A 57,671-nucleotide genomic window follows, 5' to 3' on the forward strand; every position below is an offset into this window, starting at 1 on the left:
TTTCGCCAATTATCTTTATCAGTTTCTGGCCGATCCATTGCTCAGTGTGCTGCCGGCCGGCAATCAGATGATCGCCACACAGGTGGCCACCCCGTTTACTACCCCGCTGAAACTGACATTATTTATCTCATTTTTAGTCACCTTGCCCTACCTGCTTTATCAGATCTGGGCTTTCATCGCGCCGGCACTGTTTCGTCATGAGAAACAACGCATCCTGCCACTGATCATTTTAAGTTGTGCACTGTTTTATATCGGCATGGCATTCGCCTATTTCCTGGTTTTCCCGGTCATGTTTAAGTTTTTTACTGAAACAGCACCGACAGGCGTTCAGGTCTCGACCGATATCAGTTTCTATCTGGATTTTGTGCTGGGGATGCTTTTTTCTTTCGGCGCGTCTTTTCAGGTGCCTGTGGCGGTATGGGTGTTGTGCTGGATTGGTATCACGACGCCGGCATCTCTGGCACAAAAACGTTCATATATGGTGGTCGCGGCATTCACAGTCGGCATGATCCTCACCCCGCCGGATATTCTCTCTCAGACGTTACTCAGTATTCCGCTCTATCTGCTGTTTGAATTAGGGTTAATCATGGGGCGGATTTATTCCAAACCGGTTAGCACCGTGCTGGTTGAAGCCAGCAACGATGCTTGATTTTTTTCAGCTCATCCAGGAGACATGCGCGGCGACAATACACCACCCCTCCGGAAACCGAACCCAGGTCTGGCTCTGACGCCCTATCCGGGGTTCATTTTCACGGGTAAAAGTAGTATTTGCCGTCGCCATATCCTGACCAAATGCGGTGATTACCGTATTTTCCAGCATTCTTGCCAGCCCTGCCGGTGAGCGCTGACTGCGGAATGCCCTGATTTGCTCATACCCCACCAGATTCTCCGTGGCACCATAACGCACGGTTTTCGGGTGGTTCCAGAATAGCTGATCCAGCACGGCAACATCGTTGGTTACCAATGCCTGTTCATACTGCATGAACATGACAGTGACTTCAGCCACAACATCCGGGTTATTCAGTTCCATCGTAGTTCCTTATCTCTGTTCTTCATGTGCCGATCTGCGCACAGAAATGATCCAACCGCCTGAAAATGGTGCATTTATGCTTAAGCATCTTTGTACTGCCATGCCGTTTTGCACCATAAAAAGCGTCATTTGAACCGTAGAATGCAGCAATAGCAGCCACATTTCTGGTCTGAAACAGGTTGGTATTGTATTTGCTTTAGAATAAAAAGAAACTTTAGTTTCTAATTTAATTTAAATGGAAATGATAGTTGTATAACTCAGGATGTGAGGTTGGATATGAATGCATGGAAACAGTTATCGGGTGTTTTGCTGTTAGGTCTCAGCGTTATCGGCGTCGCGCAAGCAGACCAGCTGGATGATATTCAACAAAAGGGCGTTCTGAAAGTCGCCGTACCACAGGATTTCCCGCCTTTCGGTTCGGTGGGTGCCGATATGCAACCCTATGGTTATGACATTGATATGGCCGGTTATCTGGCTCAGAAACTGAATGTCAAACTTGAGCTGGTTCCTGTCACCAGTGCAAACCGCATACCTTATTTACAGACCAAGAAAGTCGATCTGGTTATTTCCAGCCTGGGTAAAAATCCGGAACGGGAAAAAGTGATCGATTTCAGTAATGCCTACGCCCCTTTTTTCCTGGGTGTGTTTGGTGCCGAATCGGTTGCACTGAAGACATCGGAGGAGTTAGCGGATAAAACCATCGGTGTGACCCGGGGTGCCGTAGAGGATATGGAACTGAGCAAAATCGCACCAGCCTCCACGACGGTGAAACGTTTTGAAGATAACAACACCACCTTATCAGCTTATCTTTCCGGTCAGATCGATTTGATCGCGACAGGTAACGTCGTCGTAGCGGAAATCGCGTCACGGATGCCGGATCGTAAACCAGCAGCCAAGTTCATGCTAAAAAATTCGCCTTGTTACATCGGGATCTACAAAGGTGAAGCCCGCCTGCAGCAAAAAGTGAATGCGTTGATTGCCGAAGCCCGAACCGATGGTTCGCTGAATAAATTCTCAGAAACCTGGCTGAAAGCACCTCTTCCGGCTGAGCTATAAAACGGATACGACTATGAGTTACCAACTGAACTTTCACGATCTGGTGCCTTATTTGCCTGAACTGGGACAAGGATTGCTGGTAACCCTTGAGCTGACTCTGTATGCCACTACCGGTGGCATACTGCTCGGCACACTGGGGGCCGCCGCCCGCACCAGTCGTTCACGACTAACCCGATTATCTGCCGGCATTTATGTTGAGCTGATACGTAATACACCTTTTATTGTGCAGCTGTTTTTCATCTTTTTCGGTTTGCCGGCGATAGGCGTGAAACTCACCGCATGGCAGGCCGGGCTGATTGCCATGATTGTCAATCTGGGGGCTTACAGTGCCGAAATATTACGTGCCGGTATTGAAGCCACACCGAAAGGACAATGGGAAGCAGGCCGGACATTGGGGCTAACCCGTTTCCAGATATTTACCCGGATTGTTCTGCCGCCCGCATTTCAGCGCATCTACAGTTCACTGGTTGGGCAATGCATCATTGTGATGCTGGGTTCCTCGGTCATCTCGCAGATCTCGGTCGAAGAGCTCACGTTCTCAGCAAATTTTATTCAGTCACGCAGTTTTCTCAGCTTTGAGTCTTATCTGCTGACTGCCCTGCTTTATCTGTTTCTGGCGATTTTGATGCGCCGTGGATTTGGTCTATTGGCCGGTTATGTCTTCAGGAGTCAGCCACGATGATGCAATTTACTGACTGGGATATTCTCCGGAATCTGTTGCTGGCCGCACGCTGGACATTACTGCTGTCGCTGATCGCGTTTATCGGCGGCGCGCTGTTTGGTTTGCTGCTGACATTCATGCGGGCATCCCGCCGTAAACCGCTGGTATTACTGGTGCGCGGGTATACGGAGCTGTTTCAGGGCACACCACTGCTGATGCAGTTGTTTCTAGCCTTCTTTGGTCTTTCACTGGTGGGGATCGATGTGAACGCCTGGACAGCGGCAACGCTGGCGCTGGTGCTGTTCAGTAGTGCTTTCCTGTGTGATATCTGGAGCGGCTGCATTGAGTCATTACCCAAAGGACAGTGGGAAGCCTCCCGATGCCTGGGGCTCACGTTTTTCCAGACCATGCGCTATGTCATCCTGCCGCAAGCACTGCGGATTGCGATAGCGCCCACGGTCGGTTTTTCGGTGCAGGTGGTTAAAGGTACCGCGCTGACCTCCATTATCGGGTTTGTTGAGCTGACCAAAGCAGGCACGATGCTGAACAACGCCACCTTCCAGCCATTCAAGGTTTTTGCATGGGTAGCACTGATCTATTTCCTGATCTGTTATCCGTTATCGCTGTTTAGTCAATTTCTGGAGAGAAAATTACATGTCTCTGGTAAGCATTGAAAATGTTCATAAATATTACGGTTCGCACCATGTCCTAAAAGGTATCGAACTGAAAATAGCGGCTGGCGAAGTGATCTCGATCATCGGTCGCAGCGGTTCCGGGAAAAGCACGCTCTTGCGCTGCATTAATGGTCTGGAGAAATTCGATGATGGCGCGATTATTGTCGATCGGCAGGCGGTTTCCGATGATGAAAATCATCTGCGGGAATTGAGCCGTTCCGTTGGCATGGTCTTCCAGAACTTTAATCTGTTTCCGCATATGACCGTGGCTGAAAACGTCATGCTGGCACCGCGTCTGGTATTGAAAAAAAGCCAGTCAGAATGCCGTGAACTGGCAGAAAACATGCTGGCCAAAGTGGGTCTGGCGGATAAAGCCGATCAGTTCCCGGGAAACTTATCCGGTGGTCAGCAGCAGCGTGTCGCTATTGCCCGCTCCCTGGCGATGAACCCGAAAGTCCTGCTGTGTGATGAAATTACATCGGCACTGGATCCGGAATTAGTCGGAGAAGTACTGAAGGTGCTGGAGCAACTGAAAGCCGACGGCATGACACTCATTCTGGTCACACATGAAATGAATTTTGCCCGCGATGTCGGCGATCGGATCGTCTTTATGCATCAGGGAAAAGTATGGGAAAGCGGTCCGAGCCGCGAGCTGTTCAGTAAGCCTCAGACGCCGGAGTTGCAAAGCTTTATATCTGCGGTGTTGTGATGTCATCAGCAGGCCACTTGGACTATTCAGGTGGCCTGACCGTCTCGTCGCTGTCTACCAATAATTCTCCATCGTGATCTGCCCCGGTTCGCGGCGCAGATTCTTTTTCAGTCCTTTTTGCTGTAAGGCGTGCAAGGTATCTTTCACCATAGCCGGATTGCCGCAAATCATGGTCTGGGACCACTCCGGTGACAACGACAGTTCTGCCGCTTCTTCCAGCAAGCCATGATCCAGTAGCAGCGGAATACGGCCTCGCAGCAGATCCGAGCAATCTTCCCGGCTGACAACCGGAATATACCGAAACTGCAACGGCTGCCGGGTTTTAATCGTGTGAATTTGTTCCTGATAAGTCAGATCATCCCGTTGCCGGACACCATGTACCAGCACGATATTTTCAAACCGCTGAAAGACCTGTTGTTCAGAAAGAATCGAGAGAAATGGGCCGATGGCGGTGCCGGTTGCCATCATCCAGAGATCCCGTCCGGCCGGAACCTCGGCCAGCGTCATGAATCCACTGGCATTGCGGGAAACCTGAATAGCATCACCGGGTTTCAACTCAAAAAGATGGGGGGACAAACGTCCGTCAGGAATTTTGATGAGATAGAACTCATGATGACCGGCACTCGGAGCATTCACAAAGGAATAGGCCCGACTGACCCGTTCTCCATCAATAATCAGTGACAGTTTGCCAAACTGCCCCGCCGTATACGGGGCCAGATCCGCTTTTACCTTAAGAGAACAGAGCCGGTCATTCCACTGGATGACCTCATAAACTGTTCCGTTTACCCAGTCAGTCATATGCATTCCTTACTCTGCCGTTGCAAAGCATTGATGGTCAAATGCAGCTCAGCCGGAAACGTATGTACTAAAGTATGGCTAATTTTCTCCCAACTGTTTGATCAAATTCATGCTCCGGCTGACATGCTGCCCGCCAGTGACAAAACCCACCGTTTGACCCTGACGAAGTGCCAACCCGGTCAGACCCGTATCATCCTCGTCCAGTTGCCAGATCAGATCTTCACTGCGGACATCACCGGCCGCCTGCACCGGATAACAGGGGGTTTTGACGTTCACCGGCATCACCGGCCAGCGGATGGCTGTGGGCTCACCGGCCAGGGTTTTCGCCAGCGCCTGCGCGCTTATCGTGATCGGCTGCAGATAAGGTCGTAACTGACCGTTGGCTTCCGCGCAATCCCCCAGCGCATAAATATGAGGATCGCTTGTGGTCAGATCATCATTCACCACAATGCCCCGGTTGACGGTTAATCCCGCGGCCTGCGCCAGTGCGGTACGGGGGCGTAATCCGGCGGCCGAAACAATGCTGTCCACGATGATGGATTTGCCATCCCGGAAGGTTGCCCGGATCCCCTCCGCGATTTTTTCTGCCGACACCAGTGTGTTCATCAGTTCAAACTGACATCCGTTCTGCCGGAGGACCGAGTGCAGTCTTTCACTGGCAAATTCCGGTAGCAAGGCGCTGAGTACACGATCTGCCGGGTCGCAAACCGTTACCTGTTTCCCCGCCTGCAGAAAATCATTTGCCAGTTCACAACCGATCAGACCCGCGCCAATCAGCAATATCCGCTGACTGGTCGCCAGACGATCCTGAGATTGCTGGTATTCCTGCAGACTGTTCAGCGTAATGATGTCGCCGGTCGCGTCTCCGCTGACCGGTGGGATCCAGGCCTCGGCACCGACCGCCAGCACCAGATCCCGGTACGGTAATTCCCGCTCCGCCAGCCGGATGACCTGCCGTTCCGTATCAATCGCTGATACGGTCTGTTCCGTCAGCAACAACGCTTTCAGCTCCTGCGCCAGCTCCTTTGCCGGTTTACGGATCAGATCTGACGCAGTCTGCCGTTTGCTGATGACATGACTCAATTGTGGTTTGGCATAGTCTGCGCCTTCATCAGCACAGACGATAACCAGCGGTGCGGCAGGCGCCAGGCGACGATACTGCCGTGCCAGCTGCAAACCGGCATAACCACTTCCCACGATGACAACCGGATGATGTGCGCCCATGGTTGCCTCCTTGTTACGCCGCTTTTGCCGCAGGATCTGCCGCAGGTACGAAGTCATCCTTGCCCATGAAGCAAACCGGGCAGAGGAAACTTTCCGGTACATCTTCCCAGGCCGTTCCTGCTTCAACCCCCTGATTGGGTTCACCGGTTTTCGGCTCATACACCCATGAACAGGTCCGGCAGACCATGGGCTCCGCTTCTGTTGTTACCGCTGAAGCCGCAGCATCGCTGTCAGCCCCACCCAGTTGCGCAACCAGCCCGGCCCCGTAGGCTTCACACGCCTGCAGCGCTTCCTGTGTCGGACGCCACTCGATTCGAGTGCCTTCCAGCGTATTAAAACCACTTTCTTTCAGACGCTGGGTAATGCGCTCCACCGCCCCGCCACTCCAGCCATGACTACCAAAGGCAGCCGCTGCTTTTCCGGTAAAGCGCAATCCCTGAATTTCTTCCAGCAAGGCGGCAACCTGCGGCAGCATCACGTTATTGACAGTAGGTGATCCCACCAGAATGGCCTTGGATTTAAAGACCTGGGTCAGCACATCGTTTTTATCCGAATTGGCCAGATTGAATTGCTTGATGGTCACAGACGGATCAGCCTTGCGGATGCCGGCGGCAATCGCTTCCGACATCTTGCGGGTACTTTCCCACATGGTGTCGTAAATCAGCGTGATCTGGTTTTCCTGATACGAATCAGCCCATTTCAGATACTGTTCGACGATCTGCGCCGGATTATCGCGCCAGATAATGCCGTGTGACGTGCAGATCATGTCCAGCGGCAGCTTGAAAGACAGCACTTCATGAATTTTGGCCGTCACCAGCTTGCTGAACGGCGTCAGGATATTGGCGTAATACTTGATGCATTCGTTATGTAATTCGTTCTGATCCACCAGATCGTTATACAGCTGATCAGAGGCATAGTGCTGACCGAACGCGTCGTTACTGAACAGTACGGCATCTTCGGTCATGTACGTCATCATGCTGTCCGGCCAGTGCAGCATTGGCGCTTCAACAAACACTAACGCCTTGCCGTTGCCCAGATCCAGCGTGTCACCGGTTTTCACGACTTTAAAGTTCCAGTCCTGATGGTAATGCCCTTTCAGCGACTTCACGCCATTGGCGGTACAGTAAATCGGTGTATCCGGGATCTTTGCCATCAGTGCCGGCAAGGCACCGCTATGATCAATTTCCGCGTGGTTGGCAATGATGAAGTCGATTTTCTCCAGCGGAATCTCATTCGCCAGATTAGTCACAAACTCATCGGCATACGGGCTCCATACCGTATCAATTAAGGCCACTTTTTCTTCCTTGATCAGGTAGCTGTTATAGCTGGAGCCTTTATGGGTGGAATACTCGCTGCCATGAAATTCGCGCAGTTCCCAATCCTGTTTGCCAACCCAGTAGATATTGTTCTTAACGTGCAGTGCCATAATTTCATCCTCACCATAATGTGCATTTCATATGCAGTATTTGCATCTTAATTTAATATGCATTTCATATGCAAGTTATGTTTGAGATCTTTTTTGTTTGTATCCATTCGGGCATGAAATTAAAACAGAAATGAAACAGGCAACGACGGGTGTGGTTTATGCTGTGTACTTTTGAAACAAAATAATTAAAAAACAATCAGTTAAGATTTATCTACCGAAGATGAAGCGATCCGATTCGGGCATCCTGTCTGTACGTTTTTAGATTTTATTTGTGAGAGGAATCAAAACGGTCAAACTCGGTCATTCCCGTTTATGCCCGTTTTGATTTAAATTGACTGCCAATGAAACCGATTTCATCGCAAAACGTAACCAAACGGTCATGAATCTATAAACAGGCACGAGTTTTTGTGATCAATAGCGCACTTACTCCGATCGTAGTTTACGGACTTCGTTTTCGTAATTGCTCGCTCAGAACTATTTACGGAACCCACCTAAACTGAATACAACTTAAAGAGAGGACGAAATATGTTGCAGGCCGAAAGACATCACAAAATTAATGAGCTGCTGAAAGCGAATGGCTCACTATTGGTGAATGATCTCTCCCTCATGCTTAATATTTCAAAAGAAACCATTCGCCGCGATCTGGCATTTCTGGAAAAGAAAGGTTATTTGACCCGGACTCATGGTGGTGCGGTTCCTGTTGGAAACCAGATAAAACATATCACCACCCCTGTTGATCAGGAATATGAACAAAGTGGTGAAGCGTTCAGAATCAGATCCAACCAGAACACTGACACCAAAATAAAGATGGCTAAAAAGGCATTAGCCTACATTGAGCCGGGCGATATTATTATGCTCGACAGCAGTACCAGCTCATGGTTTCTGGCACGACAGATTCCGGATATTGAGATTACAGCATTGACAACATCATTGAATACGATTCATGCATTAGCTTGTAAATCCAATATCCGCGTTATCGGACTGGGTGGCGAATATTCAGAAAAATATGAATCATTCAGCGGTCCGCTAACAGAAAGTATTGTCAAAGAATTCAGTATTAATAAATTGTTTTTCTCTTGTCATGGTATCGGCCTGACTACCGGAATAAGAGAAAGCAATGAAAACCAGGCTCGTCTGAAGCAGATGATGATTAGTGTGGCAGATAAATCCATTCTGTTATGCGATTCAACCAAAGTAGAACGACGTTCATTTTGCAAAGTATGTGATTACAACAAAATAGACGTCTTGATTACTGATCAGCTGCCATCAGATGAATACCGGACTGAAATTGGGTGGAATAATGTAAAAATTATTGAAACCAGTAGAAAGTAACCGAACTAAAGATGGTCGTTTTAAATAAAAGATAAAATGACCGCTGTATTAGTATCCACGTAGTACCAAAGTTGTGTTTTTTAACACCGGGTCAACACACCCTGAATATTACAAAAAAATATTCAGAAGTTATTTACATGGAGAATATAAATATGAAAAAAGCAGGTCTCGCTTGTGTGATTGCTACTATTTTAGCTTCTTCCGCCACTTACGCGGCTGACAGTTTTAAAATGGGTGTCGTTGTAAAAATTGGCGGTATTCCATGGTTTAACGCGATGGAAGAAGGGATTAAAAAAGAAGCAGCCAAACAAGGAGTTGAAGCCTGGCAGATCGGTCCTACCTCAGCAGATCCAGCTTTACAGGTTCGTGCCATTGAAGACTTGATCGCTCAGAAAGTTGATGTGATTGGTGTGGTACCAAACGATGCCAAAGTACTGGAACCTGTTCTGGAAAAAGCACAGAAAGCCGGTATCAAAGTCATTGTGCATGAGTCCCCAAACCAGAAATTTGCTGACTGGGATTTCGAGCTGGTTGATGCCAAACAGCACGGTGTCAACCATATGAAGAAACTCGCTGAATGTATGAAAGGCGAAGGTAAATATGTGGCTTATGTTGGTAGCTTGACCGTGCCATTGCATAACGTCTGGGCTGACTCCGCGATTGAATATCAGAAAGCAAATTATCCGAAGATGGAACTGGCTGCTGATAAATTCGGCGTCGCAGAATCATTGGATGACACGATGCGTACCACGAAAGATCTGATGTCTAAGCATAATGATCTGAAAGGTGTACTGGCATTTGGTTCTCAAGGCCCGATTGGCGCAGGCCGTGCGGTTATGCAACGAAACAAGATTGACGACATCTGTGTTGTCGGCCCATTCAGCCCGGGACAAGGCGAATCACTGGTTATGAAAGGTGCCATTGATGGCGGTTATATCTGGAACCCAATGACTGCCGGTGAAGTCTTTGTCCGTGTGGCGAAGATGATGATGGATGGCCAGGAAATCAAAGATGGCATGACTATCGATGGTATGGGACCAGTACAGATTGATACTGCAACCCGCACTATTCTCGGTAATAACACAGAAAGCGAAGATAAAGAAAATATCAAGAAACTCGTTGAAATGGGTCTCTGATTATTATCCCTGGATGGGCTTAGGCCCATCCGGTTTTAGCTCCGAGGTTTAATATGACAACGTTACCTGAAAATTCCCAGGTTGGGTCTTTTATTTCTCTAAATAAGCTGTCTAAAAGTTTTGGCGGACATAAAGCCTTAAATAATATTGATATTAATATCATGCCGGGCGAAGTGCATTGTTTAGCAGGAACAAATGGTTGTGGTAAAAGCACACTCATTAAAGTGATTAGTGGCGTTCATCAACCAGACAGTGGTGCAGAAATCAGAGTAAATGGAGAAATCGTTCCAAAATTAAATCCTAACCTAGCACGAAGCATGGGTATTCAGGTTATTTACCAGGATTTATCTTTATTTCCGAATTTATCAGTTGCTGAAAACATTGCCTTCGAATTAAACATGCAAGGCATGATGAACTGGCATAATAAAAAAGAAGTTTACAATAAAGCAAAAAAAGTCCTGGAAGAATTAAAGTTTAATATTGATTTAAATGAAAAGGTTGAAGCATTACCGATTGCACAACGGCAACAAGTTGCTATCTGTCGTGCCCTGGTTGCTGACGCAAAACTGGTCATTATGGATGAGCCAACCGCATCCTTAACCAGAACCGAAGTCAACCAGTTATTGCGTACTGTCCATTATCTGAAAAGTAAAAATATCAGCGTGGTTTTTGTAAGCCACCGCTTAGATGAGGTATTAGAGATTTCAGATACCGTTACTGTTATTCGTGATGGCGCAAAAGTCGGTTCTTACCCTGCCAATGAAATCACCCCAAAACGTCTGATCGAGTTGATGACAGGTGTCTCCATTGAGCATGCCTTGAAACCTGCCAGAAATGAAAATAATGACCGGATTATTCTGGAAGTCGAAAATTTATCCCGTAAAGATCAATACGAGAATATCAGCTTCAAATTGCGTCAGGGCGAAGTCTTAGGATTATGTGGCTTATTAGGCTCCGGCCGTACTGAATTAGCACTGAGCTTATTCGGTATTACCAGACCGGATACCGGCAAAATCTATGTCGACAGTAAGCCGATGAACTTCAAAGGTCATAACGATGCGATTAAAGCCGGTATTGGTTATGTTTCGGAAGACCGTCTGACACTGGGTCTGGTCTTACAGCAATCCGTTTCTGATAACGCCGTGTTATCAATTCTGGATCAGCTGAAAAACCGGATGCATTTCATTGATGAATACAAAAAAATCAAAATTGTCAGCCAGTGGATCAAAGATCTCGACATCAAAGTGTCCAATCCTGACAACCCCATCTCTACCCTTTCCGGCGGTAACCAGCAAAAAGTGGTGCTGGCGAAATGGATCCTGACACAACCGAAAGTGCTCATTCTGGATGCACCAACCGTTGGGGTCGATATCGCGGCAAAAGACAGTATCTATCAACTCATCCATAAACTCTCCGAACAGGGGATTTCGATCCTGCTGATTTCTGACGAAATTCCGGAGGTTTACTACAACTGCGACCGCATTCTTCATATCGACCACGGTCACATCATGAATGAATACGAACCTCGCAAAGTCAGTGAAACTTATCTGGAGGAAGTTATTAATGGCTAATTTCCTGAAAAAGCGGATGCCGATGGAGTTCTATCTTGGCGTCGTGATCCTGGTGATGGTGATTTTCTTCTCACTGACAACCGATCAATTTCTCACGATTCGAAATTTACTCGATTTGTCAGAAGGCTATGCCGTTTCCGGGATCTTTGCACTGGGTCTGTTTGTCGTACTGGTTACCGGGGGGATCGACATCTCATTCGCTGCTGTCGCTTCTGTCGTGCAGTACGCCATCGCCAGTCTTCTGCTTGGCGGATACATCGATGGCGCCTTCCAGGGGATTGTGCTGGCCGTGATGTTCGGGATCTGCTGCGGCTTGTTTAACGCGGTGCTGATTTATTACCTGAATCTGGTGTCAATCATCATCACCATCAGTGTGCAGTCACTGCTGTTCGGTGGACTGATGTGGCTGACCAATGGCCGCAGTATCTACGACCTGCCGGAATGGTGGACAACACAACACGAAATCTTCCCATTCACTTTGGGCACAGAAAGTTACCAGATTGGTCTGCCTTTCCTGCTGATGCTGATCCTGACTGCGTTTACCTGGGTGGTTCTGAATAAAACCAACCTTGGCCGTCAATTATATGCCGTCGGTGGTAGCCAGGAATCTGCACGTCGGGTCGGGATCCGCGTCGGTATCATCCACTTATTTGCTTACGGCTATCTCGGCGCGTTCGCTGCGATTGGTGGTTTGGTACAGGTGTATCGCATGGGGGAAGTGGTTCCGAATGCGCTGGTCGGTGGTGAACTGGATGTGCTGGCAGCAACCGTGCTGGGTGGTGCAAGTCTGACCGGTGGTAAAGGAACGGTTCTCGGTACGCTGATGGGGGTTTTCCTGATTGGGATCCTGAAAAACGGGCTGAATCTGATTGGTGTTTCCAGTTACTTCATGAACATCGTGATCGGGATCGTCATCGTTATCGCAATCACCATCACGCACTACAAAAAACGCAAAGAAACCAACGTTGGTTTTGCTTAATCAGGGGCTGCAATCATGAAAAAATGGTTCAAACTTGATGAAAACATGATCGGTCTGCTTAGTCTGCTAGTAGCTATCTGTATCGTGTTCACCCTACTGATGCCGGGTCGTTTCTTTACTCTGCAAACTTTCGGTAGTGTCGCTTCTCAATTACCTGAGCTGGGACTGTTTACATTGGCGATGTTCATTCCGATGCTGAGTGGTGGTTTTAACCTCTGCATCATCGGTACCGCTAACCTGACCAGCTTGCTCATGGCCTGGATCTTCATCAGTTACATTCCTGCTGATGCCAGCATGTTCTTCCAGGTCATCATGCTGATGGTCGCGATAATCGCAGCTATCCTCCTGTCCATCGTCATTGGGATGTTTACCGGTGCCATGGTGGCTTACATCGGTGCCCACCCGATTCTGGTGACACTGGCAACCATGACCATGGTCAACGGGATCGGTATAGAACTCACCCATGGTGCAGCGCTGAGTGGCATGCCTGAACTGGTCAGACTGATTGGTTCCGGAACTATCCTTGGCATTCCATTACCGCTGGTGATTTTCCTCCTGGTTGCTGTCGCCGTCGCCCTGTTGCTGGAAAAAACCAAGATCGGTAAATGCATCTACATGAGTGGCAGCAACATCAACGCGACTTACTTCAGCGGCATTAATACACACAAACTTCTGATCGCAATCTACACCATCTCCAGTGTGCTGTGTGTCTTTGCCGGTCTGGTCATGATGGCTCGCTTCAACTCCGCACGTATGGGTTACGGCGACTCCTACCTGCTGCTGACCGTACTGGCCATCATTCTTGGCGGTACTGATCCAAACGGCGGTTTTGGCCGCGTATTTGGTGTGGTTTGCGCCTTGTTTGTCCTGCAGATCATCTCGACCGGCCTGAACCTGCTGGGCATCAGCCCACACTTCAGCCTCGGCATGTGGGGTGCGGTGCTCATCATCACGTTGTCAGTCAAGTTCTTCAAAAAACGTTGGTCTGAAAAACGGGCAGCGAAAAACAGTAAACCTTTATCAAGCACCAAGAACGCGCAAATTATTGGTCACAAATAACTCAACTGAATTAATACTGGAATAAACATTATGACTTATATGATTTCTCCTTCACTGATGTGCATGAACCTGATTGAAATCAAATCACAACTGGAAGTATTAGATACCCGTGCCGACTTCCTGCATATCGATATTATGGACGGCCACTACGTCAAAAATATTACGCTGTCACCGTTCTTTATCGAACAGATTCGTCCTCACACCAATTTGAAAATTGATGTGCATTTAATGGTGGAAGAACCGAGTGATTTTATTGATGCGGTTGCCAATGCCGGTGCCGATTATATCTGCCCTCACGCGGAAACCATCAATCGCGACGCATTCCGCATTATCAACCAGATCCGCAAACACAATAAAAAAGTGGGTGTGGTACTGAATCCGGCAACACCGGTGGAATACATCAAACACTATATTCATCTACTGGACAAAATCACCGTGATGACGGTAGACCCAGGTTATGCCGGACAGCCTTTTATTCCGGAAATGCTGAATAAAATTCAGGAACTGGCGGCACTCAAAAAAGAACATGGTTATAACTACCTGATCGAAATCGACGGTTCCTGCAACACCAAAACTTTCCATGATCTGCTGGGCGCAGGCGCAGAAGTATTAATCGTCGGTACATCCGGATTATTTAATCTCGATCCAAACCTGGCCGTCGCCTGGGACAAAATGACCGCCAATATCCGACAAGCAGAACAAGCAGCATAGGGGGTAACGAGGTATGGCTTATTACTTAGGTATTGATATCGGCGGTACAAATACCCGGTTACTCACCATGAATGAACAGGATGAGTTTATTCTTCGTGAAAACATCCCGACCTCATCATGGTCAGCAACGGAAGACCCACTGGCAACGCTGGCGCAGTTAATTAACGCTCATTTCCAGCAATTAGACCAGCGGCCGGCCGGCGTCATGCTGGGTTTACCGGGTACATTAAGCCGTGATCGGAAAAAAGTGTTTTCTCTGCCTTTCATTCAGGCACTGGATAACCGTGAAGTCGGTAACGAGCTGAGCCAGCTGATCGACTGTCCGGTGGCCATGGATAAAGACGTGAATCATCTGCATCTGTGGGATCTGCATCAGCTGGAAACCATGCCGTTTGTTGCCGTGGGTTTGTATCTGGGCACCGGTATGGGCAACAGTTTATGGATAAATGGTGACTTTTATCATGGTGCGCATGGCTCTTCCGGCGAAATCGGTCACATTCCTTGGCTTAACAACACGTTAAGCTGTCCTTGTGGAAAAACCGGTTGTGCGGAAACACTGACATCGGGCAGTTATCTGGCGAGATGGGCCAAAGAACATGTCACAGCACCACATCATGTCGGCGATATTTTTACTCACTACGGTGATCATCCGGATATTCAGGAGTTCGTCACCCGCCTTGGCATGATTATCGCCTCGGAGATGAACATTCTCGATCCGGAGCATCTGTTCCTCGGCGGTGGTGTTATCGGCATGCCCGGCTTTCCTAAAGAAAAATTGGTCCGGGAGATCAGAAAGCATTTGCGTGGCCCTCAGCCGGCAGAAGGTCTGACCATATCATTTAGTTTACAGACCGGTGATACAGGTTGTCAGGGGGCATGCCTCGCTGCAAAACGTCACTTTGAATCGTAGGAGTCTGTTATGACAGGAAAAGTTTGTGTCTTCGGTGCCTTCAACGTCGATGTTGTTGCTCGTCTCAGCCGCTTTCCCCGCCCCGGAGAATCCATGATTGCAGCCAGCAGCCTGATGGGCGCTGGCGGTAAAGGTGCCAACCAGGCTCTTGCTGCAGCGAGAGCCGGTGCCCGGGTGCATTACATCGGCAAAGTCGGTACGGATTCCTTTGCGGAATTTGCAAAACATCACCTCGATACCTCAGAAATCAATGTTTGTACGCTTTTCCATAGCCAGGACAAACCAACCGGTAATGCATTGATCTATGTTTCAGAAGAAAACGGCGAAAACATGATTGGCGTGGACCCGGGCGCAAACCTGACTGTCACGGAACAGGAAATCGAATCCTGTCTGCCTGTTATCAAGTCTTCTGATTTATTGCTGATCCAGATGGAGAATAACCCCGACGCGATCGTGCGTTTATTGCAGCATGCCCATGACAGCAATGTTTATGTCATTTTGAATCCGGCCCCCTTCCAGAAAATTCCCGACGAGGCGTTGGCGCTGGCCGATCTGCTCACGCCAAACAGTACCGAAGCAGAGCTGTTGACCGGTATTGAGGTTAATGATCTCGATTCGGCAGCACAGGCCGCCCGGGTCTTGCATAACAAGGGCATCAACAACGTTCTGATCACGCTGGGCTTAAAAGGCGCATTACTTTCCACCCCATCCGGCCGTACGCATATTCCCGCTTACCCGGCCCATCCGGTAGACACCACCGGTGCCGGCGATGCCTTCAACGGCTCACTTGCCGCTTGTCTGTCGCAGGGGGAAAAACTGGAGGATGCCGCTTTATTCGCTTCCGCCTATGCCTCCGTCTCGGTCGAACGGGTCGGTGCAGCGCAGGCCATGCCGACCCGGCAGGAAGCGATGGAAAGAATGCGACAACATGCCTCTCTGGCTGCGGCCTCATAGCACGGAGAATGCGAGATGTCTGATCCCATTGTTATCGGTCTTGATTTCGGCAGTGATTCAGTAAGAGCACTCGCAGTCCGTTGCCGGGACGGACAAGAGCTGGCCACACACACGGAGCTCTATCCCCGCTGGCATCTCGGCCAGTATTGTCAGCCGGTCCGGAACCAGTTCAGACAACATCCGCTGGATTACATCGAATCCATGGAGAAAGTCGTCAGACAAGTTGTCTCCTTACTGGCCCCGGAGCAGGTGGCAGCGATTTGTGGCATCGGTGTTGACGCGACCGGGTCAACTCCTGCGCCTATCGACGAAACCGGTCAGGTTCTGGCGTTGCGCGAAGAGTTCGCGGATAACCCGAATGCCATGTTCCTGCTGTGGAAGGATCATTCCGCCATTGCCGAAGCCGAAGAAATCACCCGCCTGTGCCAGAGTGGCCGATTCCCCGATTACACGCGTTACAGCGGCGGGGTTTATTCTGCGGAATGGTTCTGGGCAAAGATCCTGCACGTATCCCGCACCGATACCGCCGTACGACAAGCCGCCGTTAACTGGATTGAACTGTCGGACTGGATCCCGGCACTGCTGAGCGGAACTCAGTCTCCGGCCGCTATTCGCCGGGGCCGGTGTGCCGCAGGTCATAAATGTTTATGGCATCAGGACTGGCATGGTCTGCCCTCACGGGAATTCCTGACCGCACTAGATCCGGTGCTGACTGACAACCTTCAAACGCCCCTGTTCACCGATACATACACCGCCGATGTGCCTGTCGGCAGGATCACTGCAGAATGGGCAGAACGTCTGGGTCTGCCATCCCGGATCATGATCTCCGGCGGAGCGATTGACTGTCATATGGGAGCCATCGGGGCCGGAACCCGGCCTAACACCCTGCTGAAAGTCATCGGTACTTCCACCTGCGATATTCTGGTGACTGATTACGCCAGTATTGGCAGCCGCACCATCGGTGGCATCTGTGGCCAGGTGGATGGCAGTGTTATTCCGGGCATGATTGGGCTCGAAGCCGGACAATCCGCCTTCGGCGATATCTATGCCTGGTATCAGCGCCTGCTGAGCTGGCCACTGGAAACGCTGATACAGCAATACCCTGAATTACGAACCGCCGTCCGGCAACATGAGCAGAAACTGCTCGCTTCACTGACGCAAAGCTGGAGCCTGAATCCGGATCTGTCACACCTCCCGATTGTACTGGATTGGTTTAATGGCCGCCGTACCCCTTACGCCAATCAGCGATTACAGGGTGTGATCGCCGGACTGAATCTGGCTACCGATGCGCCGGCATTATTCGGTGCACTGGTAGTCGCAACCGCCTGTGGCGCCCGCAACATCATGGAGTGTCTGACGGAACAGGACATACCGGTCAAGGAAGTCATGGCGCTGGGCGGTATTGCGCGCAAGTCGCCCGTGATCATGCAGGTTTGCGCGGATGTCATGAACCGTTCCATTCAGGTGGTGGCATCCGATCAATGTTGTGCGCTGGGTGCCGCAATTTGTGCGGCCGTGGCGGCGGATATTTATCCGGCTATCGAAGCCGCCCAGCAAGAAATGGCCAGTGCCATTGAACACGTTTACTACCCTCAGCCGACCCGGGTTGCTGAATATGAAGTGATTTATCAGCAATACCTGCGGTGGGCAGAGACAGCAGAACCGTTACTTAATTAATTTTTACCCTTAATTCAGTCTTATCTGACAAGGAGTTACCGTGAGCAGTTTGTTAGATCAATTACGTGCCGTTACCACCGTCGTTGCCGATACCGGCGAGTTACCTGCAATCAAATTGTATTCCCCGGAAGACGCGACCACCAACCCGTCACTGATTTTAAAAGCCGTTTCTAGTCCGGAATACGCACCGCTGCTGGAACAGGTGGTGTTTCAGGCAAAACAACTCTCGTCCGAGCAGGCCGTGCAGGTTGAAGAAGCTGCCGACCGGCTGATTGTCGCCATCGGCTGTGAAGTGCTGAAACATGTACCGGGCCGCATCTCCACCGAAGTCGATGCCCGCCTCTCTTTTGATACACAGGCTACCATCGAAAAAGCCCGCAAGCTGATTGGCCTGTACGAGTATCAGGGCATTCCACGTTCACGCGTGCTGATCAAGATTGCCTCCACCTGGGAAGGCATCCGCGCCGCGGAACAGCTGGAGAAAGAAGGCATCAACTGCAACCTGACCCTGCTGTTCTCCTTTGCACAGGCCCGCGCTTGTGCCGAAGCCGGCGCGTTCCTGATTTCGCCGTTTGTGGGCCGAATCATGGACTGGTACAAAGCCAAAACCGGTGAAACCTATACCGCCGAAACTGATCCGGGTGTGAAGTCCGTGAAAGCGATTTATCAGTATTACAAGCAGCACGGTTATAACACCGTAGTGATGGGCGCCAGCTTCCGTAATCTTGGCGAAGTGCTGGCTCTGGCCGGCTGTGACCGCCTGACCATCAGCCCGAATCTGTTGCAGGAACTGGGCGAAGCCAGTGGTGAACTGGTACGTCAGTTAGCCGATGACGGTCTGCGTCTGCCACGGCCGGCTCCATTGAGCGAAGCGGCTTTCCGCTGGCAGCATAATGAAGATGCCATGGCGACCGAGAAACTGGCGGAAGGGATCCGTAATTTTGCGATTGACCAGGTGAAGCTGGAGCAGTTATTGGCGTCTCGTTTGGCGTGATTTTGTTTGGGCGTCTGGATTGGTGCTGATGGCGTGTTGGGATGCTCGGAACAGCATCCCTGTCTCCTGACACGTCGTAAACCCATCCATGGGGACTCCGCCGCGCCATCCTTGGCGCGGAGGGTCATCCGACAGGGATGTTATTCCTCGTTTTACGTTAGTGATAACACCGTCATTACGCCAACACCCGTTTCCCGATTTTATTCTCTTAACTATTTTTATGATTGCTGACTGGAGTTTCTGATGAGTTTAAATGCTAAAACCCTCGCCAATGCCGTACGTATGCTCAGTGTCGATGCGGTGCAACAGGCTAATTCCGGCCACCCAGGCGCCCCGATGGGCATGGCGGATATCGCTGAAGTACTGTGGCGTCACCACCTGAAACATAACCCGGCTGACCCGCAGTGGATCAACCGTGACCGTTTTATCTTATCCAACGGCCATGGCTCGATGCTGCTCTACTCCCTGCTGCACCTGACTGGGTATGACCTGCCGCTGTCTGAGCTGAAACAGTTCCGCCAGCTGCACTCCAAAACCCCGGGCCACCCGGAATACGGTTATGCGCCAGGCGTAGAGACCACCACTGGTCCATTGGGACAAGGCATTGCCAATGCGGTGGGCATGGCGCTGGCGGAAAAAACACTGGCGGCACAGTTCAATAAACCGAATCACAATATCGTCGACCATTACACCTACACCTTTATGGGTGACGGCTGTCTGATGGAAGGGATTTCACATGAAGTGTGCTCTTTAGCCGGCACCTTAGGCCTCGGTAAACTGATCGCCTTCTGGGATGACAATGGTATCTCCATTGACGGTCATGTCGATGGCTGGTTTACCGATGATACTCCGGCGCGCTTCCGTGCCTATGGCTGGCAGGTGCTGGATTCCGTGGATGGCCATAATCCACAGGAAATCGAGATGGCGATTCAGGAAGCCAAGGCCAATACTTCTCAGCCAACGCTGATTTGCTGCAAAACCATCATCGGTTACGGCTCACCGAACAAGTCTGGCAGCCATGACTGTCATGGCGCGCCGCTGGGCAAAGATGAAGTGGCGCATGTGCGCGAGTTCCTGCACTGGCCGCATGCGCCGTTTGAAATTCCGCAGGACATCTATCAGGCGTGGAACGCCCGGGAACAGGGTGCTCATCAGCAGGCCAGCTGGCAACAGCACTTCAGTGCTTACCGCGCCGAATACCCTGAGCTGGCCGCGGAACTGCTGCGCCGCAGTCACGGTCAGTTGCCAGTCGACTGGGCCGAGCAGGCACAGGATTACATTAACGACCTGCAAGCCAACCCAGCCAATATTGCCTCGCGTCAGGCCAGCCAGAAAGCGCTGAACGCCTATGCCAAAATCCTGCCGGAACTGCTCGGGGGTTCTGCCGATTTGGCGCCGTCCAACCTGACCCGTCATACCTCTGCATTAGACGTCAGTGCCGAAGTGCCGCAAGGCAACTATCTGCACTATGGCGTACGTGAATTTGGTATGTCCGCCATCATGAACGGCGTGGCGCTGCACGGTGGCTTCATTCCGTACGGTGGTACCTTCCTGATGTTTATGGAATATGCCCGTAACGCGGTGCGCATGGCGGCGCTGATGAAGCAGCGTTCCATCTTCGTTTATACCCACGACTCGATTGGTCTGGGCGAAGACGGCCCGACCCACCAGCCAGTGGAACAACTCGCCAGCCTGCGTCTGACGCCGAACATGGAAACCTGGCGTCCGTGTGACCAGGTGGAATCGGCGGTGGCGTGGAGGGAAGCGATTGAGCGCACCAATGGCCCGAGTGCGCTGATTTTCAGTCGACAGGCGCTGACGCAGCAGCCGCGTACCCCGCAACAACTGAGTGATATCGAACGTGGCGGTTACACCCTGCTGGACTGCGATGGCACGCCGGAGCTGATTATTCTGGCCACCGGTTCCGAGGTCAGTTTGGCAGTTAACGCGGCGAACACGCTGAATGCCGAAGGCCGAAAAGTCCGCGTGGTCTCCCTGCCCTGCACTGAGCGCTTTGACAAACAATCGGCGGAGTACAAAGAACAGGTGTTGCCGAAGTCAGTCAGAGCGAGACTCGCTATTGAAGCCGGCATTGCCGATTACTGGCAGCGCTACACCGGTCTCGATGGTGACGTGGTCGGTATGACCAGCTTCGGTGAATCCGCTCCGGCAGAGCAACTGTTCAAGCTGTTCGGGTTTACCGATGAAAATGTGCTGGAAAAAGCGCGGGCGTTGCTAAGCTGAAACTAACAGTCCGGTAAAAACCGGATAAAAATGACATGAACAGGCGGGTTCCTTCACCAGAACCTGCCTGTTTTTTTGCAGTCAGATAGTCAGCCAAAGCGGCGGACCTGGTTCCTGCCGTTTTCTTTTGCCTGATACAACGCAATATCCGCCTTCCCGATCGCCTCCTCCAGCGACGCGTATTTTCCTTCAGCCAGATCCACAACACCGATACTCAGTGTGACATGAATAGCGTGCTGATTAACCTCTATGGGCTGCGCCGCAACCTGGGTCCGGACACGCTCGGCCCAGTTCAAGGCATCGGTTATGCTCGTTTCCGGTAAAACCGCGATGAATTCCTCCCCCCCATAGCGGGCGAGGATATCGTGATGCCGGATATTTTGCCGGACCCGGGCAGCCACTTCTTTCAAGACGGCATCACCCACCGGATGGCCGTAATCGTCATTGATTTTTTTGAAAAAATCGATATCGAGCATGGCGACACTGTAATGTGTCACGGATAGCTTACCGTCAGCGTTAAACAGCGTCGTCGATGATTGTTCACTCAATCCGTACCGGTTATAGATACCGGTTAATGCATCATAGGAAGCGAATGCCGCCAGCTTCTGCTGCAGCCATTGCGACGTGATCAACATGATGCTGAAACTTAAGCCCAGCAGAACGATAATGGCATTAAAAACCAGCAACAAATTGCTGATGTTGGTACTCAGCAAGGAATAGGATGGCTCGTATTGATAGGTCAAAAAACGCAACAGGGAACCGGTGGTTGCCAGAATACAGGTGACCGCAAACATCAGCCGCCCGGATTCATATTTCGCCCTGTCCTTCAGCGCCTCCCGGATACACAACAGGCTTTGCATATTGAAGACAAAGGAGACCAGTTCAGCACGTCTTATTTCCGGCACGCCGGCATTCAGCATAAACAGCAACAGCGTTGCCACCAGAAGAGAAAAAGCCAGCATGGAATAATGAAACGGCTTGATACGCTGGTTATATTTCAGCAAACCCAGCCATAACAGATTGGCACCAATGAAGCTGAATAAGTTACCGAAAAAGACACTGACCCAGAGCGGCGCATAGGCCCGATAAACGGCAAAAAAGATCCCGAGTGTGAAAAAGCAGAATCCGATCACCCAGTAAGGCATTCCCGGACAGACATACCGATCCCGCAGTAAAGCAGCCAGTCCGCCGGAGATGAGAAAGCCGATGAAAACGCACATCAGCATCATGCTTTTAATATCGAGATGAATTATATCCATATAAAGCCGGCAAATAAGCGTTATATAAAATGTACCTTATATCCGGCCCGGATGCGCACTGGTTTAACGAATTTAACCGGCTTTCTCTGAGACTCATCAGAAAATGACCGCTAACGAATCCATTTTGCAATGTTCCATCCCATCTGCAGGGCCAGCGCAGACAATCGTTCCGCCGGATTGATCGCCCATGGATTGGCGACTGTTTCCAACAAAGGCACATCATTGATGGAATCGCTGTAACCATAGCTGTCTTCCAGTGATTAACTCAGGCTAGTCACTAAAATAACGCCGCACTATCCATTTCCGGCCTTCTTCAAGAAGGCCAATCCCCATCGCCAGTACGATCATCAGTCCCCATACCGACAGATCCAGCGGGTACGTGCCAAACAAAGCATTGCCCCACGGGGTATAAACAACCAGCAGGATCAGGGCGACTTCGACAAGGATCCCCTGCCACAGCAGCGGGTTATAATCCAGTTTCAGTGAAAACACAGAGCTGCGCGGATGCCGGCAGATAAAAAGATTAACGATTTGCGCCATGACAATGGCCGCCAGACAGGCCGTCGTCGCCTGCATATACATTGGATCAGACTTGCCCGGCATGACGCCATATTCCCAGCCCGACTGATTCAAGACAAAGAAGAAGACAAATAACGAAGCAGCGGCCTCCAGCATCCCCAGCCACAAATAGGCCCGGGCCACCAGCCCCCAGGATAACAGTCGCTCTTTGGCGGGTCTGGGCGGTTGTTGCATCAGTTTTTTATCGGAAGGTTCGGCACCCAGCGCCAGCGCCGGCAACATATCGGTCCCTAAATCCACGGCCAGGATCTGAATGATCGTCAGCGGCAGCGGAATTTTAAACAGCACAAAGGCAATATAAGGCAGGATTTCCGGGATATTGGAAGTCAGAATGTAAGTCATGAACTTGCGGATATTTTCAAAAACAGTTCTGCCCTCCTCGATCGCATTCACGATACTGGCAAAGTTATCATCCAGCAGAATGATGTCCGACGCTTCTTTCGCCACATCGGTACCGGCGACCCCCATGGCAATACCGATATCCGCAATTTTCAGTGCTGGCGCGTCATTCACCCCGTCTCCGGTGACAGCCACAATTTCCTTTTTCCTTTTCAGGGCCTTGACCACGTGCATCTTCTGTTCAGCTGTCACCCTGGCAAAAATCACCTCCGGACTTTCCAGTAACAGGTGCAGGTGAGCCCCCGTCATTTTGCGTAACGCCTCGCCCTGCAATACCAGCGGATGTTCCGTTTTTACCAGGCCAATCTGCCGGGCAATCGCCACCGCTGTCTGCGGATGATCGCCCGTCACCATGATGACTCTGATCCCGGCGGTATGGCAGCGTTCAATGGCCTCTTTCACCTCGGGACGCGGCGGGTCCTGCAAGCCGATCAGCGCGGAAAAAGTCATCTCCCTTTCCTGCGGCATCTGCTCCGGTTCCAGCCGGCAATAGGCAAACGCCAGCACCCGCAATCCCTCTCTGGCCATCGTATTCTGCGCGGTAATAATCTGTTCCTGCCCGGCAGAATCAAGCTCCCGGATATTTCCCCGACTCTCGATATGACGGCATCGTGGCAAGACGGTTTCCGGTGCCCCCTTGCAATAGAGCCAGCGAACGCCTTCGTGTTCAATCACCACCGACATGCGTTTGCGTTCACTGTCAAAAGCGATCTCCGATTCAACCGGAATATCCCCGAAGTCATGGCTTTTTCTGCCAAACTCGGCCAGCGCAATCTCCATCGGATCACCCAGCAGCACATAATGCTTTCCCTGCAGGCTCTTTTTCAGGTTATGACAATACTGCGCATTCTGGATCAGCCGGATTTCATGCTCATATTGGGCATGTGCTTCAACAGGAACGAGTTGCTCGTGAATATAAATCTGTGTGGCGGTCATCTTGTTCTGAGTCAGGGTGCCGGTTTTGTCTGAACAGATCACTGTGGTGGAGCCCAGTGTTTCAACCGCCGTCAGATGACGCACCAGCGCATTGCGTTTCGCCATCCGCTGCGTTGCCATGGCCAGACTGAGAGTGACCGTCGGCAGCAACCCTTCCGGGACATTCGCCACAATGATCCCAATGGCAAACATCAGACTGGTCCAGAACGACAATCCGATCGCAGTTCCAATCGCAAAGAAGAGTATCCCCAGAATAGCCGCAAAGGCCGCCACCAGCTTCGAAAGCCGGGCAATTTCCAGTTGCAGATGGGAAACGCTTTCTTTTTCTGCCTGCGTGAGATGGGCGATCTGACCAAACTCCGTGTGTCGTCCGGTTGCAAAGACCACCGCACGGCACTGACCGGAGACCACCCAGGTCCCCGCCAGCAGAATATTGGCCGCTGCCAGGTGTGAGGTTTCCGTCACCGCATCGGCCATTCTGGCTTTTGGCTGTGATTCCCCGGTGATCGTCGAGATATTGACCCGTACCCCGGCGGATTCAATCAGCCGGCAATCCGCCGGAATGTTGTCACCTTCCTCCAGCACGATGCAGTCTCCCGGCACCAGCATTTCCGCTGGTACCGTCTGCAGTTTGCCACTGCGGCACACCAGCGCCTGTTGTGGCAACAACTTGGTCAGTGCCGCAATTGCCCGCTCGGCACGGTATTCCTGCCAGAAAGAGAACACACCGTTAATGAGAATAACGCCGAGGATGGCAACGCCCAGCAGAAACATCCCTTCGCCGGGTGCCTGACTTTCGGCCCAGAACGCCAGTCCGGCGGCCAGCCACAGAATAATGGCAAAAAAGTGGGTAAATTCCTGAATAAAACTCAACCAGACCGACTGACGCTTGATCTCTTCCAGCTTGTTATAGCCAAACTCTTTCAGCCGACGCTGTGCTTCCGCCGAGCTCAATCCCTCTTCCGATGTGCGCAGACTGTCCAGCGCTTCCTTGACAGACAAATTGGCGATAAACATGGTCCAAATCCGATCTTTTCACTGTTTTTATAGTGATAAGCGTAGTTCAGAACCAGGAATGTCTCTATGTAAGCGACTGACACACAACCGGAAATATTCTGTTCGTTTTATGTTCGGTGACCTGCAGCATAGACTTTTGCCGTAAAGCCTACTAATAATGAGGAAAATTTTTTAATCCATAAAATACAGAGCATTAAACAGGAGAACACCAACATGAATATGCATTTCAAGCCACGCAGGGCAACCTGTATCGTGGAATGCGACCATGGCATTTTACTGACTGACACCGGGCACGACATGATCCTGCTGCCGGGCGGACAGGCTAACCGGGGGGAATCCCGTCTTGCCGCTGCGATCCGCGAGCTGAAAGAAGAGACCAATCTGCAGGCGCATGCCGCGATCTTCCTGTTCGATTATGAATCGCGCTCAAACCGGCACAAGGTGTTTTACCTGATTGCGACCGGCACACCGATCCCGATGGATGATGCCAAGGCACTGTATTATTCCGATACGATACCAGCCGATAAAGCCGCCAAACTGTCACCGGCCACAAAAGCGATCATGGAACAATTCAAGACCGTCAAAGCCGAACATCAGCATCATCTGGATGCGTTGCGGGAGATCTGTCTGCGCGACAGACTGCCGCTGTAACCGATTCAACCGACAAATGAGGCCAGCAATTCAGGGATTTTTTCACTGGCTGGCCCAATCAGCTGCTGACCAGCAAAAGGCAGACGCGCTTCCGGTAATGCCTCAATATTGATGTAGTAAACCCGGGCATCCGGATGTGTACAGCGCAGTAACGAAGCGGCCGGTTCCACCACCAGACTGGTGCCGGCCACCACCACAATATCCGCTTTGGCCAGCCACGCCATCGACGTGTCATAGCCGTAAATACTTTCGCCAAACAGTACGATATCCGGCCGCAACTGCGTTTTTGTCTGCGGATCGAGTTGGCCGACCTGAATATCCTCCACCCAGTCGCTGCGGTAACGTTCACCGTCAAAACCCTGCGGCCGCAGATGCAGAATGCTGCCATGCAGATGCAGAATCGTCCGGCTGCCGGCCCGTTCATGCAGATCATCAATATTCTGCGTGATGACTTTTACCGGTAACCGCCCTTCCAGCCCGGCAATGGCTTTATGCGCGGCGTTCGGTTCTGCAGCCAGCATCTCCCGCCGACGCTGGTTATGAAAATCAAGAAAACCGGACAAGTCGCGATTAATGATCCAGGACTCCAGATAGCGGGCATTTTCCTCACTGTTCCAGACCGTCGTTTTGCCGCGAAATGTCGCGATCCCGCTTTCCGCCGACAACCCCGCGCCGGAAAAGACAATCAGGTTCGGTTTATAACTGCCCTCCTGACGCGTCTGATCCCGTTTCACCGAATGTTCGTGATGCCACTGGCGGATAAATAGCGGAAGCTGACTATACATACTCGAAATCCCTGACAGAGCCTGAGCATTCAGCATAGATCTTCCGGCAGCCGATGAGCAACCGGCGTCAGCGTTTCACTTCAAATCGTTTCGCTATCTGACTGATCACGTCCCTTTCTGTACGGATAAAATCAACAAACGCCTGGGCAACCGGCGATAATCGCTTACCGCGGGCATGAACCAGACACCAGCTGCGATAAAGCGGCAATCCCTTGACCGGTAACTCCTTCAGATCGCCGGTCTGTAATTCCCGATACACCGCATGTCGCGGTAAAAACGCAATCCCCAGCCCGGCCATCACCCCCTCGCATTGTGCTTCGTGCGAATTGAGCTCCATCGTTCTGGTGAAATGAACCCGTTTTTGCTGGAAAAACTCCTCACAGGCTTTACGTGTCCCAGAACCTGACTCACGAATCAGCAACGGGTATTCCTGCAGATCATGCAGTGTCAATTCTTCCGCCTTAATCTGACATAACGGATGATCTGCAGGCGCGACAACCACAATCGGGTTATTCAGAAACGGCATAAACTCCAGCGCCATATCCTCCGGTACCAACGACATGATCACGAGGTCATCCCGGTTATCCGCCATACGGCGCAGGATCTGTGCCCGGTTGACCACCCGCAGCAGCGGGCTGACTTCCGGAAAGCGCTGCTGAAAGGCAGACAGCAAATGCGGTGTCAGGTACTTGGCGCTTGATTCGGCCGCGATGCGTAACTGACCTTTCAGCGATCCCCGCAGATCCGATAACTGCATGTCCAGCTCGTCCAGCCGCTGAAAAATATCCGTGGTCGCCTGCAATAATTTTTCTGCCGCTTCAGTCAGATAGAGCTTCTTGCCGACATATTCGAACAGAGGCTGATCGATCAATTCCTCTAATTGGCGGATCTGCAGACTGACCGCCGGTTGAGTCAGCGCCATCATTTCTGCTGCACGACTGTATGAAAGCTGTTCACAGACAGCACGAAACACTTGTAATTGCCGCAATGTGATACGCATCAATGAATTTCGCATGATATTCACCTATGTATAAGTCTTTACTTATAGTAAACACAATAAGAATTAATTTAAATTAATTCCTGTTTAGTCGTAGGGTTATGGTGTTTAGGAGTTGTTCATCATTGAACAGACAAGGAGGCAGTTTTTCGTGATCAAAAAAATTCTGATTGCCAACCGTGGTGAAATTGCAGTGCGTATTGTTCGCGCCTGCGCTGAACTCGGTATCCGCTCGGTGGCTGTCTATTCAGAAGCCGACCGCCATGGACTGCACGTGAAACGTGCCGATGAAGCCTATTCGCTGGGCGCCGATCCGCTGTCAGGTTATCTGAACCCGCAACGTTTAGTCAGTCTGGCCGTAGAAACCGGTTGTGACGCCCTGCACCCGGGCTATGGTTTTCTTTCAGAAAATCCCCGGCTTGCCGAGCTCTGCGATGAACATGGCATCAAATTCATTGGCCCGAGCGCAGAAGTTATCCGCCGTATGGGTGACAAGACCGAAGCCCGCCGCAGTATGATCGCAGCTGGTGTGCCTTGCACGCCGGGCACAGAAGGCAACCTGGCCGATCTGAAGCAGGCCATCAGCGAAGCTGAGCGTATCGGTTATCCGGTGATGCTGAAAGCCACTTCCGGTGGCGGTGGACGTGGTATCCGTCGCTGTAACAGCCGCGAAGAGCTGGAACAGGCCTATCCGCGTGTTATTTCCGAAGCCACCAAGGCGTTCGGTTCTGCGGAAGTCTTCCTGGAAAAATGCATCGTTAATCCAAAACATATTGAAGCGCAGATCCTCGCTGACAGTTTTGGTAACACCGTTCATCTGTATGAACGTGACTGCTCGATTCAGCGCCGTAACCAGAAACTGATTGAAATTGCCCCAAGTCCGCAACTGACCCCGGAACAACGTGCCTATATCGGCGAACTGGCCGTACGCGCCGCGAAAGCGGTTGGCTACGAAAATGCCGGCACCGTTGAATTCCTGCTGACCGGTGAAGAAGTCTACTTCATGGAAATGAACACCCGCGTGCAGGTGGAACATACCATTACCGAAGAGATCACCGGTATCGACATCGTACGGGAACAGATCCGGATTGCTTCCGGCCTGCCCCTGTCTGTCAAACAGGAAGATATCCATCATCAGGGATTCGCGCTGCAATTCCGTATCAATGCGGAAGATCCGAAAAACAATTTCTTCCCTTCCTTCGGCAAAATCACCCGCTACTACGCTCCGGGCGGTCCGGGTGTGCGTACCGACACGGCGATTTACACCGGCTATGTGATCCCTCCCCACTACGACTCGATGTGTCTGAAACTGATCGTCCGGGCTATGACGTGGGAAGAGGCTCTGGCCCGTGGCCTGCGCGCGCTGGATGATATGCGGGTTCATGGCGTGAAAACGACCACCCCTTATTACCAGGAGATCCTGCGTAATCCTGAATTCAGAACCGGCGAGTTCAATACCAGCTTCGTGGAAAACCATCCTGAACTGCTGGAATACTCGGAAAAACGCAGACCCGAACAGCTGGCTCTCGCTATTGCCACCGCTATCGCGGCATACGCCGGATTATAAGAATTTCAGACCGGATACCCGGAAGAGGAAGAATTGAGAATGAGCAAAAAAATTACTGTTACCGATACTATCCTGCGTGATTCCCATCAGTCACTGCTGGCAACCCGCATGCGTACCGAAGACATGCTGCCCATCTGCGGCAAGCTGGATCAGGTAGGTTACTGGTCACTGGAAGTCTGGGGTGGCGCTACCTTCGATTCCTGTGTCCGTTTCCTGAAGGAAGATCCGTGGGAACGTCTGCGTCAGCTGCGCCGCGCACTGCCAAATACCCGTCTGCAGATGTTGCTGCGTGGTCAGAACCTGCTGGGCTACCGCCATTACAGTGACGACGTGGTTGAAGCCTTTGTCGCCAAAGCCGCAGAAAACGGTATCGACGTATTCCGTGTGTTTGATGCCATGAACGACGTGCGTAATCTGTCTACCGCTATCCGTGCCGTCAAAAAAGCCGGTAAACATGCGCAGGGCACTATCTGCTACACCACCAGCCCGGTACATACCACCGAAGCCTTTGTCGCTCAGGCGCTTGAACTGGTCGATCTCGGTGTAGACTCTATCGCGATCAAAGACATGGCCGGTCTGCTGACCCCGTTCGCTACCGGCGATCTGGTTAAAGCGCTGAAAGCGGCGGTGGATCTGCCGATTTTCATTCACTCGCACGATACCGCCGGTGTGGCTTCCATGTGCCAGCTGAAAGCGATCGAGAACGGTGCCGACAATATCGATACCGCCATCTCCAGCATGGCCTGGGGTACCAGCCATCCGGGCACCGAGTCAATGGTAGCTGCCCTGCGCGGCACCGAATACGACACCGGACTGGATCTGGAGCTGCTGCAGGAAATCGGCATGTATTTCAATGCAGTACGTAAAAAATACCATCAGTACGAAAGCGAATTCACCGGCGTGGATACCCGCGTTCAGGTCAATCAGGTTCCGGGCGGCATGGTGTCCAACCTAGCCAACCAGCTGAAAGAACAAGGCGCGCTGAGCCGTATCAACGAAGTATTCGACGAGATCCCTCGTGTTCGTAAGGACCTGGGCTATCCGCCACTGGTTACCCCTACTTCGCAGATCGTCGGCACTCAGGCTGTATTCAACGTACTGGCGGGTGAACGCTACAAAACCATCACCAACGAAGTGAAACTGTATCTGCAGGGCCGTTACGGTAAATCCCCTGCGCCGGTTAACGCTGCACTGCAACGTCAGGCGATTGGCAACGAAGAGATCATTGATGTCCGTCCTGCTGATCTGCTGAAACCGGAACTGGCGAAACTGACTGCTGAAATCGGCGCGCTGGCAAAATCCGAAGAAGACGTGCTGACTTTTGCCATGTTCCCGGATATCGGCCGCAAGTTCCTGCAGGAACGTGAAAACGGCACACTGACACCGGAAGTACTGCTGCCGCAGCCAGATGCGAATGCAGCACAGTCTGTCGCGAAGGAAGGCATGCCGACCGAATTCGTGATCGACGTACATGGCGAAACCTACCACATCGACATCACCGGGATCGGCATCAAGGGTGACAACAAACGTCACTTCTATATGTCGATTGATGGTCTGCCGGAAGAAGTGGTCTTTGAGCCGCTCAATAACTACGTCGGTTCCGCGTCAGGCAGCAAACGCAAACAGGCTGCTGCACCGGGCGATGTCAGCACCGCTATGCCGGGCAACATCGTTGATGTGCTGGTCAAAGAAGGCGATACCGTGAAAGCCGGTCAGCCGCTGCTGGTCACTGAAGCCATGAAGATGGAAACTGAAATCATGGCGCCGGTTGCCGGTACGGTAAAAGCCGTACACGTCGCCAAAGGCGATCGCGTTAATCCGGGCGATGTCCTGATTGAGATTGCTGAGTAAAAGTACGCCGGGGAAACCAGAAAAAAACCGGTAAAATTTGAGCCCCGTTCATTCGGGGCTTTTTTATCTGCACGGAATACGCTGGCTTAATTCTCAGTTAAGGTTCATTTACTATCATGATGCACTCATATTAAGACCAATCAGACAGGTAACAGAGTGTCATTGAGATTTAATGTTAAAAGTCAGTACTTTACATTATTGCTGGCAAGTTATTTTACGGTCATTCTCAACTACCCGTTTTTCCGTGAATCGTGGAAAGTGCTGGGCAAAATCGACCAGGTGAAAGCAGGCTTTATTGTTTCCATTCCTTTTTTCGTGCTGTTTGCCTTAATCATTCTTTTTTCGCTGTTCACGATCAAATACATCAGCAAACCGCTCTTCATCTTTCTGACGGTATCATCTTCGCTGGTGTTCTACGCCGGGCTCGCCTATGGCGTCGTGTTTGATTACGGCATGATTCAGAATTCATCTCAGACCAACCTCTCTGAAGCATCCAGTTATCTCAATGCGTCGCTGGTGATCAGTTTCATTCTGACCGGGGTTGTACCGGCGTTTCTGATAACCCGAACCAACATTATCTACCGGCCGCTGTTTAAAGAAGTTTTAAGTAAAACCGCCCTGATGGGACTTTCCGTCCTGGGGCTGCTGATTATTGCGTCTTTCTACTATCAGGATTACGCCTCTATCGGACGTAACAATAAATATCTGCAGAAATATATCGTTCCGACCCAGTACGTCTGGAGCGGTTATAAGTATCTGAAGAAGAACTACTTCACTACCCCGCTGGTTTATCAGCAACTGGGGCTGGATGCGAAAAAAGCGGTCGCCGCGACAGTTACTCGTCCGCAGATCACCGTCATGGCACTGGGTGAAACCGCCCGTGCAATGAACTACCGCTATAACGGTTATTCCCGTGATACCAACCCGTTTACCGCGTCTGATGACTTGATTTCTTTCCGTCAGGTATCCTCTTGCGGCACCGCCACCGCGGTGTCTGTGCCCTGCATGTTTTCATTCATGGGCCGCTCGGATTATGATGAAAACCGCGCCGCCAACCAGGATAACGTGCTGGATGTGATCCAGCGTGGCAGCGTCAATGTGCAGTGGATTGACAACGATGGCGGCTGTAAGGGAGTTTGCGGACGCGTTCCGACCCTGAATATCAGCATCAAGACTGATTCACCGCTGTGCGATGGTGAATACTGTTTCGATGAAATACTGCTGCCCGAACTGGAAAAAGCGCTGGCGAAAGCAAACGGCAAGGACACCATGGTGGTATTGCATCTGATTGGCAGCCATGGCCCGACCTATTACCGGCGCTACCCGGCATCACACCGCCGATTTACACCGGATTGTCAGCGTAGTGATATTCAGAACTGTACGCAGGAAGAGCTGGTTAACACTTACGACAATACCATTGCCTATACCGATTACATGCTGTCGCGGATTGTCAGTGTTCTGAAATCGTACAGTGACCGCTACAACACCAGCATGCTGTATATGTCAGATCACGGCGAATCACTGGGCGAAAATGGACTCTATCTGCACGGCACCCCTTATGCGGTTGCGCCAAAAGAACAGACGCATGTCCCGGCATTACTCTGGTTATCGCCTAACTATGTCAAAGAGAACCAGATTGATATGACCTGCGTACGCAAAACGGCAGAGTCAAAACAGCTCTCGCAGGATTATCTGTCCCACAGTCTGCTGGGGCTGACGAAAGTCGCCACATCGGTTTACAAGCCGGAACTGGATTTTCTCAGTGGTTGTCGGGCTGGCCTCGCGCCTGATCTCACATAATCATACCGAATGGCACAGCGTCACCGCCGTGCCATTTCAATATTTGTCCGTTCGTTACCCGCGAATATCCGCTTTTTCCGCGGACTGCATTTCTGCCATTAGTCCGCCGTTGCCGCTACCTGCCGGGATCCGGACCTGAGCCAGTTGTTCTTGGGCCTTTTCATCGGAGATCACTTTTCCGGGATAGCGGGATGCCATCATCTGTTTCATCAGGCCACCATTCTGATGACCGTCATCGGCAATATGAATCTTTGCCAAGCGCGCCTGTGCGGCCGGGTCGGTGATCACTTGTGGCTGATATTTCTTCGCCATCATCCGGGCCATCAAGCCACCATTGCCATCGCCACCAGCAGCTTGTGCCGCATTCAGAACCAGCGCCGAAGCGAGCGCAACCAGAGAATTACGGATCATGTTTTTCATCTTATTCACTCCTAATTCAGCATTGCTAACCTGTGATTACGCGCTTAAACCCGCCCAGCTTGGCGCGATGGCGGTACCTAACCCGGCGCCGTAACCCAGATAGATGTTGAAACCAGCGACCGCTTCAAGATAACGGGCGTTTTTCAGGGCACCGGCATCCACGACTTTAAAGCCCAGCTCGGTGGCAACGGTGGTGACTGTCTGTTTTGCCGCCGCGTCGTCACTGGCAACGAAAACCTGAACCTGCTCGCCACTTGGTAATTTCGCGCCGCCCGCCAGCACTTGCGCAAAGACCGTATTGAACGCCTTCACCAGTTTCACGCCCGGTACCGCTTTGGCGATCTCTTCTGCGGCAGAGGTGCTATGACCGATGGTCAGTCCCATATAGTCGGCAGTCAGCGGGTTGGTAATATCAATCACGGTTTTACCGCTCAGGTCACCGAGTGACTGCAGTGCAGCGACGGCATCGGCATAGCCGGTGGCCAGTACAATCAGATCTGCCGTGGCGGCTGTTTTTGCATCGACCGCAGTAGCACCATTTGCCTTGGCAACGGCTTCGGCTTTGGCCTGATCACGGGCAGTCACTTGTACTGTGTAACCTGCGCCAGCCAGTTGTTTGACGAAACCTGAACCCATGTTGCCTGCACCAATCACTGAAACTTTCATGTTTGTATCTCCATCGTTAATTTGTCGGTGTCATCGATTTGTTGATGACCTTGATACATATATTAGTTGTAACAATCAGAAGAAAAAGCGCATCATGGACAAGTTATTATTGCGATAATCGTAATAATGGAGATGCGTATGATAGACATGATGAAAGCGATGCAGGCGTTTGTGGCTGTCGTCGATAAGGGCAATTTCGTTTCTGCCGCGGAAATGCTGAACACCTCAACTGCGGCAATGTCCAGGCAGATCAGCGGACTGGAATCGCATCTGGGCGCCCGATTGCTGCACCGGACGACCCGCCGACTCTCGCTGACCGATGCCGGTCAGGAGTTCTATTCACGCTCGCAGTCCATTCTCAGTGATCTGGCGGAAGCGGAGTCGATTGTGGGTCAGCAGGTCATGCAGCCAAAAGGCACATTACGCATCAGTGCCCCGCTGTCGTATGGCGTGCACGAGCTGGCGCGGCTCCTGACCGGTTTTCGCCAGCGGTATCCGGAACTTCAGCTTGATATTGACCTTTCCGATCGGGTGGTCGATCTGGCTAACGAAGGCATTGATGTGGCGCTGCGCATTTCCCGCGCACTCAGTTCGCAACTGATCGCCCGGAAACTGCTCGATATTCCGATGATCATGTGTGCATCTCCCGCCTATCTGAAGCAGCATGGTTATCCGCAGACACCGGAAGATCTGACAGAACATGACATTCTGAATTACTCCTACCTGGCAACAGGCGATAACTGGTCGTTTATCAATGCCGAAGGCGAGGAAGTGCATATCCGCGTGCAGCCTAAGGTTCACGCCACCAATGGCGATGTGCTGAAAACACTGGCGCTGGCCGATGGCGGCATCATCATTCAGCCGGATTTTATTGTGGAGCAGGAGATCGCGAACGGCACCCTGACGGCGCTGTTACCGGAATGGACGATGGGCACCTTTTCGCTGTATGCCGTTTATCTCAGCCGGAAGCATCTTTCGGCCAAGGTCAGAGCGTTTATCGACTATATGGCGGAGCATGCCCGCGAGTAAAATGCGGCAATCAAGTACAAGACGCAGTTTATTTTTTCAAACCAAGAGGAATCATGATTTTAATAATAAACTCTGATTTCTCTTTATCAATGACCGGCCCACTGACGTTTTCGATCAGTATATTATCCGGCCGTAAATGGCCCTGCTGCTGTGCATAATCCAGCAGCCATTTTACTTTGCGGTTATTTTCCAGACTTCCCCGTGAGTACATGCACATATAATTATCTGCCTGAATTTTTTCGGGGAACAAAGACAATACCGGCTCAATATAGCAGTACATCTTTTTCAATGGATAACACTGCTGAATATCTGCGGAATCCAGGATAAAACCATAGTGGCTCGATAAATACCACGAATCCTGTTTGCACAAATTCCGAACGGTATCAAAAAAATCAAGAATATCTTCGGTCTGTAGTTCAATAACACCAATCTGCTTTTCCGGAAGCGATTCTATGAACGGCTCATCCAGATTTTTTTTGGCCTGTTGTATGTAGTTCAGATCGTCAATCTGGTTCAGCAAATACTGATGAGAGGCCGTCATTTGCTCAATCAAAGAAGCGAGCCGCCGCTGATAATCATCCAGTTTATCAATCGTTTGCTCACAGGCATATTGATCCAGAATGGTTTTGATCTCTTTATTCGGCACCCCGGCCTGCTGCAGGATTAGTATCATTTGTGCTTCAGCAATCTGCGATAAGGCGTATGACCGGTAGCCGTTAGCCTCTCTTTTTGGCTGTAACAATCCGATCTTATCGAAAAACCGCAGATTATAAGCAGAGATGTTGGTGACCTTTTCAAACTCTTTGATTGAGTAATATTTCATACATAAAATCGATAATGTGACACCGTACCGGTTTTCAGCAAACTCCCGTCGAAAACACTGCACACCAAAAATAATCCGACTTGACCTTAGAGATACTCTAACCACTAGAGTATCTCAGTTGCTGGTTCAAACAAAGACAAAACCAGCACGAATATCATCATCAATAACGACATATTGGGTGAACTATGGGAAAAGATCTTTTTCGGATAACACAGGTTGCGATGATCGGCATATCGTTGTTTTCCAGTCATTATTTATATGCAGCGACAACCACGATCGAAGGAAAACCAGACGGAGCCTCGCTTGCTCAGTCTATAAAACCTGTGACCTCCTGCTCATCATTAGCCAGCGTGGATTTGACTGTCATTGGTGGCGCCGGCAGTAACGTCACATCGGCAACTGCGTCCGTGATTGACGGGCAATCGGTTTGTACCGTAGAAGGGGTATTAGCGCCCAGCATCGGTTTTAAGGTGAAATTGCCGGAAAACAACTGGCAGCAACGTTTTCTGCAGATCGGCTGTGGTGGCCTGTGTGGCAGCATTTCTGAACAGGTCGGAGCCGCAAGCGGCTGTGAGCCAGTCACCAATGGCGAGTTCGTGATTTCCGCTACCGATATGGGCCATCAGGGCATGGGTGGCGAGTTTGGTAAAGATCCGCAAAAACGGGCCGACTTTGCCTTCCGCTCCCTGCACCTGACCTCTGTGACATCCAAAGCCCTGATCAAGGCGTTCTACGGAAAAGATCCGGCCTATTCCTATTTCAGCGGCTGCTCCGATGGCGGGCGTGAAGCGTTAATTGAAGCGCAGCGTTATCCGGACGATTTCGATGGCATCATTGCCGGCGCTCCTGCGATGAACTTCGAAGTGCAGAACGGCATCTATCACCCCTGGCTGGCGCAGTCCAATACTGGTAAAGATGGCAAACCGATCGTACTGGCTAACCGCCTACCGCTGATCCATCAAGCCGTGCTGGAAAAATGTGACACCCTGGATGGACAAAAAGATGGTCTGATTTCCGAGCCGCTTTCCTGCCAGTTTGACCCGGCAATATTGCAATGCAAAACAGGTGAAAAAGACGCCGCTGACTGCCTGACCCAGGAAGAGGTCACTGCGGTGCAGCGTTTCTATAAAGGCCCGACCGACCCAACTACCGGTAAAAGCATGATCGCTGGCGGCCCCCTGCCCGGCTCTGAACTGGCATGGGCTGGTGTGTTTGTGCCAAACAGCAAAGATGAGCCGATCTTCAGCAAAATCATTGCCAGCGGTGCCCGTAGCGTTTTATTCAAAGACATTCCGGATGATACCAACTTCAGTTTTTCCACGATGAAGTTTGATAGCAAGCTGTTTGCCGATCTGAAAGCAATGCACAGCTTCTACGATTCCACTAATCCTGATTTGTCCGCCTTCTATGCGCGTGGCGGTAAATTGATCCTGTGGCATGGCTGGGCCGATCAACACATCTCTCCGGTAAACACCATCGAGTATCACAAAGCGGTTGTGAAATTCATGGGCGAGAAGAAAGCCAGCGCGTTTGAACGTTTATACCTGCTGCCGGGCATGTACCACTGTGAGGGTGGCGAAGGTCCTAACCAGATTGATTTGCTGACACCAATGATGAACTGGGTCGAACAAGGCCATGCGCCACAGGCTATTCTGGCCAAAAAACCGCATGTGGATGAGAAGACCGATTTCGGCACGCCGGTGCGGGATAAGAAAGGTGGTGATGCTGCTGCCAAGCCCGTAGCACAGACCAAAATCGATGCCACTCGTCCGGTCTATCCGTTCCCTTATATCGCGGTGTATAAAAAACACGGGGATGTGAATGAAGCGGAGAATTACCAGCCGGTGAAAATGAAAAATGCCGGGAAATCGCCAGACTGGCTGGGGAATGATCTGTTTAAGCCCTATCCGTTGATCAATTAATACAGCTATATGGAAGAAGCTCATGATGAGCTTCTTCCTTTTTCCTGCTGAGAACACTGGTGCACCCTGAAGGAACCGGCATACCATTACGCAAACAGCTTCGGGATCGAAATAAACAGGGTGTAAATACCCATCCCCGACATGATCAGTGCAACAAAACCGCCAAATACCGCCATCCAGACCGGATGCTTATAGCTACCAACAATTGATTTTTTATAAGCAGCAATCAGCATGGGAATCAATGCCAGAGGAAGAATCAGACCATTGACCGCACCTACCATCACCAGAATTTTTACCGGTTTACCAACCAGCGCAAACACCATAGTCGAGAACAAGATGAAACCAATAATGATCCATTTCTGGTTCCGTTCAATGATCGGGCTGAATGAGCGCATGAACGACACCGAGGTATAAGCTGCACCAACCACAGATGTCAGTGCTGCAGCCCACATGACGATCCCAAAAATTTTGTAACCAAAATCACCGGCGGCTAACTGAAACACGGATGCTGGCGGATTGGCCGCATCAATTTTCAGTCCCTGATAGATGACCCCTAGTACGGCCAGGAACAACACAACCCGCATCACCGAAGTGATCAGGATGCCTGAGACGGCACTGCGGGTTACCTGACCCAGTGCTTTTTGACCGGAGATACCGGCATCCAATAAGCGGTGTCCGCCGGCAAACGTGATATATCCACCAACTGTTCCGCCAACCAGCGTCACTATGGCCATGGTATCAATCTGTTCAGGAAGAATGGTTCTGTAGACAGCCTCACCCACCGGCGCTCCGGAACTGAACGCGACATAACAGGTCAGCACCACCATCACCACACCGGCAAGCTGAGCAAGTCGATCCATCGCCATCCCTGCTTCTTTACTCAGGAAAATGCCGACCGCAATGGCCGCACTGATGATGGCTCCCGGGATCGGATCAATCCCGAAAATAACATTCAGACCCAATCCGGCACCAGCGACATTCCCGATATTAAAAGCAAGGCCCCCCATCAGGATAAAAATAGCGACAATCGTGCCCAGCCCCGGCAACACCAGATTTGCGATATCCTGACCGCGACGTTCAGAAACAGCAATCACACGCCAGATATTCAGCTGGGCGCCGATATCCAACAGAATGGAGAGCAGAATTGCGAAACCAAAACTGGCTCCCAGTTTCTCTGTAAACACGGTGGTTTGTGTCAGAAATCCCGGTCCAATGGCGGATGTTGCCATTAAAAAGGCGGCGCCGAGCAAAACACTCCAGTTAATACGGGGACGCACAACCGTCTGACTATTTTCCATAACCATTTCATTGCTAGGTTCCATATTCCTTCTCCCTGAACCAATTAAATAACATAACTACATTGTTTTAATTTCCACTCCGGCCTGCAACAGCGCCTCTCTAACTTTTGTCGCAAAACTGAAAGCATGTACCCCATCACCGTGAATACAGATAGTATCTGCATCCAGTGACACCCATTCCCCGGTGACTGCTTTGACTCGTTTTTCAGTCACCATGGTTAATACCTGCTGTACTGCTTCATCATCTGACTGCAGCAGCGCATTCGGTTGTGTACGCGGAGTCAGAGAGCCATCAGCCTGATAGGTGCGATCAGCGAAAACCTCACTGGCAACCTTAAGCCCCACCTCTTTCCCGGCCCGGATCAATTCACTGCCCGCTAATCCGTACAGCACCAGTAAGGGATCGATATCTTTCACTGCCCGTGCAATTGCACAGGCCAGCGCTTTGTCTTTTGCAGCCATGTTGTAAAGTGCACCGTGCGGTTTCACATGATGCAGAGCAATACCGGTCGTTCTGGCAAAACCGAGCAAAGCGCCGACCTGATAAACCACCATGTCATAGGCTTCCTGAGCGGAAATCTGCATATTCCGGCGACCAAATCCAACCAAATCCGGCAGACCAGGATGCGCCCCAACAGCAACGTTTTGGCTGACAGCCGTTTCCAGCGTTTTACGCATCACTGACGGATCACCGGCATGGAACCCGCAGGCAATGTTGGCTGAGCTGACCAGCGGCATGATCTGCATATCACTTCCCAACTGATAGACGCCGAAGCTCTCGCCCATATCACAATTCAAATCAACCTGAGCCATTTCAATATCCTTCTGCTAATGTCAGCGAAATCCGTTCCAGATAACGTTGCTGCTGTGCTTTGGCGATCGCCGCCTCATCACGGGAAACACGTTTGAAATGTACAAATGCGCCGGGACGTAACTGCCCTACCCGCCATAAATCGGACTGAATAATAGTGGCGATGCGAGGATAACCACCGGTTGCCTGCGCTTCAGCGGCCAGAATGATTGGCTGCCCGTTTGGAGGAACCTGGATCACCCCGGGAAATACGCCATGCGATAACAGATCGGCCGATTCAATTCGCTGCAACATTTCCCCTTCCAGACGGAAACCCATCCGATTACTGTCTGCTGTAACCTTCCAGCCATGATTGAAAAATGCATCCTGCATTTTTGCATCGAACTGTTCACATTCCGGTCCAGCCAGAACGCGGATCTCATGATTCAACGCTGGCAATAACACCCCTCGGTTTTTCAGCTGTTTCGGGTTTTTCTTACCGATTGGCAATACATCGCCATTCTGCAGTTTTCGTCCCTGCCAGCCACCGAATACCCCCTGCACATCGGTTGATTTCGAGCCCATTAACTCCGGGACATCAATACCACCATCCACGGCCAGATAAGCACACAGACCATTACGAGGCATACCAATCACCAGTTCGTCACCGGCGCGGGCACGTTTTGTCCAGCCCAGTAACACCGGTTTGCCGTTCAGCGTGGCAAAACACTCACAGCCCGTCAGCGCGAACCAAATCTCTTTTAAGAACCGTATCCGGGTATTGCCGAACAACAGTTCCAGCCCGGCGGCATTATCAGAATTACCCACCAGCCGGTTAGCCAGACGAAGTGATAATCCGTCCAGCGCCCCCGCACGGCTGACCCCCTGATGACGAGATCCTGACCGTCCCAGATCCTGCACCGTCACTAACGGACCAGCCTGCACAATTTCAATCCGTTTTGAATCAGGCATAGCTGACCTCGGTAATTACAAATTTCACGCGGTCGCCTGGCATCCAGAGCGATGGCTCCTCACGATCCGGATCAAACAACACCACATCGGTATGACCTAAAATCTGCCAGCCTCCCGGCGACGTTTTCGGGTAAACCCCGGTCTGGGCCCCGCCAATTGCCACTGCGCCAGCAGGAACCGCCTGTCGCGGCGACGCACGGCGTGGCGTGGTCAGCTTTTCCGGCATACCACCGAGATAAGCGAACCCCGGCTGAAAACCAATAAAGAAGACTGTGTATTCCGCATCACTGTGTAACCGGACGACCTCTTGAGGTGTCAGCCCGGTGTGTGCTGCAATCTCCGCCAGATCGGGACCATGTTCGCCGCCATAACGCACCGGAATTTCAATCAGTCGCCCGGCTTGCCCAGTGACTTGAATACATTCCCAGCCCGTCAGCAATTCATCTATTAATGACGCACCATTCACCAGCTGTTCATCAAACTGTACGGTCAGGTTGTTCATTCCCGGTACAATTTCGGTGATACCACTGCGTTGCTGCAGCGATGCCCCAAGCGCCCAGATCCGTTGCTGATGCACCAGTGACACCGGTGCGGGCGCCTGTATAGTCACGGCATTTTCATTGACCCAATATCCATGGGCTGTTGGTTTACTCAATTCCATCTCTCCGCCGTTAACACAGCCTTTTTAATTACAAGGCAAATTTAAGGCCACATTTACAATTTATCGATAATTTATCGATATCATAAAAATAATAACCCGGCCAAAAATCACAAACACATCGGTTTCTGACCGGTGGTGATACACTGAAAGCAAAACGGAAGGAGTCGTTATGTCCGATCAATCCATCAAAATTGTCTCTTCGTCACATCTGGTATCCGAACGGGCCGGAGAGCTTTCTGAATTCGAATTTGGCCTGACGGTGCTGAACAATGCATTCAATCGCTGGATGGTACGTTGTATGTCGGCGGCGGGTGAAAAAGAGATGACTGGACTAGAAGTTCAGTTAATTCATCATGTTACGCACCGAAAAACCGCAAAAAAACTCGCTGATATCTGCTTTGTGCTGAATATTGAAGATACGCATATTGCTTCGTACGCACTGAAAAAACTGGTGAAAATGGGTTATCTCGCCAGCGAGAAGATAGGAAAAGAAGTCTATTTCTCTGCCACCGAAGATGGTATCGCCCTGTGTGAACGTTACCGGGAAGTACGCGAACGTTGTTTGATCGAAATATTGCTTGAAACCGGGATCAGTAACGAAGAGATCGGTAACACAGCACAGCTTTTGCGTATGCTGGCCGGGGTCTATGATCAGGCAGCGCGTGCCGGCGCCTCACTATAAACGCCCCACCCAAGCTCATTTGCACCTTATTGGTGCAATAATCCCCCACTAAATTTGTTCAAATCGCCGTGAGATGCGCTCAATCCATCTCACCGGCTTATTTTTTCTCATTATTTTAAACATGGCACTTTTATTGATATCTGATTGTTGAACAATCTTAATCACGTAGGGAGTTTTGCCATGAAAGGAATGAACATCGCGAAAAAAGTGGGATTAACGCTAACTGCATTCGGTCTGCTTACTGTCTGGAACCAGTCAGCACAAGCTATGGAAATACTGAAAATCGGTACCGACCTGACTTATCCTCCCTACAACTATCTGGAGGGAAAAGAGGCTGCCGGGTTCGATGCGGAATTTATGCGCTTAGTTGCGAAACAGTTAAGCGCTGAGCCGCAATTCATGGATACCCGCTTCGCCAACCTGATCATGGGTGTAAACCTGAAGAAATTTGATGTGATTGCTTCCACTCTGTATGTCACACCAGAACGCGCTAAACAGATCGAATACATTCCTTACATGAAAACCGGCGGTGTACTGCTGGCACTGAAAGACGGTAGTTTCAAACCACAAAAACCGGAAGATCTGTGCGGTAAAAAAATCAGTTCGATTCAGGGTGCAGCCTGGATCAGCAAACTGAAAACCGTATCTGAAACCTACTGTGCCAAACAAGGTCTGGCAGCCATTGATGTGCGCGAATTTCCAACCTCCCCGGAAGCCAGTCAGGCCGTACTCTCTCACGCAGTTGATGCCCAGTTTGAAGATGCCGGTGTTGCCAGAGCAGCAGCGGATAAATCCGGCAAGCTGATACTGACCAGCGACATCATTTATCCGGTTGTGGTCGGTTTGGCGGTGAAAAAAGGTAACAACACACTGGTTACTGAACTGAAAACCGCAATTCAGAAAGTCGAAGCTACCGCAGATTTCAAATCACTGCTGACAAAATACAGCGTTGCTACTCCTGATGATGCCGAAATCAACGCCGCACTGAACGGCACACTCTGATTATCTCATGATTAAAGCCCCTCTGCTGAGGGGCTGAAAAAGAAGGAGTATACGCATGGAATTTGACTGGCCCTATCTGCTCAGCCTGTTTCAGACTCAGGATTTCTGGGAAGCCTCTCTGCTGGTTGTCGAACTCAGTGTCGCCACCTGGCTGGGTGGCATTATTTTCGGCATGGTACTGGCTTTGGCCAAGCAAGCCCATTACCGTCCGCTGAGCTGGCTGGCTGGCAGCTATATCTGGCTGTTCCGCAGCCTGCCCTTGCTGGTACTGATTATCTTCATTTATAACGTACCGCAGTTTTTCCCGGCCAGTGCCGACGTGCTGTCATCCCCGTTTACAGCCGGTTTACTGGCGATGATCCTGAGCGAATCAGCCTATATTGCCGAAATCCACCGCGGCGGCCTGCTATCCGTCCATAAAGGACAAACCGAAGCCGGACGTGCGTTAGGTATGCGTTTTATCGGCATTCACCGTCTGATCATCATTCCGCAGGCCATCAAGATAGCCCTGCCTTCACTGGCGAATGAGTTCGTGACCATCGTTAAGCTGACTTCTCTGGTTTCAGTCATTTCACTGGCCGAGATCCTGATGGTCGGCCAGCGTCTCTATACCCAGAATTTTAAGGTGATGGAAACTCTGCTGGCCGTTGCCTGCTATTACGTGCTGATCGTCACCGTCTTTGACCGTCTGATTGTCTGGCTGGAACATCATTTTGATGTCAGCAAACGCATTGCTGCGCCCACCTCAGAAAATGATATTGCTCTGGCTCATGCCATTTCAGTAACACCTCCAGTAAAAGCACAAAGAACAGCACCGTCTGAACACAGTAAACCGATTCTGTCTGCTATTGATGTTCGTAAATCGTATGGCAGTAAAGAAGTACTGAAGGGCATTGATCTGCAGGTCCGCCCCGGAGAGGTTATTTCCGTCATTGGCCCGTCCGGTTCTGGTAAAACCACGCTGATTCGTACCATGAACGGCATGGAAATGCTTACAGAAGGACAGATCCGGATGAATGACAAACCGTTCCTGCATCCAACTTCTCATGGTCGCCCGGACGAGCATTACTACAACCATATCGATCGCATCGGCATGGTATTTCAGGGGTTCTATCTGTTTCCGCATAAAACAGCGCTGGAAAACGTCATGCTGGCCCCAACGTATCACCATCGCGGTTCCGGAGAGGATATCCGTCAGCTGGCACTTGCGCTGCTCGATAAGGTTGGCCTGCTCGCCCATGCACATCAATATCCGCATCAGCTTTCCGGTGGCCAGCAGCAGCGCGTGGCCATTGCCCGGGCACTGGCGATGAAACCCGCCATCATGCTGTTTGATGAACCCACCTCTGCACTGGATCCGGAACTGGTCGGTGAAGTGCTGAAGGTTATCGAAGATCTGGCCAATGAAGGCATGACCATGGTGATTGTCACTCATGAAATGCAGTTTGCGTTCAAGGTATCCGACCGGGTGATTTTTATGGAACAGGGTCAGATCAGCGCAGCCGGCACCCCAGTGCAATTGCGTAACTCAGACAATGAACGTTTATGCCGTTTTCTGGCAAGCCAGCAACATGCTCTGAATCAACTGGAGTTAGAACCAAATGTCACTGCAGCCTGAACTGACTCAATATGACAGCCTGCCCGCGTTTGAACGGGTGGCCAGCCTGCTGCGCGATGAACTGATAGCCGGTCAGTTACATGCCGGGCAAACACTGGTGGAAATGGATCTGGCTGAGCGCTTCGATGCATCTCGTAATACCGTTCGCGAAGCTTTACGGCAGCTCTTGTGTGAAGGACTGGTGACCTATCAGCGCAACAAGGGTGTTACGGTACGTGTGATGGCACGAACTGATATTAAAGACATCTACATCATTCGTCGTACGCTGGAATTACAAGCCATTAACGGTGGACGTTATATCAAACAGGAAGCGCTCGCCCGCATGCTCAATGCCATTGAAACAGTAGAAGCTGCAGCCCGTGATGACGACTGGGCCACTGCAGCCACCTACAGTCTGCGTTTCCATCAAGCCATCGTCTCTATTCTCGGCAGCCGCCGGTTCGACAGTTTTTTTGCCAGCATCATGGCTCAGTTGCGTTTGCTATTTGCATCCGCACCGGATGAAAAATTCTTCCAACAACCCTGGGTTGAACGCGACCGCACCATTTATCAATTTCTGCAAGCAGGCCAACGTGACAACGCCGAGCAATTGCTCTCTCACTATCTAGACGATTCGGAACAGGCCTTACTCAGACTGTTCGCAAATAAGGAGTAATCATGACCAAATTCTATCCGGCCGCATATCAGGCCAACAAAGGTTCCGCTCTCGATGTGAACCGCGACTTCTACCAGAAAATTGCCGATACCACCGGTAAACGGGAACTGATTCAGTCGATTCATGTGCCGATCCGCACCGGTCAGGCTTGGGTAGTCCCAGCCGGACACGTCTTCCGCATTGTCGCTAAAGAAGGTGCACAGGTGGGCGATCTGAACATGTGGAATCTGCACAACCCACGTGAGCGCATGTGGGCCTCCCGTACCCGCCAGTTACAGGGAGCACACGTTTCTACCTTTGATCGTCTGTGGTCCAATCTGCCATTCCTGCGCCCTATCGCGACCATCACCGCTGACAGTCTGGCTGATTATGGTGTCGATGAGCACGGCGGACGTGTGCATGATCTGCTAGGCACCCGCTGCGACCCGTATGTCAACAAACTGCTGACCGGCGAGGATTTCGACTTTCATTGTCACTCTAACCTGACCCGTGCAGTAATGCCCTACGGTCTGACTGAATTTGACGTGCACGATGTACTGAACGTATTCCAGTGCACAGGCCTCAACAGTGATGACATGTATTTCATGAAAGCCTGCCCGGCCAAGAAAGGCGATTATTTGGAGTTCTTTGCCGAGATCGATCTGCTGTGTGCTATTTCAACCTGCCCCGGTGGCGACCTATCCGTTCATTTGTGGGGACCGGAAGCGGAGGATCCATTGAAAGTATGTCGTCCGTTGGGCATTGAAATTTACAAACTTGATGACAGTTTGCTGGATGGTTGGGAGCAGCCGAAATCGCCGGATTACAAAGGCAACCACGGCATGCCATTCCCGAAATGGGAAGATCAGCCGGGTGCGAATAAAGGCAGTTGCTAATTATCCCGAACGCAGACAGGGAAAAGATGTCATTCCGTGCCGAAAGAACTAGAGGAATGTCAACAATGATAATGCGAGATTGGGAGCAACCGAAATCACCGGATTACAAAGGCAACCACGGCATGCCATTCCCAAAATGAGAAGATCAGCCGATTAACAAAACTCATACACTGTTCAGAGGGCAGCATTATTCCGGATTCCGGCATAATGTCTGCCCTCAAATTATTCTGTTACTGTGTTAATTCAATCGTGATTGGCGCGTCATCCGGAATATCACGCAGCTCACTGATACTGGCATGAATGCGTCCTAGCGGTACCTTTCCCGGCCAGTAACCAATTGGTCCGTAATAGATGGCGATCCACTGCCCCGGTTCATAATACCCAACCTCAGGAATCTCAGGCTCATCACCATGGGGGGCTCCTTCCATAGAAAGCCCTTTGGGTAACCGGATCATTTTCTCATCGTACCCTGGGTATTTATTCACTGTCAGCGTAAAAGGGAGCCTGTTAATCATGTCTCTGGCTGTTGGGTTATCATATAAATCAACAGTAAACACTTTGCCACCGACATGAATTGCCACCTGATGCTGACTTAATTTGCGTAGTTGGTTGTGCACAATGGTTTCCTTTTCTGTGTTCAGCACACTTGCGGCTTGTGCCACATTCAGACAAGCGGTGTATGCCAAGGTTAAAGCAGCCAGAAATGGCATTCTGATTTTTTTGTTCATCCGTATCTCCATCTCTGCACAGGATTAATTTTGAGCCACACAGGTGCCATCAGCCTGCATTTTTCCGCCAAATACCGGGAACAGACTTGCATCGCCGTAATTCTTAATCCGTTCGACTTTTTTCAGTGTTTCCATATCTGCAGCTGAAATCTCAAAATCAATGTTTGCATTACTGCGCATATGCACAGGATTCGCTGTTTTAGGCAGGGGTAACATGCCAAGTTGCAGACAATAGCGGATGCAAAGCTGTGGCACCGTGACACCATAAGTCTCTGCCATCACCATAATCACTGGATTGTTTAATATCGCGCCATGTGCAATCGGTGAATATGCTTCCACCAGAATGCCGTTGCTTTGCGAATATTCGATCACATCAAATGGGGTATTACTGATATGCGCTAATATTTGATTCACCATCGGTTTCACTGTTCCGTGGGTCAGCAGGTTATCCAGATCAACTGCTTCAAAATTAGACACCCCGATTGCACGCAGTTTTCCTGCACTGTAGGCATCTTCCAGAGCACGCCAGACTTCGAGATTTCCTTCAAAGAAATGTTCTCCGTTCCGGAACTCCATCCAGGGCTGAGGGCTATGGATCAGCATCAAATCGAGATAATCAAGTCCCATATCCATTAACGATCCGTCGATAGCTTTTTTAGCTTCTGCATATGTTTTATAGCCAGCCTGCAATTTACTGGTCACTAAAATCTCATTGCGCGCCACGCCACAACGTCTGACACCGTCGCCAATCCCTTTTTCATTTCCGTACCCCTGGGCAGAATCAAAGTGACGATAGCCGATCTCCACTGCGTCTTTCACCGCTTGCGCTGCCTGACGATCATCAATCATCCATGTACCAAGCCCAAGTTTCGGGATCGTGACAGCGTTTGATAGTGTGAAGGTTTGTTCAAGAATCATTTGCTTCATGGTTTTCTCCTCAAGAATAAATTAAGCAGCCATTGTCCGTGCTGTCATGTACGTCAGATAAGCGGAAAGAAGCAGTAAGCCAGCGCTGGCAATGAAAGCGCTCTGATAACCCCACTGGTCAAACAACATGCCGCCTACAATTGATCCACTGTCCTGCCATTCCTTCCGTGACCTGAAGATCTGTCGCCATCGGCGTTAACAGGCTGACAGGTAAAAACTCAGATGCTACCAACGCGAAAGACTGAATGAATATTGATAGAGATTGGGCTGAGTGACTATCAGCCAATTCTTCACGAAGCTATAAGAAAAACTAATTAATCTCTGCTGTAGAATGATTAAACTGAAATAAAACCCTCAGCTGGAATGCTTCAATTCTATGGCCAGAAACAACTTAAATGATCTGCAAGCCTTTATCATGATTGCCCGCGAAGGGAGCTTTACCCGTGCTGCAAGTGCGCTTGGTGTCACGCAGTCGGCATTGAGTCAGGCGATCAAAACGCTGGAAGAACGATTGGGGATCAGATTACTTACCCGAACAACGCGAAGCGTCTCGCTCACGGAAGCCGGAGAACATCTATTTGCCTCTATTGGTCATCGTTTTGATGAAATCGAAGCCGAATTAGATGCCTTATCTGCCCTGCGTGATAAACCAGCCGGACAGGTTCGCATCACGACCGGTGAGAATGCGATGCGCTCTGTTTTGTTGCCGAAACTGATGCCCTTAATGCACCAGTATCCGGATGTTCGTATCGAGTTTGATGTCAGCTACGGATTTCGTGATATTGTCGCCGATCGTTTCGATGCAGGGGTTCGCCTTGGTACCAGCATCGATAAAGACATGATTGCAGTGCCTATTGGCCCGCCTATCCGAATGGCGGCAGCTGCATCAGCCGCGTATTTTGAAAAACATCCGATACCACAGGTTCCGGGCGATCTCACCAGTCATCGCTGTATTAACCTGCGTCTGCCAACACATGGCGGACTTTACGTGTGGAATTTTGAAAAAGATGGCAAAGAGGTTAATGTTCGGGTTGATGGGCAGGTCACGTTCAACACGACACCCCATATCGTTGATGCTGCCTTAGATGGCCTCGGTATCGCCTATTTATTGGAAGATGATCTACTGCCGCACATTGAGAGTAGCAAGCTGATCAGAATTCTTGAAGATTGGTGCCCACCGTTTCCCGGTTATCACCTTTATTATCCCAGCCGCCGACAACCAACACCCGCTTTCACGTTAGTGTTGGATGCATTAAAACGAAAATGACAAAAACAGATGCCATAAATCGGCATAACTCACATTTTTAAAAACAAAATGAAACCGGTTACTGAAACCGATTTCATGGCTTGCTATGCTCAGCCCATCAACATAGTCATTCTTATCTCTGGTCAACACACAAAAGGGCTAACAGATGCATCACAAGAAATTAAAACCGTTTCCTAAAAACTTCCTTTGGGGCGCCTCAACTTCAGCTTATCAGGTAGAAGGTGCAAGCCTGACTCACGGTAAAGGGCCTTCCTGTCAGGACGTGAAAGAATTACCACCAGGAACCAGTGGCTTAGATGTTTGTGCTGACCACTATCACCGTTACAAAGAAGATGTCGCGTTAATGGCTGAGATGGGCTTTAAAGTCTATCGTTTCTCCATTTCCTGGTCACGTCTGTTACCTGAAGGCACAGGCCGCATCAACCAGGAAGGGATTGATTTCTACAACAACCTGATCGATGAATGCTTAAAACATGACATCATCCCGTTAGTGACGATGTTCCACTTCGACATGCCTGCAGCATTAGATGCGCGTGGTTCCTGGTCAAACCCTGAATCTGTTGACTGGTTTGTTGAATTTGCCAAGCTGATGTATGAAAGCTACGGCGACCGCGTGAAATACTGGCTGACCATCAACGAACAGAACATGCTGACGTTAGTGGGCCCGCTTATCGGCACGCTGCATATTCCTGAAGGTTGCACCAACGAAATCAAAGAGATCTATCAGCAAAACCATCACATGCTGGTTGCTCAGGCCAAAGCCATGGCGTTATGCCACGAAATGGTAGAAGGCGGTAAAATCGGTCCGGCACCGAATATCTCTCTGGTCTACCCTGCTTCTTGCAAACCGGAAGATGTCATTGCATCGCAAAACACCAACGCCATCAGAAACTGGCTGTATCTGGATATGTCTGTTTACGGTGTTTATAACAATCTGGTTTGGGCCTATCTTGAAGAAAACGATGCGACACCGACTTTCGCCCCAGGTGATGAAGAAGCGCTGAAGAATGGTAATCCTGACTTCATCGGCTTCAACTATTACAACACCATGACGGTTGAACATTACGCGATGGATGATCAAGAAGAGCAAACTGCAGGTTCAGATCAGCAGCATCAACGTGGTGAAAAAGGCTTCTATAAAGGGTTCCGTAACCCGAACTTACCGACCACCGAATTTGGCTGGGAGATCGATCCAGTTGGTTTCAGATCAACCGTTCGTGAAATGTATTCACGTTACCGCCTGCCATTGATCGTGACTGAGAACGGATTGGGTGCTTATGACACCTTAACTGAAGATGGCAAGATCCACGACGCTTACCGCATCGAATATCTGCGTAAACATCTTGAACAGATTCAGTTAGCGATTACCGATGGGGTTGAGATGATGGGTTACTGCCCATGGTCAGCGATTGATCTGGTTTCTACCCATGAAGGCATCGTGAAACGTTACGGATTTATCTATGTCGATCGTGAAGAGTTTGATTTAAAAACCCTGAACCGTTATCGCAAAGATTCATTCTTCTGGTACAAAGATGTGATCGCCTCAAACGGTGAAAAAATGTAAGAAGTTTATAAGCAATCTGAGGCTTTCCTGAGTACAGGAAAGCCTCGATATAGATTGAAATGCGAACTACACATCGATCGCGGCATGATGTCCCTGATATACCGCGGTCGTGATGGTGGAGACTTTGACGCAATCGCCAAATCGTGCAGAAAAGTACCATTATGCGGGAAAAAAGCATTCTGACTGACCGCGTTAACGCAGTAACGCTTCTGCCGTAAACCGATCGGTGATCAAGACATCGACATAACCACCTATTAATGCGCCTTTGATCGCCACACTCTTTTCGAGGCTACCCGCCAATGCGACAACACGCGGGCATTTTTTAACCAGTTCGAGCGGCATACCGATCACCGGATCTTCTTCTTCAGTTAATACCGGTTCACCATTTTCGTTATAGTAGTGCAGACAGATGTCGCCGACCGCACCGCGCTGAGCCAGTGTGCCCAGCATTTCCCCATGATAATAGTTGCCTGAACTGCGCAATAATTCAGAAGGTTCCAGCATGCCGATACCGACAATGGCCAGATCAACTTCTTTGAATTGATCAACCACGCCCGAGACTTCCTGGGTTGCCATTAAGCGTTTTTTATCATCGATAGAACGCTCAATACTCTGTGACGGAAGTAAAGAAGGTGAACAGTTCAGCATATTGGCCAGTGAATGCGTTAACAGTGTGGCCTGTACGTTCCCATTCGGACCAACCCCACCCAGCAACTGGATAACTCCCCGGGCTTTCACATTCAGTGGATGCATATTATCGACCATGGCCGTGATCGTGCCGCTCCAGGCGGATACACCAACCAGATCATTTGGCCGCAATGATGTTTGCAAGTAATGCGCAGCCGCTGATCCAATCGCCTGTTTGATCTGGTTCTCGTCCGGATTATCCGGCACATCAACGACAATAGCCTGTGTGATGTTGTAGCGTTACTGGGTTGACCCGGTAGTGCTGAATCAAATCTGAACTTCACAGACAAAAACCACGTCCAATGGGCGTGGTTTTCAACATGATTCGTACTCCATCAAGCCTTAATGGCATGAAGTTCGTTTATAAAAAAATAATACTGGTTCCCCACCTTATAAGCGCGAGGAGAGGCAAATCCGTTCAGCTTCCCGGTTTTTAATATAGACTCTTTTAATTCCCGGACTGAAATACCAAGAAACCGGGCCGCCTCACGGGACTCAACGATATAATCCTCATGATTTTCGATACTGCTTTTAAATTTATTCAGTAGCCATCCTTTGGACATTCTGTAAATCATACACGTCTCCATGCGATCACCCGGCGGTTTTATCCTGATTCCAGTTACCGATATCGTCCTCAGTACCTGCTTCTCCATCCGGCCCCATGGAAAACACGTCCAGCTTGCCATGCTCACCCGGGCTGAGGAGCTGATAATCGTTCTGCCAGGGATCAGCCGGTAACCGTTTGATATATCCGCCATCTTTATAATTGCGAGGAACCGGATCACTGTCAGGTTTATTCACCAAGGCCTGCATGCCCTGGTCGGTGGTCGGATAACGCGTGTTATCCAGCTTGTACATATCCAGAGCATTTTCGAGCGCAACAATATCACTCACCGCTTTCTGATGATCAGCCTGCTCTTTATTCCCCATCAGATTAGGTACAACCAGACTGGCCAGAATGCCAAGAATTACAATAACCACCATAATTTCAAGCAGAGTAAAACCGCGTTGCTGTCTGTTTTTCATGTATTAATGACTTCCTGATTAATAAAAAGCGGATTTACTGTAATACAAACCCATATCCCAAGCCTTTGCATAAGGGGGCAGATATTTATCATCCGGGTGTAATATTCGTATTTGTGCTAATGATCACATGCCCAGTTATGGATTGAGAACGACATAACGCCGTCCTCATTTTCACTATTACTCGGAAACAGTCACAAAATCAGATGCCGCAACACCACTTGGCAACGCCAGAGCGCCAGGCGTGGTATTACTCACCACAATCTCTTTACTCACGGTAAAGCTGACTGGCTCTACACCAGAGATATCCGAAGAGTTGCTGATATATGCCTGATAGGTACCCGGTTCTACGATCCACTGGTTGTTATCTGGATCGAAGCTGGCCAGTAACTTGGCAGGAATATTGAAACTCAGTTTCTCAGATGCTCCCGCATCAAGTTCGCTGGTTTTATCAAACGCTTTCAGCTCTATGGTTGGTTTTTTCAACTTCACTTCCGGCGCATTAATATAGACCTGAGCCACTTCCTTGCCTGCGATACTGCCGGTGTTGCTCACCGTTGCTGTCAGCGTAATACTGCCATTAGCGCCTTTATCAAGTGTATTGGCTGAAACTGCAGAATCACTGATGCTGAACGTGGTGTATGACAATCCATATCCAAAAGGATAAGCGACTGGTTTGTTGAAGGAATTGTAATAACGGTAGCCGACATAGATGTCATCGTTGTAGTAATTGGTATCGACTCTGCCGTCACCATTGGTATCAACGCCCGGGAAAGTGCCAGACGAAGGAACATCCACATAGCTGGCCGGGAATGTCTGGGTCAGTTTACCGCTTGGATTGGTATCACCGGATAAGATTTCGGCAATCGCATCCCCCGCTTCCTGACCTGGCATATAAGCCAGCAATATGCCGTCGACCTTATCCTGCCAGGCAGTGGTATCCATGACACCGGCGGTGTTCAGTACCACAATCACTTTTTTGTTCTGATTGTGAAACGCAGTCGACACATTATTAATCAACTCGCTTTCAGCAGCAGAAAGCAAATAATCACCAGCCGTATTTGTACGATCGACACCTTGTGAGGAATTACGACCAATACTGATCACTGCAACATCATTATTATCAGCAGCCGTGTTAATTTGTTCTAAGGTCATCTCCGTAGAATCAGGTTCCCGGCAACTGATGATGGTTGATATACCACCAAAATTAGTGGATGTTTTATTTGCTGCAAAGAAATCGTTATAGAAATTATCAAGCGTTGAATCAATCGCGAACTGGCTGGATAACCCTTTCATAATGTTGATAGTATAAGCGGCATTCACATCGCCACTACCGCCACCACCTTTCAGTGTATTCACCGCTGCAATACCAAAAGGCGCGACTTTATCTGAACGGCTGATTGGCAGACTATTGTCCGTATTTTTCAGCAGCACCATACCTTCTTTGGCGGCTTCTTTTGAAAGGATTGCATGCATATTCAAATCCGGATTATTGTCAGGAATATAATTCTGGTTTGATGGTGTTTTCAAAACCTGTGTCAGAATACGGACAGTACTTTGTTTAATATCACCAGAACTCAATATTCCGGATGAATACCCCTCTTTCAATGCGGTTAATGCATCGCCAAAACCATAAGGTAATCCTCGTCCGCCGGGTTCAATCAAATCATTACCCGATTTAATCATATCGACATAACTGCCATCTCCCGAAAACCAGTCACTCATGACAAAACCTTCATAGCCCCATTCATTGCGTAATACCGAGGTATTCAGATCTTTCCATTGTCCGGTGTACGTGCTATTCACTTTATTCATAGCCGTCATAACAGCCCAAGGATGAGCATGTTCGGCGGCATATTCATAGCCACGCAGATAAATTTCACGAATAGCGCGTGGAGAAATAACGTTGTTGACTATATTCCGGGATGTTTCCCCGTTATTGGCAATAAAGTGTTTAATGGTCGTACCAACGCCTTCCGCTTGGGCACCATTTACTTCCGCTGCCGCCATGACACCTGAAATTAATGGATCTTCTGAAAAATATTCAAAATTACGGCCATTTAATGGGTTACGCTGAATATTCATGCCCGGAGCAAGCCAGAAGTCCAAGCCATATTCCTTCACTTCATTACCAATTGCTTTTCCGACTTCCTGTACCAGTTCAGGGTTCCATGTTGAACCCAATAGTATGCCGACAGGAAAAGCTGTGCCATAGAAGGTTCCTGATTCACCGGAACGTGTTGAGTTGATCCGGACACCCGCAGGCCCATCTGCTAGCTTGGTAGCGGCAATATCGATACCCGTTGCAGCGTTATAGACCCCGTTGATATAGCCAACCGTACCCGGTACATCAGATTTAAGATTAACCAAGACATCATAGTTCACACCAAAACCTGCACTGGTGAGAGAATATCCTGGGCCAGCCAGCATATTTAATTGTTCTTCGGTCGTCATTTTGGAGACTAATGACTCCGCCATAGCCTTATAATAAGCATTATCTTTAACCGGTGTTGACGATGTGGATTTATTGTCATCATTATTACAACCTGATATGGATGCAAATAACACCGCACATACAGCCATCGCTACTACACTTGGCCTTGTATTATTCGGTTTCGTCATCATATATTATTCCTTTGAATTTCATATAATTGCGGGCAAACCAATAAATATGCTTTATTGGCCTTTCTGATGGCAGTCCGTAAAAATACGGTATGTGCAAGTTACAGCAGAATTAAAACTTCGTCTTTTGCATGGCGGTGAATGTTTTTGCCTGCGGGGGATATATGGCGAAACATTGAAGTTCTCACATATTTACACTTTATTACATAAAAATATAATGTGACCACCATCACGAAATCCATGCACTATAGATCATTCGCGATATTTAATATGAAAAAGTAGGCATGTTGATTGATAGAGAAAAAAGACCCATCTGAGATAATATGATAAAAAGCATTTCGAATTTAATAATTGCTAAAACAAACAGTGCCTTGTATGACGCGGGACTGAACACATCAGAATTATTGAAAAAGAGTGGGATTAGCGATTACGAAATTGAAACGCCAGGCGTGAGGCTATCTGAAAATCAGTATTATTCCTTTATCGATCATGGGTCACAATATCTTGAGACCTGGAGTGAGAAAACGATTGAATTTATTACAAGTCAGAATAGTATCGACTTCTCATATGCATTATTCCCTCAACTGGCCAGTCTTTGCCTGAATGAAAAATCAGCATATGATGCTCTGCTGGCTTATATAAATCACAGGGTTATCATTGGTAATGTTGAAGAAATTATTGTTTCAGTAAAACCTGATGAAACCAAAATAGAAATCATCGACTTTAGCCCTAACAAGATAAATATGTCTTCTCTGATTGGTGTACTGGTTTATTTGTACTCTCTTGTTAAAATGTACCACGCAGATGCCGAGATAAAAACAGGATTGGCAACCAATAAACATAAAGACTTACTGGTGAGTTTTTTTGGTGGAAACTGTATATTCAATCAGGATAGCAACTACATTATCGTTAAAAATCAACATCTGTTTAGTAAAAATTCAAATTTCAATCCATTCCTGTATAAATACCAAAAAGCAGAGATCGAACGCGAGACAACATCTTTATTATCCAAGAGTTCATTCATGGATATGGTAATTGTCTTAATCGAAAAGGCAATGGCCGCCCGCGATATAGAGACAGAAAACAGCATTCTGGAATATGTCTGTAATCACCTCAGAATCAGCCGATGGACGCTTAATCAAAAGCTGAAGTTTGAAGATATGAATTTCTCCCTGCTTTTGAGAAAAGTACGTCTTAAAAAGGCGTGTGAGATGCTTTCAACAACAAACATGAATATGCAGGAAGTCAGCGATAGTCTGCTTTTTTCTTCCCAGTCTGTCTTTTCCAGGTTCTTCAGCTCAAATATTGGCGAGTCACCGGTTTCATTCCGGAAAAAACACCGGGGTATATGAGATAAGCCCGGCTAAACCGGGCTTATTGCGCTGAACTTATAATGCCAGCTTCAGGATTTCCTTCACATCCGCAGCGGTGATATCTCCATGTTCACCAAGATTCACATGGCCGTGTTCTTCCAGTTTCGCCACCACCGGGTCAATGATGCTGGCATCCAGGCCATACGCGCTCAGTCGGGTCGGAATACCCATCGTTTCAAAGAACTGACGGGTATTTTCAATCGCCGCCATCACACGGCTATCTTCATCACCCTCGCGTAAGCCCCACACGCGTTCCGCATATTGCAGTAACTTCGCTTTTTTCTGCTCTTTTTTGTAGAGCCACACCGCTGGCTGTACCACGGCAAGCGTCTGACCATGATCCAGACCGTATAAACCGGTGATCTCCTGACCAATCATATGCGTCGCCCAGTCTGCCGGCACACCTGTTGCGATCAGGCCGTTCAGCGCCAGCGTAGCGGTCCACATCAGGTTGGCGCGAACATCATAATCGGTCGGGTTTTCCAGTGCTTTCGGACCATCTTCCAGCAGATTCAGGAGCAGACCTTCGGCAAAACGATCCTGCACCTTTGCATTAACCGGATAAGTGACATATTGTTCAACCACGTGCACAAAGCTGTCGACAACACCATTGCCGGTCTGTTTTGCAGGAAGGCTATAAGTCGTTTCCGGATCCAGAATCGAGAAGCGAGGCTGAACATGGTCAGAGAAGAAGAACAGCTTGTCTTTGGTTTCAGCTTTTGTGATCACGGCGCCTTTGTTCATTTCAGAGCCGGTGGCAGCCAATGTCAGCACACAACCCAGCGGTAATGCGCTGGTCACTTTTGCGCCATAGGTCTGAATGATTTCCCAAGGATCGCTAGGATAAAGTGCCGCAGCAGCAATGAATTTACTGCCATCGATCACTGAGCCGCCGCCGACAGCCAGAATATAATTGATCTTTTCCTGCTTAATCAGGTCAACCGCTTTAATCAAGGTTTCATAGTGCGGGTTGGGCTCGATGCCGCCAAACTCGAAATGGGCAATCCCCGCCAGTGCAGCCTGAACCTGCTCAAATACACCATTCTTCTTGATGCTGCCACCGCCGTAGGTGATCAGAACA

At 50.0% G+C, this 57,671-nt stretch carries 52 protein-coding genes and 1 pseudogene (2 of these 53 running past the window's edge); 31 read left to right on the forward strand and 22 right to left on the reverse strand.

The genetic code is table 11. The annotated features are described in order from the left end of the window. Nucleotides 1-649, forward strand: the 3' portion of a protein-coding gene (gene tatC, locus HNR75_RS04110; RefSeq protein ID WP_223157750.1) for a twin-arginine translocase subunit TatC. Its footprint begins 104 nt before the window's first position; only the last 649 of its 753 coding nucleotides appear in the window; its start codon lies off the left edge, out of view; its stop codon occupies nucleotides 647-649. Between the two features lie 6 nt (nucleotides 650-655). On the opposite strand, the gene hpxZ is transcribed toward tatC, so the two are convergent. Next, complete coding sequence (hpxZ, locus tag HNR75_RS04115) at nucleotides 656-1,030, reverse strand: oxalurate catabolism protein HpxZ (protein WP_188025749.1); 375 nt, start codon at nucleotides 1,028-1,030, stop codon at nucleotides 656-658. Nucleotides 1,031-1,306: 276 nt separating this feature from the next. Between hpxZ and HNR75_RS04120 the strand changes: the two genes are divergently transcribed. From HNR75_RS04120 to HNR75_RS04135, 4 genes are read left to right on the forward strand one after another with little or no spacing between them, the layout of a single operon-like run. After that, entirely contained in the window at nucleotides 1,307-2,086 is a 780-nt protein-coding gene (locus HNR75_RS04120) for a transporter substrate-binding domain-containing protein (protein WP_188025750.1), read from the forward strand. Between the two features lie 13 nt (nucleotides 2,087-2,099). Continuing rightward, on the forward strand, nucleotides 2,100-2,768 hold the full coding sequence (locus HNR75_RS04125) for an amino acid ABC transporter permease (protein WP_188025751.1): 669 nt from the start codon (nucleotides 2,100-2,102) through the stop codon (nucleotides 2,766-2,768). Further along, complete coding sequence (locus HNR75_RS04130) at nucleotides 2,765-3,421, forward strand: amino acid ABC transporter permease (RefSeq protein ID WP_188025752.1); 657 nt, start codon at nucleotides 2,765-2,767, stop codon at nucleotides 3,419-3,421. Before HNR75_RS04125 ends, HNR75_RS04130 begins: the two co-directional genes overlap by 4 nt. Then, the gene (locus HNR75_RS04135; RefSeq protein WP_188025753.1) at nucleotides 3,402-4,130 is read left to right on the forward strand and encodes an amino acid ABC transporter ATP-binding protein; all 729 of its coding nucleotides are present in this window, start codon (nucleotides 3,402-3,404) and stop codon (nucleotides 4,128-4,130) included. Before HNR75_RS04130 ends, HNR75_RS04135 begins: the two co-directional genes overlap by 20 nt. Nucleotides 4,131-4,184: 54 nt before the next feature. Here HNR75_RS04135 and HNR75_RS04140 read toward each other — a convergent pair whose 3' ends face one another. From HNR75_RS04140 to norV, 3 genes are all read right to left on the reverse strand, one after another. Next, complete coding sequence (locus tag HNR75_RS04140; RefSeq protein WP_188025754.1) at nucleotides 4,185-4,928, reverse strand: ferredoxin--NADP reductase; 744 nt, start codon at nucleotides 4,926-4,928, stop codon at nucleotides 4,185-4,187. 78 nt (nucleotides 4,929-5,006) lie between these two features. After that, a complete protein-coding gene (gene norW / locus HNR75_RS04145) occupies nucleotides 5,007-6,209 on the reverse strand; it encodes an NADH:flavorubredoxin reductase NorW (RefSeq protein ID WP_246358724.1) in 1,203 nt (400 codons plus the stop codon). Then, nucleotides 6,166-7,578 (reverse strand): anaerobic nitric oxide reductase flavorubredoxin, encoded by a 1,413-nt coding sequence (norV, locus tag HNR75_RS04150; RefSeq protein ID WP_188025756.1) that lies wholly within the window; start codon nucleotides 7,576-7,578, stop codon nucleotides 6,166-6,168. Before norV ends, norW begins: the two co-directional genes overlap by 44 nt. A gap of 525 nt (nucleotides 7,579-8,103) precedes the next feature. Here norV and HNR75_RS04155 point away from each other — a divergent pair. The 11 genes from HNR75_RS04155 to tkt all read left to right on the forward strand — a co-directional run bounded on the left by HNR75_RS04155 (nucleotide 8,104) and on the right by tkt (nucleotide 21,145). Beyond that, entirely contained in the window at nucleotides 8,104-8,910 is an 807-nt protein-coding gene (locus HNR75_RS04155) for a DeoR/GlpR family DNA-binding transcription regulator (protein WP_188025757.1), read from the forward strand. Nucleotides 8,911-9,062: 152 nt separating this feature from the next. Next, nucleotides 9,063-10,046, forward strand: coding sequence for a substrate-binding domain-containing protein (locus tag HNR75_RS04160; protein ID WP_188025758.1), 984 nt, complete (start codon nucleotides 9,063-9,065; stop codon nucleotides 10,044-10,046). A 53-nt stretch (nucleotides 10,047-10,099) separates the two neighbouring features. After that, the gene (locus HNR75_RS04165; RefSeq protein WP_188025759.1) at nucleotides 10,100-11,617 is read left to right on the forward strand and encodes a sugar ABC transporter ATP-binding protein; all 1,518 of its coding nucleotides are present in this window, start codon (nucleotides 10,100-10,102) and stop codon (nucleotides 11,615-11,617) included. After that, the gene (locus tag HNR75_RS04170) at nucleotides 11,610-12,596 is read left to right on the forward strand and encodes an ABC transporter permease (RefSeq protein WP_188025760.1); all 987 of its coding nucleotides are present in this window, start codon (nucleotides 11,610-11,612) and stop codon (nucleotides 12,594-12,596) included. Before HNR75_RS04165 ends, HNR75_RS04170 begins: the two co-directional genes overlap by 8 nt. 15 nt (nucleotides 12,597-12,611) lie before the next feature. Then, nucleotides 12,612-13,655 (forward strand): ABC transporter permease, encoded by a 1,044-nt coding sequence (locus HNR75_RS04175; protein WP_188025761.1) that lies wholly within the window; start codon nucleotides 12,612-12,614, stop codon nucleotides 13,653-13,655. Nucleotides 13,656-13,685: 30 nt separating this feature from the next. Continuing rightward, nucleotides 13,686-14,366, forward strand: coding sequence for a D-allulose 6-phosphate 3-epimerase (gene alsE, locus HNR75_RS04180; RefSeq protein ID WP_188025762.1), 681 nt, complete (start codon nucleotides 13,686-13,688; stop codon nucleotides 14,364-14,366). A 13-nt stretch (nucleotides 14,367-14,379) separates the two neighbouring features. Continuing rightward, nucleotides 14,380-15,276 (forward strand): allose kinase, encoded by an 897-nt coding sequence (alsK, locus tag HNR75_RS04185; RefSeq protein WP_188025763.1) that lies wholly within the window; start codon nucleotides 14,380-14,382, stop codon nucleotides 15,274-15,276. A 9-nt stretch (nucleotides 15,277-15,285) separates the two neighbouring features. Further along, nucleotides 15,286-16,230 carry a ribokinase gene (gene rbsK / locus HNR75_RS04190; RefSeq protein WP_188025764.1) on the forward strand — a complete coding sequence of 315 codons (945 nt, stop codon included), beginning with the start codon at nucleotides 15,286-15,288 and terminating at the stop codon, nucleotides 16,228-16,230. Nucleotides 16,231-16,245: 15 nt separating this feature from the next. Further along, nucleotides 16,246-17,907, forward strand: a complete 1,662-nt coding sequence (locus HNR75_RS04195) for a ribulokinase (RefSeq protein WP_188025765.1) — start codon at nucleotides 16,246-16,248, stop codon at nucleotides 17,905-17,907. Between the two features lie 40 nt (nucleotides 17,908-17,947). Then, nucleotides 17,948-18,901 (forward strand): transaldolase, encoded by a 954-nt coding sequence (gene tal, locus HNR75_RS04200; protein ID WP_188025766.1) that lies wholly within the window; start codon nucleotides 17,948-17,950, stop codon nucleotides 18,899-18,901. A gap of 243 nt (nucleotides 18,902-19,144) precedes the next feature. Then, nucleotides 19,145-21,145: a transketolase gene (gene tkt, locus HNR75_RS04205; RefSeq protein WP_188025767.1), complete on the forward strand. Its 2,001-nt coding sequence runs from the start codon at nucleotides 19,145-19,147 to the stop codon at nucleotides 21,143-21,145. Nucleotides 21,146-21,234: 89 nt separating this feature from the next. Here the strand turns inward: tkt and HNR75_RS04210 are convergent, their stop codons facing one another. Together HNR75_RS04210 and HNR75_RS04215 are read right to left on the reverse strand one after the other, a co-directional pair. Then, nucleotides 21,235-22,404, reverse strand: a complete 1,170-nt coding sequence (locus HNR75_RS04210) for a GGDEF domain-containing protein (RefSeq protein ID WP_188025768.1) — start codon at nucleotides 22,402-22,404, stop codon at nucleotides 21,235-21,237. 270 nt (nucleotides 22,405-22,674) lie between these two features. Beyond that, nucleotides 22,675-25,335 (reverse strand): cation-translocating P-type ATPase, encoded by a 2,661-nt coding sequence (locus HNR75_RS04215; protein WP_188025769.1) that lies wholly within the window; start codon nucleotides 25,333-25,335, stop codon nucleotides 22,675-22,677. A gap of 213 nt (nucleotides 25,336-25,548) precedes the next feature. Here HNR75_RS04215 and HNR75_RS04220 point away from each other — a divergent pair, with 213 nt between their 5' ends. Then, the gene (locus HNR75_RS04220) at nucleotides 25,549-25,986 is read left to right on the forward strand and encodes an NUDIX domain-containing protein (protein ID WP_188025770.1); all 438 of its coding nucleotides are present in this window, start codon (nucleotides 25,549-25,551) and stop codon (nucleotides 25,984-25,986) included. Between the two features lie 5 nt (nucleotides 25,987-25,991). On the opposite strand, the gene HNR75_RS04225 is transcribed toward HNR75_RS04220, so the two are convergent. Both HNR75_RS04225 and HNR75_RS04230 read right to left on the reverse strand, forming a co-directional pair. Then, complete coding sequence (locus tag HNR75_RS04225) at nucleotides 25,992-26,771, reverse strand: SIR2 family NAD-dependent protein deacylase (protein ID WP_188025771.1); 780 nt, start codon at nucleotides 26,769-26,771, stop codon at nucleotides 25,992-25,994. Between the two features lie 67 nt (nucleotides 26,772-26,838). Continuing rightward, the gene (locus HNR75_RS04230) at nucleotides 26,839-27,786 is read right to left on the reverse strand and encodes a LysR family transcriptional regulator (protein ID WP_188025772.1); all 948 of its coding nucleotides are present in this window, start codon (nucleotides 27,784-27,786) and stop codon (nucleotides 26,839-26,841) included. Nucleotides 27,787-27,919: 133 nt separating this feature from the next. On the opposite strand from HNR75_RS04230, the gene HNR75_RS04235 reads away from it, so the two are divergent. The 3 genes from HNR75_RS04235 (at nucleotide 27,920) to HNR75_RS04245 (ending at nucleotide 32,986) form a co-directional block, all read left to right on the forward strand. After that, nucleotides 27,920-29,335 carry an acetyl-CoA carboxylase biotin carboxylase subunit gene (locus HNR75_RS04235; RefSeq protein ID WP_188025773.1) on the forward strand — a complete coding sequence of 472 codons (1,416 nt, stop codon included), beginning with the start codon at nucleotides 27,920-27,922 and terminating at the stop codon, nucleotides 29,333-29,335. A gap of 39 nt (nucleotides 29,336-29,374) precedes the next feature. Beyond that, nucleotides 29,375-31,186 carry a sodium-extruding oxaloacetate decarboxylase subunit alpha gene (gene oadA / locus HNR75_RS04240; protein ID WP_188025774.1) on the forward strand — a complete coding sequence of 604 codons (1,812 nt, stop codon included), beginning with the start codon at nucleotides 29,375-29,377 and terminating at the stop codon, nucleotides 31,184-31,186. Between the two features lie 156 nt (nucleotides 31,187-31,342). Further along, on the forward strand, nucleotides 31,343-32,986 hold the full coding sequence (locus tag HNR75_RS04245) for a phosphoethanolamine--lipid A transferase (protein WP_188025775.1): 1,644 nt from the start codon (nucleotides 31,343-31,345) through the stop codon (nucleotides 32,984-32,986). Nucleotides 32,987-33,040: 54 nt separating this feature from the next. Here the strand turns inward: HNR75_RS04245 and HNR75_RS04250 are convergent, their stop codons facing one another. Next, complete coding sequence (locus HNR75_RS04250; protein ID WP_188025776.1) at nucleotides 33,041-33,406, reverse strand: hypothetical protein; 366 nt, start codon at nucleotides 33,404-33,406, stop codon at nucleotides 33,041-33,043. Between the two features lie 36 nt (nucleotides 33,407-33,442). After that, a complete protein-coding gene (locus HNR75_RS04255) occupies nucleotides 33,443-34,072 on the reverse strand; it encodes an NADPH-dependent F420 reductase (protein ID WP_188025777.1) in 630 nt (209 codons plus the stop codon). Nucleotides 34,073-34,210: 138 nt separating this feature from the next. On the opposite strand from HNR75_RS04255, the gene HNR75_RS04260 reads away from it, so the two are divergent. Beyond that, nucleotides 34,211-35,101 (forward strand): LysR family transcriptional regulator, encoded by an 891-nt coding sequence (locus HNR75_RS04260; RefSeq protein ID WP_223157754.1) that lies wholly within the window; start codon nucleotides 34,211-34,213, stop codon nucleotides 35,099-35,101. Between the two features lie 28 nt (nucleotides 35,102-35,129). Here the strand turns inward: HNR75_RS04260 and HNR75_RS04265 are convergent, their stop codons facing one another. Continuing rightward, entirely contained in the window at nucleotides 35,130-35,924 is a 795-nt protein-coding gene (locus HNR75_RS04265) for a MerR family transcriptional regulator (RefSeq protein WP_188025778.1), read from the reverse strand. A gap of 185 nt (nucleotides 35,925-36,109) precedes the next feature. Between HNR75_RS04265 and HNR75_RS04270 the strand changes: the two genes are divergently transcribed. After that, nucleotides 36,110-37,846: a tannase/feruloyl esterase family alpha/beta hydrolase gene (locus tag HNR75_RS04270; RefSeq protein ID WP_188025779.1), complete on the forward strand. Its 1,737-nt coding sequence runs from the start codon at nucleotides 36,110-36,112 to the stop codon at nucleotides 37,844-37,846. Between the two features lie 86 nt (nucleotides 37,847-37,932). Here the strand turns inward: HNR75_RS04270 and HNR75_RS04275 are convergent, their stop codons facing one another. Genes HNR75_RS04275 through pxpB form a run of 4 tightly spaced genes read right to left on the reverse strand, consistent with a single transcriptional unit; the run spans nucleotide 37,933 to nucleotide 41,567 of the window. Further along, entirely contained in the window at nucleotides 37,933-39,168 is a 1,236-nt protein-coding gene (locus HNR75_RS04275) for an NRAMP family divalent metal transporter (protein ID WP_188025780.1), read from the reverse strand. Nucleotides 39,169-39,201: 33 nt separating this feature from the next. Continuing rightward, a complete protein-coding gene (locus tag HNR75_RS04280; RefSeq protein ID WP_188025781.1) occupies nucleotides 39,202-39,957 on the reverse strand; it encodes a LamB/YcsF family protein in 756 nt (251 codons plus the stop codon). 1 nt (nucleotide 39,958) lies between these two features. Beyond that, a complete protein-coding gene (locus HNR75_RS04285) occupies nucleotides 39,959-40,906 on the reverse strand; it encodes a 5-oxoprolinase subunit C family protein (RefSeq protein ID WP_188025782.1) in 948 nt (315 codons plus the stop codon). Continuing rightward, a complete protein-coding gene (gene pxpB / locus HNR75_RS04290) occupies nucleotides 40,899-41,567 on the reverse strand; it encodes a 5-oxoprolinase subunit PxpB (protein ID WP_188025783.1) in 669 nt (222 codons plus the stop codon). Before pxpB ends, HNR75_RS04285 begins: the two co-directional genes overlap by 8 nt. Nucleotides 41,568-41,736: 169 nt before the next feature. On the opposite strand from pxpB, the gene HNR75_RS04295 reads away from it, so the two are divergent. The 6 genes and pseudogenes from HNR75_RS04295 (at nucleotide 41,737) to HNR75_RS04315 (ending at nucleotide 46,399) form a co-directional block, all read left to right on the forward strand. Then, a complete protein-coding gene (locus tag HNR75_RS04295; RefSeq protein ID WP_188025784.1) occupies nucleotides 41,737-42,249 on the forward strand; it encodes a winged helix DNA-binding protein in 513 nt (170 codons plus the stop codon). A gap of 180 nt (nucleotides 42,250-42,429) precedes the next feature. Further along, a complete protein-coding gene (locus HNR75_RS04300; RefSeq protein WP_188025785.1) occupies nucleotides 42,430-43,251 on the forward strand; it encodes a transporter substrate-binding domain-containing protein in 822 nt (273 codons plus the stop codon). A gap of 55 nt (nucleotides 43,252-43,306) precedes the next feature. Next, nucleotides 43,307-43,951, forward strand: a pseudogene (locus HNR75_RS15645) (amino acid ABC transporter permease); the annotation flags it as partial. A 135-nt stretch (nucleotides 43,952-44,086) separates the two neighbouring features. Beyond that, nucleotides 44,087-44,869: an amino acid ABC transporter ATP-binding protein gene (locus HNR75_RS15650; protein WP_425506759.1), complete on the forward strand. Its 783-nt coding sequence runs from the start codon at nucleotides 44,087-44,089 to the stop codon at nucleotides 44,867-44,869. Beyond that, nucleotides 44,853-45,524 (forward strand): GntR family transcriptional regulator, encoded by a 672-nt coding sequence (locus HNR75_RS04310; RefSeq protein WP_188025787.1) that lies wholly within the window; start codon nucleotides 44,853-44,855, stop codon nucleotides 45,522-45,524. The genes HNR75_RS15650 and HNR75_RS04310 overlap by 17 nt, the downstream gene beginning before the upstream one ends. Before the next feature lie 2 nt (nucleotides 45,525-45,526). Continuing rightward, nucleotides 45,527-46,399 (forward strand): urea carboxylase-associated family protein, encoded by an 873-nt coding sequence (locus HNR75_RS04315; RefSeq protein ID WP_188025788.1) that lies wholly within the window; start codon nucleotides 45,527-45,529, stop codon nucleotides 46,397-46,399. 230 nt (nucleotides 46,400-46,629) lie between these two features. On the opposite strand, the gene HNR75_RS04320 is transcribed toward HNR75_RS04315, so the two are convergent. Then, nucleotides 46,630-47,127 carry a cyclophilin-like fold protein gene (locus HNR75_RS04320; protein WP_223157755.1) on the reverse strand — a complete coding sequence of 166 codons (498 nt, stop codon included), beginning with the start codon at nucleotides 47,125-47,127 and terminating at the stop codon, nucleotides 46,630-46,632. A gap of 24 nt (nucleotides 47,128-47,151) precedes the next feature. Next, nucleotides 47,152-48,054: an aldo/keto reductase gene (locus HNR75_RS04325; protein ID WP_223157756.1), complete on the reverse strand. Its 903-nt coding sequence runs from the start codon at nucleotides 48,052-48,054 to the stop codon at nucleotides 47,152-47,154. 376 nt (nucleotides 48,055-48,430) lie between these two features. On the opposite strand from HNR75_RS04325, the gene HNR75_RS04330 reads away from it, so the two are divergent. Further along, nucleotides 48,431-49,321, forward strand: a complete 891-nt coding sequence (locus HNR75_RS04330) for a LysR family transcriptional regulator (RefSeq protein WP_188025789.1) — start codon at nucleotides 48,431-48,433, stop codon at nucleotides 49,319-49,321. Between the two features lie 145 nt (nucleotides 49,322-49,466). Next, on the forward strand, nucleotides 49,467-50,885 hold the full coding sequence (locus tag HNR75_RS04335) for a glycoside hydrolase family 1 protein (protein ID WP_188025790.1): 1,419 nt from the start codon (nucleotides 49,467-49,469) through the stop codon (nucleotides 50,883-50,885). Between the two features lie 192 nt (nucleotides 50,886-51,077). Here the strand turns inward: HNR75_RS04335 and HNR75_RS04340 are convergent, their stop codons facing one another. The 4 genes from HNR75_RS04340 to HNR75_RS04355 all read right to left on the reverse strand — a co-directional run bounded on the left by HNR75_RS04340 (nucleotide 51,078) and on the right by HNR75_RS04355 (nucleotide 55,220). Next, complete coding sequence (locus tag HNR75_RS04340; RefSeq protein ID WP_343043244.1) at nucleotides 51,078-51,803, reverse strand: sugar-binding transcriptional regulator; 726 nt, start codon at nucleotides 51,801-51,803, stop codon at nucleotides 51,078-51,080. 104 nt (nucleotides 51,804-51,907) lie between these two features. After that, entirely contained in the window at nucleotides 51,908-52,147 is a 240-nt protein-coding gene (locus tag HNR75_RS04345) for a hypothetical protein (protein ID WP_188025791.1), read from the reverse strand. A gap of 16 nt (nucleotides 52,148-52,163) precedes the next feature. Further along, a complete protein-coding gene (gene gspG, locus HNR75_RS04350) occupies nucleotides 52,164-52,598 on the reverse strand; it encodes a type II secretion system major pseudopilin GspG (RefSeq protein WP_188025792.1) in 435 nt (144 codons plus the stop codon). 177 nt (nucleotides 52,599-52,775) lie between these two features. After that, entirely contained in the window at nucleotides 52,776-55,220 is a 2,445-nt protein-coding gene (locus HNR75_RS04355; protein WP_246358725.1) for a beta-glucosidase, read from the reverse strand. A gap of 320 nt (nucleotides 55,221-55,540) precedes the next feature. On the opposite strand from HNR75_RS04355, the gene HNR75_RS04360 reads away from it, so the two are divergent. Next, nucleotides 55,541-56,569: a helix-turn-helix domain-containing protein gene (locus HNR75_RS04360; protein ID WP_188025793.1), complete on the forward strand. Its 1,029-nt coding sequence runs from the start codon at nucleotides 55,541-55,543 to the stop codon at nucleotides 56,567-56,569. Nucleotides 56,570-56,605: 36 nt separating this feature from the next. Here the strand turns inward: HNR75_RS04360 and HNR75_RS04365 are convergent, their stop codons facing one another. Further along, nucleotides 56,606-57,671, reverse strand: the 3' portion of a protein-coding gene (locus tag HNR75_RS04365; RefSeq protein WP_188025794.1) for an iron-containing alcohol dehydrogenase. It continues 92 nt past the right edge of the window; the window shows 1,066 of its 1,158 coding nt (coding positions 93-1,158); its start codon lies off the right edge, out of view — the gene reads right to left on this strand; the stop codon is at nucleotides 56,606-56,608.

Origin of the sequence: Tolumonas osonensis (assembly GCF_014202415.1) — a bacterium.
GTDB classification, from domain to species: Bacteria; Pseudomonadota; Gammaproteobacteria; order Enterobacterales; family Aeromonadaceae; genus Tolumonas; species Tolumonas osonensis.

Excerpts from the sequence above, each read along its gene's own strand:
- hpxZ (WP_188025749.1), bottom strand. The coding sequence starts at position 1,030 with ATGGAACTGAATAACCCGGATGTTGTGGCTGAAGTCACTGTCATGTTC.
- HNR75_RS04120 (WP_188025750.1), top strand. The coding sequence starts at position 1,307 with ATGAATGCATGGAAACAGTTATCGGGTGTTTTGCTGTTAGGTCTCAGC.
- HNR75_RS04125 (WP_188025751.1), top strand. The coding sequence starts at position 2,100 with ATGAGTTACCAACTGAACTTTCACGATCTGGTGCCTTATTTGCCTGAA.
- HNR75_RS04130 (WP_188025752.1), top strand. The coding sequence starts at position 2,765 with ATGATGCAATTTACTGACTGGGATATTCTCCGGAATCTGTTGCTGGCC.
- HNR75_RS04135 (WP_188025753.1), top strand. The coding sequence starts at position 3,402 with ATGTCTCTGGTAAGCATTGAAAATGTTCATAAATATTACGGTTCGCAC.
- HNR75_RS04140 (WP_188025754.1), bottom strand. The coding sequence starts at position 4,928 with ATGACTGACTGGGTAAACGGAACAGTTTATGAGGTCATCCAGTGGAAT.
- norW (WP_246358724.1), bottom strand. The coding sequence starts at position 6,209 with ATGACTTCGTACCTGCGGCAGATCCTGCGGCAAAAGCGGCGTAACAAG.
- norV (WP_188025756.1), bottom strand. The coding sequence starts at position 7,578 with ATGGCACTGCACGTTAAGAACAATATCTACTGGGTTGGCAAACAGGAT.
- HNR75_RS04155 (WP_188025757.1), top strand. The coding sequence starts at position 8,104 with ATGTTGCAGGCCGAAAGACATCACAAAATTAATGAGCTGCTGAAAGCG.
- HNR75_RS04160 (WP_188025758.1), top strand. The coding sequence starts at position 9,063 with ATGAAAAAAGCAGGTCTCGCTTGTGTGATTGCTACTATTTTAGCTTCT.
- HNR75_RS04165 (WP_188025759.1), top strand. The coding sequence starts at position 10,100 with ATGACAACGTTACCTGAAAATTCCCAGGTTGGGTCTTTTATTTCTCTA.
- HNR75_RS04170 (WP_188025760.1), top strand. The coding sequence starts at position 11,610 with ATGGCTAATTTCCTGAAAAAGCGGATGCCGATGGAGTTCTATCTTGGC.
- HNR75_RS04175 (WP_188025761.1), top strand. The coding sequence starts at position 12,612 with ATGAAAAAATGGTTCAAACTTGATGAAAACATGATCGGTCTGCTTAGT.
- alsE (WP_188025762.1), top strand. The coding sequence starts at position 13,686 with ATGACTTATATGATTTCTCCTTCACTGATGTGCATGAACCTGATTGAA.
- alsK (WP_188025763.1), top strand. The coding sequence starts at position 14,380 with ATGGCTTATTACTTAGGTATTGATATCGGCGGTACAAATACCCGGTTA.
- rbsK (WP_188025764.1), top strand. The coding sequence starts at position 15,286 with ATGACAGGAAAAGTTTGTGTCTTCGGTGCCTTCAACGTCGATGTTGTT.
- HNR75_RS04195 (WP_188025765.1), top strand. The coding sequence starts at position 16,246 with ATGTCTGATCCCATTGTTATCGGTCTTGATTTCGGCAGTGATTCAGTA.
- tkt (WP_188025767.1), top strand. The coding sequence starts at position 19,145 with ATGAGTTTAAATGCTAAAACCCTCGCCAATGCCGTACGTATGCTCAGT.
- HNR75_RS04210 (WP_188025768.1), bottom strand. The coding sequence starts at position 22,404 with ATGGATATAATTCATCTCGATATTAAAAGCATGATGCTGATGTGCGTT.
- HNR75_RS04215 (WP_188025769.1), bottom strand. The coding sequence starts at position 25,335 with ATGTTTATCGCCAATTTGTCTGTCAAGGAAGCGCTGGACAGTCTGCGC.
- HNR75_RS04220 (WP_188025770.1), top strand. The coding sequence starts at position 25,549 with ATGAATATGCATTTCAAGCCACGCAGGGCAACCTGTATCGTGGAATGC.
- HNR75_RS04225 (WP_188025771.1), bottom strand. The coding sequence starts at position 26,771 with ATGTATAGTCAGCTTCCGCTATTTATCCGCCAGTGGCATCACGAACAT.
- HNR75_RS04230 (WP_188025772.1), bottom strand. The coding sequence starts at position 27,786 with ATGCGAAATTCATTGATGCGTATCACATTGCGGCAATTACAAGTGTTT.
- oadA (WP_188025774.1), top strand. The coding sequence starts at position 29,375 with ATGAGCAAAAAAATTACTGTTACCGATACTATCCTGCGTGATTCCCAT.
- HNR75_RS04250 (WP_188025776.1), bottom strand. The coding sequence starts at position 33,406 with ATGAAAAACATGATCCGTAATTCTCTGGTTGCGCTCGCTTCGGCGCTG.
- HNR75_RS04255 (WP_188025777.1), bottom strand. The coding sequence starts at position 34,072 with ATGAAAGTTTCAGTGATTGGTGCAGGCAACATGGGTTCAGGTTTCGTC.
- HNR75_RS04260 (WP_223157754.1), top strand. The coding sequence starts at position 34,211 with ATGATAGACATGATGAAAGCGATGCAGGCGTTTGTGGCTGTCGTCGAT.
- HNR75_RS04265 (WP_188025778.1), bottom strand. The coding sequence starts at position 35,924 with ATGAAATATTACTCAATCAAAGAGTTTGAAAAGGTCACCAACATCTCT.
- HNR75_RS04270 (WP_188025779.1), top strand. The coding sequence starts at position 36,110 with ATGGGAAAAGATCTTTTTCGGATAACACAGGTTGCGATGATCGGCATA.
- HNR75_RS04275 (WP_188025780.1), bottom strand. The coding sequence starts at position 39,168 with ATGGAACCTAGCAATGAAATGGTTATGGAAAATAGTCAGACGGTTGTG.
- HNR75_RS04280 (WP_188025781.1), bottom strand. The coding sequence starts at position 39,957 with ATGGCTCAGGTTGATTTGAATTGTGATATGGGCGAGAGCTTCGGCGTC.
- HNR75_RS04285 (WP_188025782.1), bottom strand. The coding sequence starts at position 40,906 with ATGCCTGATTCAAAACGGATTGAAATTGTGCAGGCTGGTCCGTTAGTG.
- pxpB (WP_188025783.1), bottom strand. The coding sequence starts at position 41,567 with ATGGAATTGAGTAAACCAACAGCCCATGGATATTGGGTCAATGAAAAT.
- HNR75_RS04295 (WP_188025784.1), top strand. The coding sequence starts at position 41,737 with ATGTCCGATCAATCCATCAAAATTGTCTCTTCGTCACATCTGGTATCC.
- HNR75_RS04300 (WP_188025785.1), top strand. The coding sequence starts at position 42,430 with ATGAAAGGAATGAACATCGCGAAAAAAGTGGGATTAACGCTAACTGCA.
- HNR75_RS04310 (WP_188025787.1), top strand. The coding sequence starts at position 44,853 with ATGTCACTGCAGCCTGAACTGACTCAATATGACAGCCTGCCCGCGTTT.
- HNR75_RS04315 (WP_188025788.1), top strand. The coding sequence starts at position 45,527 with ATGACCAAATTCTATCCGGCCGCATATCAGGCCAACAAAGGTTCCGCT.
- HNR75_RS04320 (WP_223157755.1), bottom strand. The coding sequence starts at position 47,127 with ATGAACAAAAAAATCAGAATGCCATTTCTGGCTGCTTTAACCTTGGCA.
- HNR75_RS04325 (WP_223157756.1), bottom strand. The coding sequence starts at position 48,054 with ATGAAGCAAATGATTCTTGAACAAACCTTCACACTATCAAACGCTGTC.
- HNR75_RS04330 (WP_188025789.1), top strand. The coding sequence starts at position 48,431 with ATGGCCAGAAACAACTTAAATGATCTGCAAGCCTTTATCATGATTGCC.
- HNR75_RS04335 (WP_188025790.1), top strand. The coding sequence starts at position 49,467 with ATGCATCACAAGAAATTAAAACCGTTTCCTAAAAACTTCCTTTGGGGC.
- HNR75_RS04345 (WP_188025791.1), bottom strand. The coding sequence starts at position 52,147 with ATGATTTACAGAATGTCCAAAGGATGGCTACTGAATAAATTTAAAAGC.
- gspG (WP_188025792.1), bottom strand. The coding sequence starts at position 52,598 with ATGAAAAACAGACAGCAACGCGGTTTTACTCTGCTTGAAATTATGGTG.
- HNR75_RS04355 (WP_246358725.1), bottom strand. The coding sequence starts at position 55,220 with ATGATGACGAAACCGAATAATACAAGGCCAAGTGTAGTAGCGATGGCT.
- HNR75_RS04360 (WP_188025793.1), top strand. The coding sequence starts at position 55,541 with ATGATAAAAAGCATTTCGAATTTAATAATTGCTAAAACAAACAGTGCC.